This is a genomic window from Sodalis sp. RH24, from assembly GCF_047324145.1.
Lineage (GTDB): Bacteria > Pseudomonadota > Gammaproteobacteria > Enterobacterales > Enterobacteriaceae > Acerihabitans.
The window spans coordinates 400,841-458,511 of sequence record NZ_CP178729.1 but is presented as its reverse complement, the minus strand read 5'-3'; the positions used below and the strand labels follow the sequence as shown (position 1 = coordinate 458,511).

The 57,671-nt window shown below is 59.4% G+C and carries 48 protein-coding genes (2 of these 48 running past the window's edge); 32 read left to right on the top strand and 16 right to left on the bottom strand.

Annotation, left to right across the window (positions count from 1 at the left end):
- On the top strand, window positions 1-96 hold the 3' end of the coding sequence (locus ACL2XG_RS02045) for an IclR family transcriptional regulator (RefSeq protein WP_410014743.1). The gene continues 756 nt to the left of window position 1, outside the view; only the last 96 of its 852 coding nucleotides appear in the window; the start codon falls outside the window, past its left edge; it ends in the stop codon at window positions 94-96.
- A gap of 70 nt (window positions 97-166) precedes the next feature.
- On the opposite strand, the gene ACL2XG_RS02040 is transcribed toward ACL2XG_RS02045, so the two are convergent.
- Entirely contained in the window at window positions 167-1,237 is a 1,071-nt protein-coding gene (locus tag ACL2XG_RS02040; protein WP_413723006.1) for a hypothetical protein, read from the bottom strand.
- 193 nt (window positions 1,238-1,430) lie between these two features.
- On the opposite strand from ACL2XG_RS02040, the gene ACL2XG_RS02035 reads away from it, so the two are divergent.
- From ACL2XG_RS02035 to dppA, 4 genes are all read left to right on the top strand, one after another.
- The gene (locus tag ACL2XG_RS02035; protein ID WP_410016805.1) at window positions 1,431-2,309 is read left to right on the top strand and encodes a DMT family transporter; all 879 of its coding nucleotides are present in this window, start codon (window positions 1,431-1,433) and stop codon (window positions 2,307-2,309) included.
- A 235-nt stretch (window positions 2,310-2,544) separates the two neighbouring features.
- Window positions 2,545-3,954, top strand: a complete 1,410-nt coding sequence (locus ACL2XG_RS02030) for a YeiH family protein (RefSeq protein WP_413723007.1) — start codon at window positions 2,545-2,547, stop codon at window positions 3,952-3,954.
- Window positions 3,955-4,019: 65 nt separating this feature from the next.
- Complete coding sequence (locus ACL2XG_RS02025) at window positions 4,020-4,169, top strand: hypothetical protein (RefSeq protein ID WP_410014740.1); 150 nt, start codon at window positions 4,020-4,022, stop codon at window positions 4,167-4,169.
- Window positions 4,170-4,198: 29 nt separating this feature from the next.
- Window positions 4,199-5,773, top strand: coding sequence for a dipeptide ABC transporter periplasmic-binding protein DppA (dppA, locus tag ACL2XG_RS02020; RefSeq protein WP_410016804.1), 1,575 nt, complete (start codon window positions 4,199-4,201; stop codon window positions 5,771-5,773).
- A gap of 85 nt (window positions 5,774-5,858) precedes the next feature.
- Here the strand turns inward: dppA and ACL2XG_RS02015 are convergent, their stop codons facing one another.
- From ACL2XG_RS02015 to ACL2XG_RS02005, 3 genes are read right to left on the bottom strand one after another with little or no spacing between them, the layout of a single operon-like run.
- Window positions 5,859-6,833 carry a homocysteine S-methyltransferase family protein gene (locus ACL2XG_RS02015; RefSeq protein ID WP_413723008.1) on the bottom strand — a complete coding sequence of 325 codons (975 nt, stop codon included), beginning with the start codon at window positions 6,831-6,833 and terminating at the stop codon, window positions 5,859-5,861.
- Window positions 6,834-6,879: 46 nt separating this feature from the next.
- Window positions 6,880-7,731 carry an amino acid ABC transporter permease gene (locus tag ACL2XG_RS02010; RefSeq protein WP_413723009.1) on the bottom strand — a complete coding sequence of 284 codons (852 nt, stop codon included), beginning with the start codon at window positions 7,729-7,731 and terminating at the stop codon, window positions 6,880-6,882.
- Entirely contained in the window at window positions 7,731-8,555 is an 825-nt protein-coding gene (locus ACL2XG_RS02005) for a transporter substrate-binding domain-containing protein (RefSeq protein ID WP_413723010.1), read from the bottom strand. Before ACL2XG_RS02005 ends, ACL2XG_RS02010 begins: the two co-directional genes overlap by 1 nt.
- 576 nt (window positions 8,556-9,131) lie before the next feature.
- Here ACL2XG_RS02005 and rhaS point away from each other — a divergent pair.
- From rhaS to yghU, 5 genes are all read left to right on the top strand, one after another.
- A complete protein-coding gene (gene rhaS, locus ACL2XG_RS02000; protein WP_413723449.1) occupies window positions 9,132-10,091 on the top strand; it encodes a rhamnose ABC transporter substrate-binding protein in 960 nt (319 codons plus the stop codon).
- A gap of 73 nt (window positions 10,092-10,164) precedes the next feature.
- A complete protein-coding gene (locus ACL2XG_RS01995) occupies window positions 10,165-11,676 on the top strand; it encodes a sugar ABC transporter ATP-binding protein (RefSeq protein ID WP_413723011.1) in 1,512 nt (503 codons plus the stop codon).
- Between the two features lie 3 nt (window positions 11,677-11,679).
- Complete coding sequence (locus ACL2XG_RS01990) at window positions 11,680-12,690, top strand: ABC transporter permease (RefSeq protein WP_410014735.1); 1,011 nt, start codon at window positions 11,680-11,682, stop codon at window positions 12,688-12,690.
- A complete protein-coding gene (locus tag ACL2XG_RS01985) occupies window positions 12,687-13,694 on the top strand; it encodes an ABC transporter permease (RefSeq protein ID WP_410014734.1) in 1,008 nt (335 codons plus the stop codon). Before ACL2XG_RS01990 ends, ACL2XG_RS01985 begins: the two co-directional genes overlap by 4 nt.
- A gap of 134 nt (window positions 13,695-13,828) precedes the next feature.
- A complete protein-coding gene (gene yghU / locus ACL2XG_RS01980) occupies window positions 13,829-14,698 on the top strand; it encodes a glutathione-dependent disulfide-bond oxidoreductase (protein ID WP_410014733.1) in 870 nt (289 codons plus the stop codon).
- Window positions 14,699-16,014: 1,316 nt separating this feature from the next.
- Here yghU and ACL2XG_RS01975 read toward each other — a convergent pair.
- The 3 genes from ACL2XG_RS01975 to ACL2XG_RS01965 form a co-directional block, all read right to left on the bottom strand.
- Entirely contained in the window at window positions 16,015-17,373 is a 1,359-nt protein-coding gene (locus ACL2XG_RS01975; protein WP_410014732.1) for an MFS transporter, read from the bottom strand.
- A gap of 378 nt (window positions 17,374-17,751) precedes the next feature.
- Window positions 17,752-20,118, bottom strand: coding sequence for a TIM-barrel domain-containing protein (locus ACL2XG_RS01970; protein ID WP_413723012.1), 2,367 nt, complete (start codon window positions 20,116-20,118; stop codon window positions 17,752-17,754).
- Between the two features lie 20 nt (window positions 20,119-20,138).
- Window positions 20,139-21,443: an MFS transporter gene (locus tag ACL2XG_RS01965; RefSeq protein ID WP_413723013.1), complete on the bottom strand. Its 1,305-nt coding sequence runs from the start codon at window positions 21,441-21,443 to the stop codon at window positions 20,139-20,141.
- A gap of 282 nt (window positions 21,444-21,725) precedes the next feature.
- Between ACL2XG_RS01965 and ACL2XG_RS01960 the strand changes: the two genes are divergently transcribed.
- The 4 genes from ACL2XG_RS01960 to ddlA all read left to right on the top strand — a co-directional run bounded on the left by ACL2XG_RS01960 (window position 21,726) and on the right by ddlA (window position 26,803).
- Window positions 21,726-22,796, top strand: coding sequence for a LacI family DNA-binding transcriptional regulator (locus tag ACL2XG_RS01960; RefSeq protein WP_413723014.1), 1,071 nt, complete (start codon window positions 21,726-21,728; stop codon window positions 22,794-22,796).
- A gap of 146 nt (window positions 22,797-22,942) precedes the next feature.
- The gene (locus ACL2XG_RS01955; RefSeq protein WP_413723015.1) at window positions 22,943-23,974 is read left to right on the top strand and encodes an AI-2E family transporter; all 1,032 of its coding nucleotides are present in this window, start codon (window positions 22,943-22,945) and stop codon (window positions 23,972-23,974) included.
- A gap of 147 nt (window positions 23,975-24,121) precedes the next feature.
- Window positions 24,122-25,516, top strand: coding sequence for a D-serine/D-alanine/glycine transporter (cycA, locus tag ACL2XG_RS01950; RefSeq protein ID WP_413723016.1), 1,395 nt, complete (start codon window positions 24,122-24,124; stop codon window positions 25,514-25,516).
- Window positions 25,517-25,690: 174 nt separating this feature from the next.
- A complete protein-coding gene (gene ddlA, locus ACL2XG_RS01945; protein WP_413723017.1) occupies window positions 25,691-26,803 on the top strand; it encodes a D-alanine--D-alanine ligase in 1,113 nt (370 codons plus the stop codon).
- 33 nt (window positions 26,804-26,836) lie between these two features.
- Here ddlA and yghX read toward each other — a convergent pair whose 3' ends face one another.
- Window positions 26,837-27,724, bottom strand: coding sequence for a YghX family hydrolase (gene yghX, locus ACL2XG_RS01940; protein ID WP_413723018.1), 888 nt, complete (start codon window positions 27,722-27,724; stop codon window positions 26,837-26,839).
- 232 nt (window positions 27,725-27,956) lie between these two features.
- Between yghX and ACL2XG_RS01935 the strand changes: the two genes are divergently transcribed.
- The 4 genes from ACL2XG_RS01935 (at window position 27,957) to ACL2XG_RS01920 (ending at window position 31,749) form a co-directional block, all read left to right on the top strand.
- Entirely contained in the window at window positions 27,957-29,453 is a 1,497-nt protein-coding gene (locus tag ACL2XG_RS01935) for a UbiD family decarboxylase (protein WP_410014724.1), read from the top strand.
- A gap of 14 nt (window positions 29,454-29,467) precedes the next feature.
- Entirely contained in the window at window positions 29,468-30,043 is a 576-nt protein-coding gene (locus tag ACL2XG_RS01930; protein ID WP_410014723.1) for a UbiX family flavin prenyltransferase, read from the top strand.
- A gap of 33 nt (window positions 30,044-30,076) precedes the next feature.
- Window positions 30,077-30,793, top strand: a complete 717-nt coding sequence (locus tag ACL2XG_RS01925) for a DUF554 domain-containing protein (RefSeq protein ID WP_413723019.1) — start codon at window positions 30,077-30,079, stop codon at window positions 30,791-30,793.
- 101 nt (window positions 30,794-30,894) lie between these two features.
- On the top strand, window positions 30,895-31,749 hold the full coding sequence (locus ACL2XG_RS01920; RefSeq protein WP_413723020.1) for a LysR family transcriptional regulator: 855 nt from the start codon (window positions 30,895-30,897) through the stop codon (window positions 31,747-31,749).
- Window positions 31,750-31,854: 105 nt separating this feature from the next.
- On the opposite strand, the gene ACL2XG_RS01915 is transcribed toward ACL2XG_RS01920, so the two are convergent.
- The gene (locus ACL2XG_RS01915) at window positions 31,855-32,181 is read right to left on the bottom strand and encodes an NIPSNAP family protein (protein ID WP_410014720.1); all 327 of its coding nucleotides are present in this window, start codon (window positions 32,179-32,181) and stop codon (window positions 31,855-31,857) included.
- A 243-nt stretch (window positions 32,182-32,424) separates the two neighbouring features.
- Between ACL2XG_RS01915 and ACL2XG_RS01910 the strand changes: the two genes are divergently transcribed.
- Complete coding sequence (locus tag ACL2XG_RS01910) at window positions 32,425-33,225, top strand: inositol monophosphatase family protein (protein ID WP_413723021.1); 801 nt, start codon at window positions 32,425-32,427, stop codon at window positions 33,223-33,225.
- Window positions 33,226-33,350: 125 nt separating this feature from the next.
- Here the strand turns inward: ACL2XG_RS01910 and ACL2XG_RS01905 are convergent, their stop codons facing one another.
- Genes ACL2XG_RS01905 through dmsA form a run of 3 tightly spaced genes read right to left on the bottom strand, consistent with a single transcriptional unit; the run spans window position 33,351 to window position 37,297 of the window.
- The gene (locus ACL2XG_RS01905) at window positions 33,351-34,211 is read right to left on the bottom strand and encodes a DmsC/YnfH family molybdoenzyme membrane anchor subunit (protein ID WP_413723022.1); all 861 of its coding nucleotides are present in this window, start codon (window positions 34,209-34,211) and stop codon (window positions 33,351-33,353) included.
- 1 nt (window position 34,212) lies between these two features.
- Window positions 34,213-34,833: a DMSO/selenate family reductase complex B subunit gene (locus tag ACL2XG_RS01900; RefSeq protein ID WP_413723023.1), complete on the bottom strand. Its 621-nt coding sequence runs from the start codon at window positions 34,831-34,833 to the stop codon at window positions 34,213-34,215.
- 10 nt (window positions 34,834-34,843) lie between these two features.
- Window positions 34,844-37,297 carry a dimethylsulfoxide reductase subunit A gene (dmsA, locus tag ACL2XG_RS01895; RefSeq protein ID WP_413723024.1) on the bottom strand — a complete coding sequence of 818 codons (2,454 nt, stop codon included), beginning with the start codon at window positions 37,295-37,297 and terminating at the stop codon, window positions 34,844-34,846.
- 611 nt (window positions 37,298-37,908) lie between these two features.
- Between dmsA and ACL2XG_RS01890 the strand changes: the two genes are divergently transcribed.
- From ACL2XG_RS01890 to ACL2XG_RS01880, 3 genes are all read left to right on the top strand, one after another.
- The gene (locus ACL2XG_RS01890) at window positions 37,909-38,826 is read left to right on the top strand and encodes an alpha/beta fold hydrolase (RefSeq protein ID WP_413723025.1); all 918 of its coding nucleotides are present in this window, start codon (window positions 37,909-37,911) and stop codon (window positions 38,824-38,826) included.
- Between the two features lie 367 nt (window positions 38,827-39,193).
- The gene (locus ACL2XG_RS01885; RefSeq protein WP_413723026.1) at window positions 39,194-40,090 is read left to right on the top strand and encodes a Kdo hydroxylase family protein; all 897 of its coding nucleotides are present in this window, start codon (window positions 39,194-39,196) and stop codon (window positions 40,088-40,090) included.
- A gap of 110 nt (window positions 40,091-40,200) precedes the next feature.
- On the top strand, window positions 40,201-41,631 hold the full coding sequence (locus ACL2XG_RS01880) for an EmmdR/YeeO family multidrug/toxin efflux MATE transporter (protein ID WP_410014713.1): 1,431 nt from the start codon (window positions 40,201-40,203) through the stop codon (window positions 41,629-41,631).
- An 81-nt stretch (window positions 41,632-41,712) separates the two neighbouring features.
- Here the strand turns inward: ACL2XG_RS01880 and ACL2XG_RS01875 are convergent, their stop codons facing one another.
- Complete coding sequence (locus tag ACL2XG_RS01875) at window positions 41,713-43,167, bottom strand: DASS family sodium-coupled anion symporter (protein WP_410014712.1); 1,455 nt, start codon at window positions 43,165-43,167, stop codon at window positions 41,713-41,715.
- A 484-nt stretch (window positions 43,168-43,651) separates the two neighbouring features.
- Here ACL2XG_RS01875 and ACL2XG_RS01870 point away from each other — a divergent pair, with 484 nt between their 5' ends.
- The 10 genes from ACL2XG_RS01870 to ACL2XG_RS01825 all read left to right on the top strand — a co-directional run bounded on the left by ACL2XG_RS01870 (window position 43,652) and on the right by ACL2XG_RS01825 (window position 55,748).
- Complete coding sequence (locus ACL2XG_RS01870; RefSeq protein ID WP_410014711.1) at window positions 43,652-44,407, top strand: DUF2461 domain-containing protein; 756 nt, start codon at window positions 43,652-43,654, stop codon at window positions 44,405-44,407.
- Between the two features lie 68 nt (window positions 44,408-44,475).
- A complete protein-coding gene (locus tag ACL2XG_RS01865; RefSeq protein ID WP_410014710.1) occupies window positions 44,476-45,351 on the top strand; it encodes an EamA family transporter in 876 nt (291 codons plus the stop codon).
- A 69-nt stretch (window positions 45,352-45,420) separates the two neighbouring features.
- Window positions 45,421-45,999 (top strand): DUF1349 domain-containing protein, encoded by a 579-nt coding sequence (locus ACL2XG_RS01860; RefSeq protein WP_413723450.1) that lies wholly within the window; start codon window positions 45,421-45,423, stop codon window positions 45,997-45,999.
- A 601-nt stretch (window positions 46,000-46,600) separates the two neighbouring features.
- Window positions 46,601-47,902 carry an anaerobic C4-dicarboxylate transporter gene (locus tag ACL2XG_RS01855; RefSeq protein ID WP_413723027.1) on the top strand — a complete coding sequence of 434 codons (1,302 nt, stop codon included), beginning with the start codon at window positions 46,601-46,603 and terminating at the stop codon, window positions 47,900-47,902.
- A 191-nt stretch (window positions 47,903-48,093) separates the two neighbouring features.
- Window positions 48,094-49,428 carry an MFS transporter gene (locus ACL2XG_RS01850; protein WP_410014708.1) on the top strand — a complete coding sequence of 445 codons (1,335 nt, stop codon included), beginning with the start codon at window positions 48,094-48,096 and terminating at the stop codon, window positions 49,426-49,428.
- 186 nt (window positions 49,429-49,614) lie between these two features.
- A complete protein-coding gene (manD, locus tag ACL2XG_RS01845; RefSeq protein WP_331123072.1) occupies window positions 49,615-50,829 on the top strand; it encodes a D-mannonate dehydratase ManD in 1,215 nt (404 codons plus the stop codon).
- A 14-nt stretch (window positions 50,830-50,843) separates the two neighbouring features.
- Complete coding sequence (locus tag ACL2XG_RS01840; protein ID WP_410014707.1) at window positions 50,844-51,857, top strand: Zn-dependent oxidoreductase; 1,014 nt, start codon at window positions 50,844-50,846, stop codon at window positions 51,855-51,857.
- A gap of 77 nt (window positions 51,858-51,934) precedes the next feature.
- Window positions 51,935-53,407: a mannitol dehydrogenase family protein gene (locus tag ACL2XG_RS01835; protein WP_413723451.1), complete on the top strand. Its 1,473-nt coding sequence runs from the start codon at window positions 51,935-51,937 to the stop codon at window positions 53,405-53,407.
- A 294-nt stretch (window positions 53,408-53,701) separates the two neighbouring features.
- The gene (locus tag ACL2XG_RS01830) at window positions 53,702-55,054 is read left to right on the top strand and encodes an MFS transporter (protein ID WP_410014706.1); all 1,353 of its coding nucleotides are present in this window, start codon (window positions 53,702-53,704) and stop codon (window positions 55,052-55,054) included.
- A 1-nt stretch (window position 55,055) separates the two neighbouring features.
- Window positions 55,056-55,748, top strand: coding sequence for a cyclase family protein (locus ACL2XG_RS01825; RefSeq protein WP_413723028.1), 693 nt, complete (start codon window positions 55,056-55,058; stop codon window positions 55,746-55,748).
- A gap of 96 nt (window positions 55,749-55,844) precedes the next feature.
- On the opposite strand, the gene argE is transcribed toward ACL2XG_RS01825, so the two are convergent.
- The 3 genes from argE to ACL2XG_RS01810 all read right to left on the bottom strand — a co-directional run.
- A complete protein-coding gene (gene argE / locus ACL2XG_RS01820) occupies window positions 55,845-56,993 on the bottom strand; it encodes an acetylornithine deacetylase (RefSeq protein WP_410014704.1) in 1,149 nt (382 codons plus the stop codon).
- A 141-nt stretch (window positions 56,994-57,134) separates the two neighbouring features.
- The gene (locus ACL2XG_RS01815) at window positions 57,135-57,545 is read right to left on the bottom strand and encodes a RidA family protein (protein ID WP_410016801.1); all 411 of its coding nucleotides are present in this window, start codon (window positions 57,543-57,545) and stop codon (window positions 57,135-57,137) included.
- A 73-nt stretch (window positions 57,546-57,618) separates the two neighbouring features.
- Window positions 57,619-57,671: the end of an amino acid ABC transporter ATP-binding protein gene (locus ACL2XG_RS01810; RefSeq protein ID WP_413723029.1), read on the bottom strand. 700 nt of this gene lie beyond the right edge of the window; 53 of the gene's 753 nt are visible here — the last part of the coding sequence; its start codon lies off the right edge, out of view; the stop codon is at window positions 57,619-57,621.

The following is a 57,671-nucleotide window of genomic DNA, read 5'->3' as shown; positions in this document are numbered from 1 at the left end:
AAAATTTCGCTGGAGCTGGGCTGGTTGCCGGGCCGCACTGTCGCCGCGGCAACGGCATTCACGCGCCACGATAGCCGCCCGGACCATGCCGGCTGATAGCGGGACGCCCTAAAAAAAGAAGACCGCCAGGCGGCCTTCTCAGGATAACATCACGACCCGGTGCGCTTTATGAGGTTAGCGCCTCCGTGTCGGGCTGCGCAGGCACGGTCGCCTCGCTGCTGGCCAAACGGCTGCGGGGGACCTTGCTGAGATCGAGAATACCCTTGTCCGATATCGCACCGGCCATCGCCGCGTTTGCCGCGCCAAGCGGGGATTCCCCGGCTATTGCGCCAACCATCGCGCCGCCGGGCACGCCGCCGGTGGCGCCCTCGATAATCCCATTGCCGGGTAAGCCGCCGGCGGGGCCGTCAATGATTCCAACGCCGGGCAAATCTGGGACGGGGTCGCCAATTATGCCATCGCCGTGCAAGCCCCCGGTTAACCATCCAGGCAGTACTCCCCCCAGCAATGCGCCGGCGCTGAACAGCCCACCGGACAGCAGGATGCCGGGCAGCATCTTATCGATTAACGATGCCAGCGGGGTATTGGCGATATACAGCTTTAATGTCCCCGACAGATTGGCGGGTAAGCGTGCCAACTGGGTATCGGAGGCATGGATGATCGCCAAACCCTCGGGTAACGTGGGCAGCTCAGTGAGCATCGTGTTACTGACGTCGAGGCTGGTGAGCGTCGAAGGCAGTTCGGGCAAAGCGGTCAAGTTTGTGCGGTTGGCGGAAAGCGTCTGCAACCCCTGGGGCAGACCGGCTGAAATGCTTTCCAGCGGCGTGTTGCTGACGCTCAGTGTCTGTAATCCCTCCGGCAGAGTATCCGATAACTTCGCCAGGTGCGTATTATCAAGGTAAAGCGACGTCAGCGTCGGCGGCAAGCTTGCCGGCAAGCTTGAAATATTCAGGCAGTTCAGGTTCAGATAGGTCGCGCCGCGTTCCAGACAATCTTTTAGCATAAGCACGGCTTTGTTGCGATATTCAGCCTCGCCGTCCGGCGCCAGCTTAGCCCAGTTGTCCCACTCGGCCAATAGAGCGTTATTTTGTTGTGTATCAGCGTGGTCAAATCCATTTACAATTCCCGGAGAGAGACCGGCGGATGAGATTGCGGGGATATCCATATATTTCCTCATTGAAGTGCGTCGAAAATGTGGCACTGAAGAATTCTCAGGTCTGTTTATATCCAGCGGCATGCCCAGGTCTCACAGGCCGGCGGGTGTCCGCCCTGTGCTGGCCGCCGCCAAACACCATAAGCGTAGATATTGATTTATGGATGGGTTAAGTCATTATGGTAAAAGAGATAATGACCACGGCCGGCGATGGTTCTTTTCCGGCGGGTACAACGGCGAAATATTCATATAAGCACAGGCTGGTAAGCGGATAATGATAAGCCAACAACGGCGCGCGGATTTGTTATTAGTGGCAACAACGTTAATTGCGGGTTTTGGATGGATCTTCTCCAAGGAATCGTTACAGGGAATGCCGACGTTCGGTTTTATCGGCGCGCGGTTTTTACTTGCCGCCGCGTTCCTGCTGCCCTTTTGCTTCGGCCGGCGAAACCACATCATCCCGGCGGCGATCCCCGGCATTATCGGCGTGGGTTGCCTGCAGGCGGTATCGCTATTGCTGTGGATCTATGCGGTATCGCTCAGTCATGCCCTGGGAGAAGGCGCGTTTATCATGAGCCTGTCCATGCTGTTTGTGCCGTTGGCGGCGTGGATTCTATTCAGGATGCCGCCGTCGCGCCCGTTTTGGGAATCGTTGCCGCTGGCGCTGGCGGGTCTGGCCCTGCTTACCCTGACCCACGGCTGGCAACTTTCCGTCAGCCAGTTCTGGTTTCTCTGCGCCGCGCTGGCCCAGGCGGTATATTTTTGTGTGAACAGCCGTTTTGCCCGTTTAATGCCGGTATTGCCCTTAACCTGTATCCAGTTGTTTTGCACCGGCCTCTGCGGCGTGGCGCTTTCATGGTACTACGAGACATGGCCCGCCGCGATCGGCGCCGATATTTGGCTATGGTTCGCGGCCAGCGCGATTATTGCCACCTCGTTACGATTTTTATTGCAAATGGCGGGGCAGAAAAAAACCAGCGTGGCCAATGCCGCCATTATCATGGTATTGGAACCGGTATGGACCGTTCTGCTCGCGACCCTATGGTATGGAGAAAATATGCCGGCGCAAAAGGCCGTGGGCTGTTGCCTGATTTTGCTGGCGTTAATACTGTATCGCGGCCGTCAATACCTGCTGCTGAAAAAAATTAACGCCTAGCGGCGCGGCGCCTATATCTTGATTTCAGGTTTATAAAGTACATTACGGCAATAGCCGGCCCTGGGTTGTTTATTTTCGGCGCCATTTAGCCTCACGTCCTAATATATAATCATTAGTTATTAACCATAACTTAATAGTAATACCCAGTCCGTGGCATTTCCGCTATTTTTCGGGGAACAGCGGCTTTTTACCCGCTGATTATTCTAATAATCACTTCTCCATTAGGGCAGGAATAATGAGCATAAGCGAACATAACGGCGCGGCAATCGTCCCGCCTGAAGAGCCGCGGGCGTCCCGCTGGTGGCAACAGGAGGACTGGTGGTCGATCATCCTGGCGCTCGCGTTAATCGGGACCGCGTTTGTCCTGTTTTCACAGGGCGGCAGTATCAAATGGCTGGCTACCGCGCCGGCGAAATGGACCACCCTGGATGAGGCGGGCCGGGATCTGGTCAGCCGCCTGCCCGCGCTGGCGGGGCTGTACCTGGTCTGGGCGGTGCTGCTTACCGTCAGCGGCGCCATTATCGGCCACCGGCCCGGCACGTTCCTGGCCGGTTTTACCGTGCTGTTTATTGTGGCGGTATTTATTTTCCAGCTCGGCGCCTGGGCCAGCGCCTCGCGTTATAATCTGGAACCGCCGCTGCTGGCCCTGGTGCTGGGTCTGGCGGTGTCCAATCTCTGGCGGATACCGGACTGGCTGGCGCAAAGCCTGCGCGTGGAATACTTTATTAAAATCGGCATCGTGCTGCTGGGCGCCACGCTGCCGCTGACGCTTATCCTCTGGGCCGGTCCGGTGGCGATCGGACAGGCGGCTATCGTGTCGCTGGTCACCTTTTTTGTCATCTATTACGCCGCCCGCCTGCTGGGGCTTGAGCAGCGTTTCGCCGCGGTGCTGGGCGTCGGCGGCGCCGTTTGCGGCGTATCGGCGGCCATCGCCGTGGCGGGCGCGGTGCGCGCCAAACGCGAGCAGGCCTCGGTGGCCATTTCGCTGGTGATTATCTGGGCTATCGTGTCGTTGCTGGTGCTGCCGTTCGCGGCGCGCGCGCTGGGGCTTTCCACCGGCGTCGCCGGCGCCTGGATAGGCACGTCGGAATTTGCCGACGCGGCCGGCATCGCGGCGGCGCAAACCTACAGTGATTTTGCCGCCCATTCGGCCGGCGCCATCGCCGGCAAACCGGATGCCGCGGTGCAGGCGTTTACCCTGATGAAAGTGATTGGCCGCGATATCTGGATCGGCATCTGGGCATTTGCATTGGCTATCGTCGCCACCACCCGCTGGCGCAACGCGGATAATGACATCGACGCCAGGACCGGGGCGGCGGAAATCTGGCAGCGCTTCCCCAAATTCGTGTTGGGTTTTGTGCTGGCCTCGCTGTTCGTTACCTGGCTAAGCAGCCACTACACTCTGGCGGAATACCGCACCACCCTGACGCCGGCCTTTATCGCCCCGATCACGGCGCTGCGCACCTGGGCGTTTATTTTCTGCTTTTTAAGCATTGGCCTGAGCACCCGCTTCTCCCGCCTGACCAGCACCGGCCTGCGGCCGTTTTGGGCATTTACCCTCGGGGTCGTGGTCAATGTCATCCTCGGTTATTTCCTTTCCGCCCATGTCTTTGCGGACTTTTGGAACCAGCTGGGTAATCTGTAATGGCACGGCAAAACCACGCTGTCCGCTGTGCGCACTGTCGTTTTTGCCGGCGCGAACGGGCCGAGATGGAACGTAAGGTGCCCGGGCTGTCGGCGCTGGGGTCGGCCTTCGGCGCCAGCCTGGGGGACTCCCGCCTGTGCCTGCATCACGACAGGCTGGTTTCGCCGGACGACCGCTGCGCGGCATTTGCCGCCACACTGATAACGCTACTCTGAAGCCACCGAGGTATGACGTGAAAACACGCCTGTTAACGACCGGATTGCCCTTAGGCATCCTCCTTTTTTCATCAACGCTTGCCGCGCAAACGCTGGTGTATTGTTCGGAAGGCTCCCCCGAAGGATTCAACCCGCAGCTCTTTACCGCGGGCACCACATACGATGCCAGCTCGATACCGATATACAACCGCATCGTGCAGTTCAAAATAGGCACCACGGAAACACAGCCGGGATTAGCGGAGAGATGGGATATCAGCGACGATAAAAAAACCTACACCTTTCATTTGCGCCATGGCGTGAAATGGCAGAGTAATGCCGATTTTACCCCCACGCGCGATTTTAACGCCGACGACATCCTGTTTACCTTTAATCGCCAGAAAGACGCCGATAACCCCTATCACAATGTCTCCGGCGGCAACTATCAATACTTTTCCGGCATGGGTCTGGACAAGCTTATCGCCAGGATAGAGAAGGTCGATGATGATACCGTCCGTTTTGTCCTGAACCGGCCGGAATCGCCGTTCCTTGCCGACCTGGCAATGGATTTCGCCTCCATTACCTCCGCCGAATATGCCGCGAAGATGCTGAAGGCGGGCACCCCGGAAAAAATCGATCTGCAGCCCATCGGCACCGGACCTTTCCAATTAGTGCAATACCAGAAGGATTCCAAAATTGTTTACAACGCGTTTGCCGGCTATTGGGGCGAGAAACCCAAAATAGACCGTTTGATTTTTTCCATTACGCCCGATGCGTCCATACGCTACGCGAAACTGCAAAAAAATGAATGTCAGGTCATGTCATTCCCCAACCCCGCCGATATCGCCAAAATGAAAGACAATAAAGACATCGTGGTAAAGGAACAGGCGGGCCTGAACGTCGGCTATCTTTCCTTTAACGTGGAAAAAAAACCGCTGGACCAGCTTAAGGTCCGCCAGGCGCTAATCCAGGCGGTGGATAAGCAATCCATCCTTGACGCGGTCTATCTCGGCGGCGGACAGGCGGCGAAAAATCTCATCCCCCCGATCCTGTGGGGCTATAACGACGCCGTGCAGGACTATCCCTACGATCCGGCCAAGGCCCGGCAATTACTCAAGGAGGCGGGGCTGGCGGACGGGTTCGCCATCGACCTGTGGGCCATGCCGGTACAGCGTCCTTATAATCCGAATGCGCGCCGCATGGCTGAGATGATCCAGTCGGACTGGGCAAAAATCGGCGTCACCGCCAGGATTGTCACCTATGAATGGGGGGAGTACCTGAAACGGGCAAAAAACGGCGAGCATCAGACGATGATGGCGGGCTGGACCGGCGATAACGGCGATCCGGACAATTTTTTCGCCACGTTATTCGGCTGCGACGCCGCGCACAATGGTTCCAATTACTCCAAATGGTGCTACCCGCCTTTTGAGACAGTGATCCAGGCCGCCCGGATCGAGTCGGACCCGCAAAAACGCGCCGCCCTGTACCGGCAGGCCCAGGTGATCATGCACGACCAGGCGCCCGCGCTGCTGATTGCCCATTCCACGGTCTACGAGCCGATCCGCAAGGAGGTGAAGGGCTATATCGTCGATCGCAAACATCATTTTGAAATCGTCTCGGTCGAGTAAACGGCGCGGTCGGGCTGATGAAGCCCGGCCGTTTCTCCCCCCTTCCCTCCTTGGCAAACATCTGCTGGTCTGCATCCCATGTCCGCTAAGATTCATCAACCCCGCCGGGGAAAATATCTTTCCCGGCGTTGCGTATGGCGGCGATATGCGCGGGGCCGATGCCGCAGCAGCCGCCGACCATCGTGGCGCCCTGGCCGACCCAGCGGCGGATCCACTTCAGGTAGTTTTCCGGACTGAGATCGTCCCTGAGACGCGAAATGCCGGCATAGGGTTCATCGGAAGGAGGCTCCGGCATAAAGGCATTGGCGTAGACCCCAAGCGCCGCCGTGGGGGTTGCCGATGCGTCAATGACGCGCCGGGCCGCGACGATCGCCTCGCCCATCGCCTCGGGCTGGCTGCAGTTAAACATTATTCCGGCGGCGCCCGCCCGCAGCGTCGCGGCCGCGGCGTCCGCCACCGGTTCCCCCGAGCGCAGCTCCGGCGGACCGGTGCGCCCGGCCTCGTCCTTAAGAGTATACGCGACATACACCGGCAGAGGGCTGACACGCCTGACCGCGTTCAGCGCCGTCAGCGCCTCGCGCGTCGAACTCTGGGTCTCGATCAGCCAAAAGTCGATCCAGGGGGCCAATCCCGCGATCAGCGGCGTCAGTATTTCATCCGCGCGGGCGGGGATGAATTTATCCGGCCGATAGCTTTCAAACAGCGGCGGCAGCGAGCCGGCCACCAATATGGCGGACGGCGGACGGGCGGCGCCGGCCTGGTCGGCCACGCTGCGCGCCAGTTGTCCCGCCAGCCCGGCCAGCGACCTGGCCCGGCGGTGAAAACGCGCCTCCCCCAGCATATGCGGCACCAGCCCGAAGGTATTGGTGGTCAGCACCTGGGCGCCGCTGTCGGCGTAGATTTGATGGGCGCGCGTGACATACTCCGGCGCCTCGATCAGCGCCAGCGCCGACCATTCGGGCAGGCGGAACGGCGCGCCCAGCTGTTCCAGCAGGCGGCCCATGCCGCCATCCAGAACAGTGATGCCGCGGCGGGTGTTTTTTTGCTCGGCGTTGCTCATGATTTGCGACTCCTGAATAAAGTGAAGTGATGCCGCCCGCGCAGGCTCACCGGGGCGTGCCGCGCTGCGGGTAACCCCGGCCGAAACGGCGTTCCAGCCGCCCCTGGAACAACTCGAGCACCATGGACATCAGCCAGTAAATGGCCGCCGCGGTCGTCAGCATTTCCATATAATGATAGGTGCTGCGGCCATAGGATTGCGCCAGGAAATTCAGCTCCCATAGCCCCATCAACGACACCAGCGACGAGTCTTTCAGCATGGAAATAAACAGCGACCCCACCGGCGGCACGATAATCCGCAGCGCCTGCGGCGCGATAATATGGAAGATAATCACCCCGCGCGGCAATCCCAGCGCCATGGCGGCCTCGGTCTGGCCCCGGGGCACGGCAATGACGCCGCCGCGAATGGTTTCGGCCAGGTAGGCGCCATAGTTAAGCGAGAGGGCTATGATGCCGGAGCTGAAGGCGCCGAGCACAATGCCCGCCTGCGGCAGCGCCAGATAGATAATCAATACCTGCACCAGCAGCGGCGTGCCGCGAAACAGCGAGGTATAAAACGTCGCGCAGCCGAAGGCGACGGCGCTGGACGACAAGCGGCCGGCGGCGGTCGCTATGCCCAGCAGCGTGCAAAACAGCATCGACAGCGCGGTAATCACCAGGGTTAGGGCCGCGCCCTGGATAAAGCCGTCCGGGGACAGGCGCAGGCCAAGCATAAACGGCAGTTTTTGCCCTATCAGCGCAAAATCCAGATCCAGACGGGAAAACAGCCCCAGCAGCAGCGCCAGCAACAGCGCCCAGGTCAGGGTGGCGCGCAGCCGGAACCCGGCGCGGCCCTGCCGCGCGAACGCGGCGCCGTCGGGAGCCGGTTTTTCCGTGCCGGCGACGGACGACGGCGGCATTACTGCGGCGCCCGGGTAATATCTTCTCCCAGCCAGCGGCGCGAAATCTGCGCCAGCGTTCCGTCGGCGCGCAGGGCGTTTACCGTATCCGCCACGGTCTGATCCCATTGCGCGTCCCCTTTATCGGTGGCGACCCAGTTTGGCTCGGCATACAGCTCGCCGGCGATGCGGAAACGATCGCTTTTGGCGATACGCGCATTGGCGGTGGCCAGGTCGGACACTACCGCGTCCAGGCGGGCGCCGGCGCCCAGGGCCAGGTTCTGGAACGCGACGGTTTCATCCGTCGGCACCACCTGCACATGATCAAACGGGAAAACAATGGGACGGGCGCCGGGGATCACCAGGCTTTTATTGAGGTAACTTTCATAACTGGAGCCAATACCGACACCGACTTTTTTATTGGTGAGGTCGGCGGCGCCCTTAATATTTTTCTCATCTTTATTCACCACCAGCACCGCCGGCGAACTGTAATATGGCACCGGAAAATTAAGGACTTTCGCCCGTTCGGTATTGGGGGTCATGGAGCAGATGCATATATCCCAGCGCCCCCGCCATTTGCCGCCGACGATGGCCTCCCATCCCGGCGTGGCCAGCTCGAGCTTTACGCCCAGTTTTTGCGCCACGGCCCTGGCCACATCGACATCAAACCCGGCCAGCTGGTTATTGTCATCGATAAAACCAAACGGCGGATAATCGTTTACCAGTACGTCGCGCAGCACCTTGGTCTGGTTAACCCGGTCCAGGGTGGCGCCGGCATAGGCCGCGGAAGCGGCGGTCAGTGAAAAAAGCGTTAAAAACGTCAGGGCGGTTAACAAGCGCTGCATAATTTTTCCTGCCGGGGTAAGGGAGTGACTGTCATGACCTCACCATACAGAATGGACGGAATTTGCAAAATATCATCGCAGCATATCTTATATATTTATCAGCTAACAACTTGAAATGACGTTGAAAAGCGCGGCGCAGGCGGTTCGGCCGCACGGAAACGGGATGCGCCGGGGGATGGTATTAACCGCGCCAGGATAGCGTGCCGGCGCCGCCAGGCGCGTGACGGCGTCGCCATCCTGTCCCGGTTTTACGCCCGGAAATAAATGTTATTAATTTGTGATACCGCTCATCCGCATCTTTCTGTCATTGCCACTGTGCGGCGAGAGATGGCAATGGCGTAAAGGCGGCGCGCGGCGCCAGGTTCTAGAGTCATAACACTACCTTCCAGGAAGGTTCATGCTTATGATTGCCGGCCACGACCCTACAGCGGCTTTGCCGCAGCCTCAATCCGGAACCGCAATTGCGCCGGACGTCACGACCATGCCGCGTCCTTTTTATTACCCTGTATTTCCCACGCAGTATTATCAGCTGGAGTACATACGATGACATTAAAAAAAATACTCAGTTGTGCCCTGATGGCGTCTTGCCTGGCGTTGGCCGGCACGGCGTCCGCCGAAATCAAAATCGCGCTGGTGGCAAAATCCCTGGGCAACGGCTTCTTCGAGGCGGCGAACGTCGGCGCCCAGCAGGCCGCCAAGGAACTGGGCGACGTGAAGGTGATTTATACCGGGCCCACCACCACCACCGCGGAAGCGCAGATTGAAGTGCTTAACGGCCTGATTGCGCAAGGCGTGGACGCCATCGCCGTCTCGGCCAACGACCCGGACGCCCTGGTGCCGGTATTGAAAAAAGCCATGCAGCGCGGCATCAAAGTGGTGTCCTGGGATTCCGGCGTGGCCAAGGAGGGTCGCCAGATCCATCTCAATCCGTCCAGCAACGACCTGATTGGCCAGATGAACGTACAGTTGGCGGCCGACGCCATCACCGCCCTGGGCCTGCAAAAGGGGGATACGGCGATCTTAAGCGCCACACCCACCTCCACCAACCAGAACCTGTGGATTGCGGAAATGAAAAAAGTGCTGCCGCACTATCCGTCGGTCAACCTGGTGACCGTGGCTTATGGGGATGATCTGTCTGATAAAAGTTACCGTGAAACCGTCGGCCTGCTGAAGACCTACCCCAACCTGAAGGTGATCATTTCCCCATCGTCCGTGGGCATCGTCGCCGCGGCGCAGGCGGTAAAGGACCAGGGCAAGATCGGCCAGGTCTACGTGACCGGCCTGGGCCTGCCCTCGGAAATGGCCGGCGCGGTCAAATCCGGCGCCACCAAGAGTTTCGCCATCTGGAACCCGATCGATCTGGGTTATGCGGCCACGTATCTCGCCTATGATCTGGTGAAAGGCAAAACCACCGCCACCCAGGCCGGCATGGGCCGGTTGGGCAACGTGCAGCTGGATGCCGACGGCAACGGCGCCATGTCGAAGCCGTTTGTCTATGATGCCGGCAATATCGATAAATTTTCCAAAATATTCTGATGTGGGCCCCGGCTTATCCCCGGGCGGGATAAGCCGGCGTTTATGCTGGCGGCAGGGTAATGCGGAGGACGTCATGGCCGATGCCACACCATTGTTAGCGTTAAAGGGGATCACGAAAATCTTTCCGGGCGTGCGCGCGCTGGAAAATGTGCGGGTCGACCTCTATCCCGGCAAAGTGACGGCGCTGATTGGCGAAAACGGCGCGGGCAAATCGACGCTGGTGAAGGTGATGACCGGGATTTACCAGCCGGAGGAAGGCGAGATACTCTATAAAGGCATCCCGGTAAAACTGGTCACCCCGGACGCCGCCCATAAGCTGGGCATTACCGCCATCCATCAGGAAACCGTGCTGTTTGACGAGCTGTCGGTGACGGAGAATATTTTTGCCGGCCACTACCTGGTCAGCGGCGTCTTTAAACGTCTCGACTGGCCGCGGATGCACCGGCAAACCCGCGCGATCCTCAGCCGGCTGGACGTGCAGATCGATCCGCGCGCGGTGTTGAAAGAGCTGAGCATCGCGCAGCGCCATATGGTGGCCATCGCCCGCGCGCTCTCCTTCGACGCCCAGGTGGTGATCCTCGACGAACCGACCGCGGCGCTGTCGCAACATGAAATCAGCGAATTTTACCGCATCGTGGCGCGGTTAAAACAGGAGCGCAAAGCGATCCTGTTTATTTCGCATAAATTCGATGAGATTTTTGCCATCTCGGACTATTACACCGTCCTGCGCGACGGCAGTTATATCGGTTCGGGACATATCAGCGATATGACCGAGGCGAAAATGGTCACCATGATGGTCGGGCGCGAAATCAGCCAGGCCTATCCCGCGCCCGCGCACCAGCCCGGCGACACCGTGCTGGCGGTTCGCGATCTGAGCCATCCGACCGAGTTTTCCGCCATCTCCTTCAAGCTGCGCCAGGGCGAAATCCTGGGGTTTTACGGCCTGGTCGGCGCCGGGCGCACGGAGTTAATGAAAGCGCTGTTCGGCGTCACCCAGCCCAGCCGCGGGGACATCATTATCGGCGGCAAAGCGCGGCGCTTCGCCAACCCCGCCGAGGCTATCGACGCCGGGATCGTTTACGTGCCCGAGGAGCGCCAGCAGCAGGGGGCGGTAATCGCTTTGCCCATCTATCAAAACATCAGCCTGCCGCAGTTGAGCCGGTTGAATCCGCACGGCATCCTCAATGAAAGCAAAGAAATGGCCCTGGCCGACGACTACGCCCGGCGCCTGCAGGTCAAGGCGTTCAGCTGGCGGCAATCGGTGGAAACCCTCTCGGGCGGCAATCAGCAAAAAGTGGTTATCGGCAAATGGCTGGCGACGCGGCCGCGCATCGTGATCCTCGATGAACCCACCAAGGGGATCGATATCGGTTCGAAAGCGGCGGTGCATCAGTTTATGGCCGAACTGGTCGGCCAGGGGCTGGCGGTGATTATGGTCTCGTCCGAGCTGCCTGAAATCATGGGCATGGCGAACCGCATTATCGTGATGCACGAGGGATTGATGGTGGGCGAATTCAACGCCGCCGACGTCACGGCGGAAACGATAGTCAGTGTCGCCAGCGGCGCCGGCCTTGAGGTAGCATAAACGATGAAAACATTACTTAAACACCGCGAACTGTTCCTGGCCGTGGTGATCCTGCTGATGATCCTGGGGGTGGGCGGCCGCGCGCCGGAATTTCTGCAGCCCGGCAACCTGCTGGAAATGTTCAACGATACCGCGATCCTGATTATCCTGGCCCTGGGGCAGATGATGGTGCTGCTGACCAGGGGCATCGATTTATCGATGGCCGCCAACCTGGCGCTGACCGGCATGATCGTGGCGCTGCTGAACTTTCATTACCCGGCGCTGCCGATCGGGCTGCTGGTGGTTATCGCCACGGCCGGTGGTTTAGCGATGGGCGCCATTAACGGCCTGCTGGTGTGGAAACTCGGCATTCCCTCGATTGTCGTGACGCTCGGCACCATGAGTATTTACCGCGGCATTATCTTTTTACTGTCCGGCGGCGGCTGGATCAACGCCCACCAGATGAGCCCCGGTTTCCTGAGCCTGCCCCGCACCCTGTTCCTGCATTTGCCGATCCTTGGGTGGTGCGCGCTCGCCGTCCTGGCCGCGGTGGGCTATTTCATGCGCTACAGCCGCACGGGGCGCGCCATGTATACCGCCGGCGGCAACGCCACCGCGGCGTACTATGCCGGCATCAACGCCGGCAAAATGCAGTTTATCAGCTTCTGCATCTCCGGCGCGCTGGCCGGCTTCAGCGGCTATCTCTGGATCACCCGGTTCGCGGTGGCCTACGTGGATGTCGCCAACGGTTTTGAACTGCAGATCGTCGCCGCCTGCGTTATCGGCGGCATCAGCACCATGGGCGGCATCGGCACCGTGGCGGGTTGCCTGTTGGGCGCATTGTTCCTGGGGGTTATCAATAACGCCCTGCCGGTTATCGGCGTATCGCCATTCTGGCAGATGGCGATTTCCGGCGGCGTGATTGTTATCGCCGTGATGATGAATGAACGCGCCAACCGGCGTAAGGGACGCCTGATCCTGCATGACGCCGCGCTGGCGCCGCAGCCGGGGCTGAAAAAAGAGGGCAGTATATGAACAAGACCTTATCCTCCCATCCGCAGCCCGAGCCGGTCCCGCTGCGCCAGCATCCGTTGGTCCGCCGCCTGCTGAGCTGGGAGGGGTTTCTGCTGGTCGTGACGCTGCTGGTGTTCGCCGTCAACGCCGCCGCATCCCCTTATTTCCTCAATCTCTGGAACCTGTCGGACGCTACGTTTAATTTCACCGAAAAAGCCATTATCGTCCTGCCGATGGCCATGCTGATTATCGCCCGGGAAATCGATCTGTCGGTCGCATCCATTATGGCGCTCAGCTCCACCCTGATGGGATTTTGCGCGCAGGCCGGGCTGGCGACGCCGGGCCTGGTCTGCGTCGGCCTGGCGGTCGGGCTGCTGTGCGGCCTGATCAACGGCCTGCTGGTAACGCGCCTGAATCTGTCCTCCATCGTGATCACCATCGGCACCATGAGCCTCTTTCGCGGCATCACCTATGTGCTGTTGGGCGACCAGTCCATCAACCATTACCCCGCCGGCTTCGCTTTTTTCGGCCAGGGGTATGTGTTCGGCGCGCTGTCGTTCGAGTTCGCGTTATTTATCCTGCTGGCCCTACTGTTCTACTTCCTGCTGCACCGGACCAACTTCGGGCGCCGCACCTTCGCCATCGGCAATAATCCCGTCGCGGCCTATTATTCCGGCATTAACGTCAAACGCCATAACCTGACGCTTTTTGTCCTGGTGGGGCTGCTATCCGGCCTGGCGGCGGTGCTGCTCACCTCGCGCCTGGGCAGCACGCGCCCTACCCTGGCGCTGGGCTGGGAGCTGAGCGTCATCACCATGGTGGTGCTGGGCGGCGTCAACGTACTGGGCGGATCGGGCAGCATGACCGGGGTCATCATCGCCGCCTTTCTGATGGGGCTGGTGACCTTTGGCCTGAGCCTGCTGAACGTGCCCGGCATCGTGATGTCCATTATCGTCGGCCTGATGCTGATAGCGGTGATCTCGCTGCCAATCCTCACCCGCCGCGTTATGGCGCGCAACGGTTAACGCCTCGCGGCATGGCAGAAGAATGGCCTGCGCCCGGATGCTTTGTTGCCAGGCGATCCCACAGAGGGTTAAACCTGCTTTCGCCGGGCTGCTACACTTAACTCACGTTTTTTACCTGAAGGCTAACCCGCACTATGTCGGAAAATAACTATCAACCGCCCAAAGTCTGGACCTGGCAGCCGAAACAAGGCGGCGCGTTCGCCAATATCAACCGCCCCATCGCCGGCCCGACCCACGAGGCGACGCTGCCGGTCGGTAAACATCCGCTGCAGCTTTACTCCATGGGCACGCCTAACGGGCAGAAAATCACCATCCTGCTGGAGGAGCTGCTGGCGCTGGGCGAAAGCGGCGCGGAGTATGATGCGTTCCTTATCCGCATCAGCGAAGGCGATCAGTTTTCCAGCGGTTTCGTGGCCGTCAATCCCAATTCCAAAATTCCCGCGCTGCTCGATCGTTCGGCGTCGCCGGCTATCCGCGTATTTGAATCCGGTTCCATCCTGCTTTATCTGGCGGAAAAATTCGGCCGTTTCCTGCCTCAGGAGCGCGCCGCGCGCACCGAAGTGCTGAACTGGCTTTTCTGGTTGCAGGGCTCCGCGCCTTATCTGGGCGGCGGCTTCGGCCACTTCTATAATTATGCGCCGGTAAAAATTGAATACGCCATCGATCGTTTCACCATGGAAGCCAAACGCCAGCTCGACGTGCTGGACCGGCAACTGGCCGAACACCGTTTTATCGCCGGCGAGGATTATTCGATTGCGGATATCGCCATCTGGCCATGGTACGGCAGCCTGGTGCAGGGTGGGCTGTATGACGCCGGCGAGTTCCTGGATATTACCTCCTACCGGCATTTCACGCGCTGGGCCGAGGACATCAGCCGGCGCCCCGCCGTGCAGCGCGGACGCAAGGTCAACCGTACCTGGGGCGATCCCGCCGAGCAGTTGCATGAACGCCACGACGCGGCTGATTTCGAGCACAATACCGCAGACAAACGCGGCGCGTCTTAAAGCCCGGCGCCAGGGAGCGTTAAAGCCGGTGTAGCGCCCCATGGCACGGTATGTGATTTGATTTAGCGCCATTGGACACCCGGCGGGGGTTTCGCTAGCGGGGAGGCTTATGTTGCCGCGGCGGGGAGGCTTATGTGGCCGCGGCGGTGAGGTTTATGTGGCCGCAGCGGTGAGGTTTATGTGGCCGCGGCGGTGAGGTTTATGTGGCCGCGGCGGTGAGGTTTATGTGGCCGCGGCGGTGAGGTTTATGTGGCCGCGGTGAGGGTTTCGCTTGCCGTGCGTGAGGTGTTCATATGTATTGCCGGGCGCCGGCAAGCGACAAAGAGGCCGTACCGCGACGGCCTCCTTGACCTCCGCGCGCCCGGCAGGTCGCGCGTCGCTGCGCGATGCCTTCCGTCGCCCATGCCCCCGTGATGCACCGGCCCGGTATGCGCTCCCGGCGCAACCGGGCCTTTCGCCGCTCCCGGCGGCTCATGCCGGGGGCACAGGCGCCGTCAGCGCGCTTTATGCCGGTCCCCATGTCGCTGTTGGCGCTGCATATTATGAAACAACAGCGGCGCTGTAGTTTTGGATAGGGTCTGGCGTCGGAATGCGATTGACGGTTCTGGAATACAACGGGTACGGAATGCAGCTGGCACAGCGAAAAGTTGGACATGCAGTCATGCAGTCATGCAGTCATGCAGTCATGCAGTCATGCAGTCATGCAGCCATGCAGTCATGCAGCCATGCAGCCATGCAGCCATGCAGCCATGCAGCCATGCAGCCATGCAATAAGGCGTTCATCATTCATGCAACTTAAACCTTACGCTTTCAGCCATCAGCCCAAAATAAATACTGATATTTTTCCCGGTAATCACATACCGCGATAAACCCCAAAACGCTGTTTTACTCACAGGCGATGGTGTTGACGTGGTGCCGGCATAGAGTGCGCCGGCAGCGCGCATCTTGGCTGGATGAGCCGCCGGGAGCGGCGAAAGCCCGGTTTGCGCCGGGAGCGCATACCGGGCGGTCCACAAGCCGGGATGGGTGATGCCGGGGACCGCGCAGCGGCGCACGATCTGCCGGACGCGCGGAGGTCAAGGAGGCCGTCGCGGTACGGCCTCTTTGTCGCTTGCCGGCACCCGACACTACATAAACCCCCAAACGCACGGCAAGCGAAATCCTCACCGCAGCAACATAAGCCTTACCGCCGCGGCAGCATGAACCTTACCGCCGCGGCACCATAAGCCTCACCGCGCACTACAAACGAAACCCTTACCGCAAACATAAATCTCCCCGCCAGCCGCTACGGCAACATAAGCCCCGCCGCAGGCGAATTACGCCGCATCCTCCAGGGTGCTCAGCTCGCGATCCCTCACTTCCGGCATACAGGCGGCGGAGAATAGCCCAATACAGGAATATACGACGATCATCGCGGTAATCGGCCACCAGGAACCGGTCATACTGCAAAAAATACCGGCCAGGACGGGACCGAACCCAACGGCGACCAATCCCCCCAGCTCCTTGGAAATCGCCATCCGGGTGAAACGATTACGCGAGCCGAACATTTCCGCCATGGTAATATTTTCCAGCGCGAACAGCCCCAGCACGGCGAAATTATGGATAATGATAATGCAGGCCATAATGGTGTTAACGTCGTTGCTCTTGTCGACAATCATCGACAGCATAGGATACGCCAGGATAATCGCCGAAATATTCAGCAGGATATAAGGCAACCGCCGGCCGATTTTATCGGACAGCCAGCCAATCAGGGGAATGCTGAGAAAGCCTATCACCGAACTTATCATCAGCGCGTCGGTGGGGATCTTTTTTTCAAACAACAGCGTCTGCACCAGATAGCCGGCCAGGAAGGTCTGGATCAATCCTGAATTGCCGGCCTGGCCAAAACGCAGCCCGGTCGCCAGCCAGAAGGCCTTGCTGCTGAACATCGCCGCCAGGGAATGGGTATCAAGCACCGCGTCGGTAACCGCGACCTTGCCTTCGCCGCTGTCCTTCACCTCTTCAAAAACCGGGCTTTCTTTCAGGTTCAGGCGCAGCCAGATGGCAAAAATCATCACCACGATGCTGGATAAGAAAGGAATACGCCAGCCCCAGGCCACCAACTGCTCTTTATCCAGCACAAAAAACATCACGGCCCAAATCGCGGTGGCCGACAGGGTGCCGCAGTTGGTCCCCATGGCGACCAGGGAGGAGATAAGCCCCCGTTTACCCTTGGGCGCATATTCGGCCAGCATGGTGCCGGCGCCGGAGATTTCGGCGCCCGCGCCCAGCCCCTGGATAATACGCAGGATTATCAGCAGTAACGGCGCGTAGATGCCGATCTGGGCGTAGGTAGGCAACACGCCGATTAACGTGGTACAGATACCCATCATGGCGATGGTGATGAACAGCACCCGTTTGCGCCCGATGGTATCGCCCATCCGGCCGAAGATAAACGCGCCGACGATACGGGCGATATACCCCGCGCCGTAGGTGCCCATGGCCAGGATCAATGCCATGGCGGCGGATTGTTCCGGAAAAAACACCTCATGAAAAACCAATGCCGCGCCCAGCGAATACAGCTGGAAATCCATAAACTCCAGGGCGGTGCCCAGCCAGCCGGATACGGAAACCTTGACCAGATCAGCGGTGCTTCGTACCGGCTGATGGCGTGTTGACTCTGTTTTTATACTCATAGGGTTATTCTCTGCAAATTGTCTCAGGCACAGTTTCAGGTACAGAGAGGGGATATCTCCGTTATACATGCCATCAGCGGCGCGCAATGGCGCCCGCCGAATGAATGTGGTGAAAAGATATGCAGATGCTTACTACCATACAAGTATTTTTTGTTCGTTTACCGATCTCCATCACATTTAATTTACATACCAGTGACACCCGCGCGAACGGCGAAAAGCGGCATAAGAGCAGGCGGCCAGGCCGCATGGCGCTGATGCGCGCCAGGCCCGCGGCGCCGTCGCCATGAGGCCTGGCCCGTTCAGCGGATAAAAAGCCGGGACCTGCCGGGCGGCTGACACGGGGCGAACGCGCCGTCCCAACCTGCAGGCGTCGCCGGCCTAGGCCAGCAGGTATCGGGTGGTGCGCGCGCCGTCGATATACAGCGCGCGCGTATCGCCTGCGGGCAGTTGCAGGACCAGCTCGCGCCAGGCCGGCCGGTAATCGCCGCGCCGCCGGAACCGGATATCCACCCGGCCGGGACCGGCCTGCATATCCCATTCCAGCCAGAGCGCATGCCCGTCCCGCCAGGCGAAACTTTCGCCGTCATCCTCGTACAGCATTCCCGAACTTTCCTCTGTCCCCGGCAGGGGAAACAGCGCCAGGCGGCGTTCATCATCCAGGGTGGGATCCTGGCACTGATAACAGCCGGAAAGCGCAATGGCGGCCCCGGCCCGCACCAGCATCGGCAGGCGCTCCAGCGGCGCGTCCAGGACGATATCCTGGCCGCCGGCAAACCATTGTCCGCTGTGCCAGTCATACCAGCCGGCGGTGTTGTCCGGCAGGTAGACCCGCCTTTTACGCGCGCCCGGCTCCACGACGCTCGCGACCAGGAGATCGCGCCCCAGCATAAAATCATCGGTTTCGGCAAAGGTGCGCTCATCGTGCTCATGATCGAGAAACGTCGGGCGCAGCATAGGTTCGTCCTCGCTGCACGCCTGCCAGAACAGGGTATACAGATAGGGCATCAGGCGATAGCGCAGGCGGATGGCCGAGCGCACCATGGCCGTCGACGACGGGTACATCCAGGGTTCGTTGACCGTGCCGTCATCATTCCAGGAGTGGATGGTAAAACGCGGATGCATCACGCCGTTTTGCACCCAGCGCACAAACAGCTCCGCATCCGGCTTGTCGCCGGCGAAACCGCCGACATCATGGCCGATGTTATAAAGCCCGGACAGGCTCATGCCCAGCCCCATACGGGTATTAAACCGCAGCGTTTGCCAGCTGGTGCGGTTATCGCCGCTCCAGGTCTGGACATAACGCTGCATGCCGGCGCAGCCCGAGCGGGAAATCAGATACGGCCGCTTTTGCGGCGCGAACCGCTGCTGGGCGGCCAGAGAGGCGCGCATCATCAGCAGCGGCATGACCGGGCGGATATGTTTAATGGCGATTTCACGGCCAAACCCCTGGCAGCGCGCCTCGCCGTCCCACAGTTCATATTCGTTATTGTCGTTCCAGGTGGCGTCGATGCCGACCTCCAGCAGTTGCCGGGTGACATTTTCCTGCCACCAGGCCAGGGTACGCGGGTTGGTAAAATCGAGATTGGCGCCCTCGTCGTCCCAAAATAGCGAGTTCGCCGGGCCGTCATGCTGAGAATCGCGGATAAACAGACCCTGCTCCGCCGCCGCGGCATACTGGGGATGATCCCGCAGCAGGCAGGGTTTGATATTGGCGGCCAGCTTGATCCCCGCCTGGTGAAACGCCTGCGTCATCTCCCGCGGGCGCGGAAACTTTTCCCGGTTCCAGTTGAAAACATAGCGTTTGTCGTGAATGGAGGTATAGCCGGACGACAGCTGGAACGAATCGCAGGGAATGGCATGTTCGCGGCATAAGGCGATAAAAGCCAGCAGTTGCTGCTGGGCGTCCGGGGCGTCGGTGTAATGCATGGTCGACCCGCTGTAGCCAAGGCTCCATTTGGGGCCGAACGCCGTTTTGCCCGTCAGCCGCACCAAAGCCTTGGTGACGTCCAGCACGCGCGGGCCCAGAAACAGATAATAGTCCAGATCCCCCGCCTCGGCGCGATAGCGCCGATAGGCCGGATGGTAATTATCCAGCTCGTTGCCTAAATCAAACCAGCTGTTGCTGAGATTATCGTAGAACAGGCCGAAGCTGGCGTCGCCACGCTGCGTGATGGTGAACGGGATATGCTTATACAGCGGGTCGGTGGACGCCGCGTTATACCCCATGGCGTCGAGATTGCGCATTTCATAGCGCTTGCCGAGGCGATTAAGATCGCCCGCCTTTTCGCCCAGGCCGTAATAACGGTCCTGCCCATACCGGCGCTGATAATGCTCCGCGCCGTCGCCATGGGCGTTAAGCAAATACGCGCCGGTGGGACGATCGCAGGCCAGCGGCAGCCAGCCGCCCGGCGCTATCCGGTATTCCCATTCCAGCCACAGCGGCTGGTGCACCGTTACCCTCACCCGGTCGGTGCTCAGGCGCAGGGACTTGTCGCAATGCTCAAGCTCGAAGGCGGGCAAGGCAAAATCATCGATATATTCGCGATCCCGCCCTTCCCAGGGGACATCCCGCTGCGGCGCGATGCTCCAGGTGCGATCGAGCGCCAGCTCCCCGCCCTTTTTGATCAGCACGCGGAACAGGCCGTTTTCCAGCACATACAGGCGGAAAAGATGCGCGCCGTCCACGCTAAGCTCAATAAAGTGGTCGGTTTGCCGGTTCAGTTGCCACTGTTTCAACGTCTTCATAATTTGTTGCTTCCTCTACGTCATACCGGCGCGCCAACGCGCCGTTCGGCAATAAACATCACCAGGAAAATAGCGCCGATCAGGTCAAAAAAACCCATGGCGACAAAGAGCGGGTTAAAGCCGATGGTATCGGCGGTGACGCCGATAATTAATGAAAAAAGAAAACTGGCGATCCACGCGCAGGAACCGCGCATGCCGTTCACCGTCGCCATCTGGCCCTTATCGAAAGATTCCACCACCAGGGCGCTGAGCATGCAGGAGATCACCTGATGGCCGAAACCGCCAATGGAAATCAGCAGGATGGCCAGCCAGGGGGTTTGCACCAGCGTCATCAACGCCAGCGACAGCATCAGAAAAGCGCCGGTGATGGAACTGGCGACGATCGAATTGATGCGCGTGCAGCCAAACCAGCGAATATACAGGCGGGTAAGATAACCGCTGGCGATACTGCCTAAATCGGCGGCGAGAAACGGCAGCCAGGCGAACAGCACAATCTGTTTCAGTTCCATGCCGCGTTCGTTGGCCAGGTAGAGCGGCACCCAAAAACTCAGCACGCCCCAGGCCGGTTCGGCCAGGAAGGCCGGAATGGCGATACCGTAGAAACGCTTGAGCCGGGCAATGGTTTTCAGCGCTTGCCAGAACGGCTGCCGGACCGGGTCGGGATCATGGTCCTGGCCGATAAACCCGCGCTCATCCTCGCCCAGATTGGGATGGGTCGCGGGCGAGTGGTAAAGCCACCACCATATGCCCGCCCATAGCAGGCCAAGGCCGCCGGAGAGAAAAAAGGCGCCGTGCCAGCCGAAGCTGGCGTGCGCCAGATAAATGATCGGCGGCGCCAGCATGGCGCCGATGGAAAACCCGACGCCGGCCCAACCCGCCGCCACGGGACGTTCTTTTTTAGGAAACCAGTCGCCAATCGCCTTGGCGTTGGCGGGTGTGGCCGCCGCTTCCGACGCGCCCATAAAAAAGCGCAGGATGGCCAATTGCACCCAACTCCCCGCCCCGGCGTGCAGCAGGCACATGACCGACCAGATCAGGGCGCAAACGAAAAACCCCATTTTTAAACCAATCACATCAATCAGCCAGCCGCAAAACGGTTGGAACACCGTATAGGCCAGTTGGAAGGCGGCGATGATCCACGAATACTGTTCGGTGGTCATATGCAGACTGGCTTTTAGCTCGGGCGCCAGGATCCCCAGCGCGTTGCGCGTGATGTAGTTAACGGTGACCCCAAGCAGGAACAGGGCCAGCATCCACCAGCGTAAATTTCGCACTACCCGTTTACCCGCCAGGGAAAGCGCTTTGGTATGGCCTTCAAGATTCATGATTTACCCCAGGTTGCGAACGGCGGGCGCGAGGCGGGAGACGCTGCGCGTTCCGCCGGCTTGCCGTCCATCGGATTACCCTCATTCACACCGCCCGCGTCCAGACGTAAAACGTGACCATCGCCCGACAGTAAAAGAGCCCAAAACGCGGGTCGAGGCCATTTTTTGCAAAGATTTTCATGAGATAGTGAATCCGGCGCCTCTCTGCGCCGGGAGGCCCGGGGACGCTGCCGAAGGCGTTATGAAAATTTTTTCATTTGCTAATTTGAAGGCGATCACAAAATGAAAGGAAAGTTGAAAATCACCGATATCGCCCGGGAAACGGGACTGTCCATCAGTACCGTTTCCCGGGTGCTGGCGGGCAAAGCCAATACCAGTCCCGCGGCCCGGTCCCGCGTACTACAGGCCGCCCGGCTGGAGGGGGTCATGAATAATTTGTCCACCGGCCGGTTGCTGTTGAACAGTTTGCTGGTGTTTGCCCCGCCGCGGGCGTTCGACGTGCGTACCGATATTTTTTATTACAAGGTGATCCAGGGAATAAGCCGGGCGCTGGAGCAGCATGAGGTGCGGCTGCGCTACTGCGCGTTGGACGAGAACGACAGCGACGCCGCCCTGTTCCTCGCCAGGATGAACCAGCCGCAGACGGAAGCGGCGCTGCTGGTCGGCATTGATGATGACCGCATCCATACCCTGGCGGCCGAACTGCATAAACCCTGCGTACTGATTAACTGTTACGATCGCCGCATGCGCCTGCCCTCGGTATCGCCGCATCACCAGCTGATTGGCGAATTTTCCGCCCAATACCTCTTTGAGCAGGGACACCGTAATATCCTGACCCTGCAATGCCTGCGGCGTTACACCATGGAACTGCGTATGAACGGGATACGCGAAGCCTGGCATGCCCATAACCTGCCCTTTGACGAAGAGCGCCATCAGCTGGTGGTGCAAGGGTTCGGTACCGCGGAGTCGGAACGGGCGCTGGGGGATTTTATCCGCCGCTGCCCGCCGGCGCAGCGCCCGAGCGCCATTCTGGCCGGCGGGGATTTTATGGCGGTGGGCGCCGTCAACGCCCTGCGCCAGGCCGGCCTGCGCGTGCCGCAGGATGTGTCGGTGATGAGCATGGACGGTTTTAACCTGGCGGCGATCCATGATATCCCGCTGACGTCGGTGCACGTGCCGCGCGACGAACTGGGCGTGGAGGCCGTCAGGACGCTGCAGCAGCGGCTGTTGTGTCCCGACGCGCCGGTGGGCAATCTGCTGCTGAACGGCACATTGATGATCAGGGATTCCGTGCGCCGCATCCGCGACAATAAAAACCATTCCGCCGTGCAACGCGACGGTTTGTATGATTAACCTTCAGCCGCATTCCCTTTCAATATGAAGTGAAAACCGGTGGACGGCCGTCACGGCAAATGCCGGTTTCCCGCGCTATATTGGCCGGATTCCATGCCGGCGACATGGCGCGGCGGCAACGATGGCGCACTCCGGGAGCACACCGCATGACCCTTCATGATAAACAGCAAATAGCCCTGACTGACGTGTTGCGCCTGCTGGCCTGCGTGGTGATTGTGCTGGCGGGCGTGCATCTGGCCGCCCCGGTTATCGTACCGCTGCTGCTGGCGCTGTTTCTGGCGATTGTCCTGGAGCCGCTGATCGGCCTGATGACACGCCTGGGCCTGCCGCGGCTGGCGGGGGTGGCGCTGCTGAGCGGCGGCCTGCTCATCGCGCTGCTGTTCACGTTGCTCAACATCATGGACGCCCTGCCGGAACTCAACCAGATGAGCAGCCAGGCGGGCGGCCTGCTGTCCGGTCCCCTGTCCGCCGGACTGGCCCCGCTGGCGCGCGCCGGGGTCACGCTGACGCCGGACGACGTCATGACCTATCTCGACCCGGGCCAGCTGCTGCGGATGGCCACCCGTACCCTCGGCCGGATTTCGGACATTCTGTCGACGGTACTGGTGGTGTTCCTGATGGTGCTGTTTATGCTTATCGAAGTGCCCGCCCTGGTGGCGAAAAGCCAGCGCCTGCTGCACGCCTCATCGCCGGGCATGGCGGCCATGCGCCAGGGCATCGGCTTCGTCAGTCATTACCTGGCGATAAAAACGCTCTCCAGCCTGGTCAGCGGCCTGATTATCTGGGGCGCCCTCCTGCTGCTGCAGGTCAAGTTCGCCTTTATCTGGAGCGCGCTGGCCTGCCTGCTGAATTTTATCCCGGTCATCGGCTCGGTGCTGGCCGCGATACCGCCGGTCATCCAGGCGTTTATCTTTAACGGCGCCGGCGCGGGCGCGGCGGTGCTGATGGTGTTCCTGGCGCTGAACCTGCTGTTGGGATGCATGCTGGAGCCCTACATCATCGGACGTAAGCTGGATATGACCACCAGCACCGTGATCATCTCCCTGGTGGTATGGGACGGACTGCTGGGCATGACCGGCGTGCTGCTGGCGGTGCCGCTGACCCTGTCGGTTAAACTGGCGCTGGAACAGACCCGCGGCGGCCGTAAACTGGCCTTTATGATGGGTGCGAAGCGCTGAGCCGGTCAAAAGCCCCCGGCGCCGCAATAAAAAACCATTACCCCCCCGCCTCATTATTACTTTATCTTATGCCCCGCGAAACGGTTCCCCTTTCACAGCTATCGGCCGGCAGAGCCGACACAACATCACTGACAGGAATAGGTCTATATGGTTGAACATTCTACACAGAGCCCGGCAACGCAAGCGCCTGCGGATACGCTGCAACGCAGCCTGAATAACCGCCATATCCAGCTGATCGCCATCGGCGGCGCCATTGGCACCGGCCTGTTTATGGGTTCCGGCAAAACCATCAGCCTGGCCGGGCCCTCGATCATTTTCGTTTATCTGATTATCGGTTTTATGCTGTTTTTCGTGATGCGCGCGATGGGCGAGCTGCTGCTCTCCAACCTGGCCTATAAATCTTTCAGCGATTTCGCCGCCGACCTGCTCGGCCCCTGGGCGGGTTACTTTACCGGCTGGACCTACTGGTTCTGCTGGGTGGTGACCGGCATTGCCGACGTGGTGGCCATCAGCGCCTATTTTCAGCTGTGGTTTCCCGGCTTCTCCATCTGGATGAGCGCCCTGCTGTGCGTCGCGGTGTTCTTTTCGCTGAATATCGCCACCGTGCGGCTGTTCGGCGAGCTGGAATTCTGGTTCGCCCTGGTCAAGATCATCGCCATCGTCGCCCTGATCGCGGCCGGCGCGCTGCTGGCGGCGATGCACTACCACTCGCCCGCCGGCGGCACGGCATCCATTGCGAATCTCTGGCAGCACGGCGGCCTGTTTCCCAAAGGTCTCGACGGTTTTTTCGCCGGGTTCCAAATTGCGGTATTCGCCTTTGTCGGGATTGAACTGGTCGGCACCACCGCGGCGGAAACCCGCGACCCCCACACCGTATTGCCGCGCGCCATCAACGCCATCCCCCTGCGGGTGATTATGTTTTACGTGCTGGCGCTGATGGCCATTATGGCGGTAACGCCCTGGGACAGCGTGGCGCCGGACCACAGCCCGTTTGTGTCGATGTTTATGCTGACCGGCCTGCCCGCCGCCGCCAGCGTGGTGAATTTTGTGGTGCTCACCTCCGCGGCCTCCTCGGCCAACAGCGGCATGTTTTCCACCAGCCGCATGCTGTACGGCCTGGCGGAACAGGGCGTGGCCCACCGGCGTTTCGCGCTGCTATCGCGTCGCGCCGTGCCGACCAACGGCCTGGTGTTCTCCTGCCTGTGCCTGCTTATCGGCGTGGCGCTGATCTACCTGATCCCGAACGTGATGACGGTATTTACCCTGGTGACCACGGTATCCGCCATTCTGTTTATGTTTGTCTGGACCATTATTCTCTGCTCTTACCTGGCCTATCGGAAACGGTATCCCGAGCGCCATCGGCAGTCGCGCTTTAAAATGCCGCTGGGCAAGGTGATGTGCTGGGTTTGCATGGCCTTCTTCCTGTTTGTGCTGGTGTTGCTGACGCTGCAGGAGGATACCCGCGCGGCGCTGATGGTCACGCCGCTGTGGTTTATTCTTCTCGCCGCCGGCTGGCGGCTGCGCGGCAAAAATGCGGCCTGAGGCCAGGGCGCCGTCAGCGGTTGCCCGGCGGCCCCGGCGCCGGCATCTGGCGCAAGGTGCGGCATCGGTGATAATGTGGTCGGACGGGACGGCAACACCCATGGGTTTGCCGGCGCACGCCAGCCAGACGACAGTGGCCTGCCAATAAAAGCAGGCAACCATAAGGATCAACAGATGAAAAAGATTCGGGTAGGCGTCATTTTTGGCGGGAAATCGGCCGAGCATGAGGTCTCTTTGCAATCGGCGAAAAACATTGTTGACAATATCGACCGTGAAAAATTTGATGTGACCCTGTTGGGCATCGATAAACAGGGCATCTGGCACGTTAACGATGCCTCGGATTACCTGCTCCATCAGGACAATCCGGCCCGTATCGCCCTGAACCCGTCCCATACCGGCGTGGCGCTGGTGCCCGGACAGGCGAGCCATCAGCTTATCGAAAGCCGTAACGCCAGCGCGCTGGCGCAGATGGACGTGATTTTTCCCATTGTCCACGGCACGCTCGGCGAGGACGGCTCGTTACAGGGCCTGCTGCGCATGGCCAATATTCCGTTTGTCGGCAGCGGCGTGCTGGGATCGGCGCTCTGCATGGATAAAGACATCGCCAAACGTCTGCTGCGCGATGCCGGCCTGCCGGTGGCGCCATTTGTGACCCTGACCCGGGCCAATAGCGCCAGCCATGATTTCGCCTCGGTCAGCGCCCGGCTCGGGCTGCCGCTGTTTATCAAGCCGGCCAACCAGGGATCCTCCATCGGCGTCAGCAAAGTGGCCGACGAAGCCGGATTCAACCACGCGGTGCAACTGGCATTCCGCTATGACCATAAGGTGGTGGTGGAGGCGGCCATTACCGGGCGCGAGATCGAATGCGCGGTATTGGGCAATGACCAGCCGCAGGCCAGCGGCTGCGGAGAAATTATTCTCAGCGACGCGTTTTACAGTTACGAAACCAAATATATCAACGAACAGGGCGCGACGGTGGCGATCCCCGCCGATATCCCCGCCCTGGTCAACGAGCGCATCCGCGCCATGGCCGTCAAGGCCTACCAGGCGCTGGAGTGCCAGGGCATGGCCCGGGTGGACCTGTTCCTCACCGCCGCCGGCGACGCCATTGTCAACGAAGTCAATACCCTGCCCGGCTTTACCAATATCAGCATGTACCCGAAATTATGGCAGGCGAGCGGCATCGGCTATGCCGAGCTTATCACCCGGTTGATCACGCTGGCGCTCGAACGCCATCAGCAGGATAACCAGCTGAAAAGCACCCACCTCGACGCCCCCGGAGCTTAAGAGGCCGCTGGCGCGGCATCAGGCCCGCCGCGGTTACGCCAGATAACGCCGGAACCAGGCGATGGTGCGTTGCCAGGCGAGATCGGCGGCCGCCTGGTCATAGCGCGGCGTGGAATCGTTATGGAATCCGTGGTTCACGCCGGGGTAAATATAGGCCTCATAGGTCTTGCCGGCGTCTTTCAGCGCCGTCTCATAAGCGGGCCAGCCCGAGGTAATGGGGGTATCGAGCCCGGCATAATGCAAGAGCAGCGGCGCCTTGATGCGCGGCACGTCCTCCGGTTTCGGCTGCCGGCCGTAAAAAGGCACGGCGGCGCCAAGCTCGGGATAGGCCACGGCCGCCGCGTTGGCCACCCCGCCGCCGTAGCAAAAACCGGTGATGCCCACCTTGCCGTTGGTTTGCCCGCGCCCCATCAGATACTCAATGGCGGCGAAAAAATCATTCATCAGTTTGGTGGGATCCACCTGCTGCTGCAGTTCGCGGCCTTTGTCGTCATTGCCGGGATAACCGCCGACGGAGCTGAGTCCATCGGGGGCGAGGGCCACGAATCCCGCCTTGGCGACGCGCCTGGCCACATCCTCGATATACGGATTGAGCCCGCGGTTCTCATGTACTACCACCACCCCCGCCACCGGCTCCCTGGCCGCCGCGGGACGCACCCGGTAAGCGCGCACCTGGCCGTGGCCGTTGGGCGACGGGTAGGTAATATATTCCGCGGCGATATCCGGGTCGGTAAATTCAACCTGCTGGGCAAGCGCATAATTGGGGCTGAGCAAGGACAGTATGCCGGCGGCGGTCAAACCGCCGACGGCGAAGTGCGCCGCCTTGACCAGGAATTGACGCTTGGTGATCTTGCCATGGACGTAATAGTCATACAGCTCAAGCAGCTGCGGATCAAAATCGTTAGCGGTAAGACGGGTCATGATATCGCTCCTTTCATCCTGGACACGAATTAATCTAGCAGATCCGCAACCGCAAACGAAACGGGTTTCCGCGGTCATGGCGGGAGAGCGGGAAATACGCTGCGGCGTGTTTTTTCATGAGCTTATCTAAACCAAAAAGGTTTACCGGCTGAATATAAACGGTACTTTATCCATTACGTGGCCGGGGATATAGTCTTCGCAGGATGTATATCACTGTCTTTTCGGAGGAAAAATGTCAGAACAGAACCCTAACACCGATCGGCAACCCGTACAGGATCTCCGGTCGGCCATCGCCCTGCTGGAAACGATTGCCGGTGAATTCGTCAGCACCGATGTCGAGGTCGATCCCGAGGCTGAATTATCCGGCGTCTATCGCTACGTCGGCGCGGGCGGCACCTGCCAGCGCCCGACACGCAAAGGGCCGGCGATGATGTTCAATACCATTAAGGGATTCCCCGGCGTGCGCGTGGTGACCGGCCTGATGTCTACCCGCGAACGCGTGGGCCATCTGCTTAACTGCGCACCGGAAAGATTGGGTTTCCTGTTAAAGGAATCGGTAGCCAACGCCATAGCGCCGGTCGTGGTCGGCAAGGAAAAGGCGGTATGCCAGGAAGTGGTCCATCTCGCCTCGGATCCGGCGTTTGACCTGCGGACATTATTACCGGCGCCGACCAATACCGAAGAGGATGCCGGCCCGTATTTCACCATGGGGTTATGCTACGCCTCCGACCCGGAAACCAAACAATCCGATATCACCATTCATCGTCTTTGCATTCAAAGCCGCGACGAACTGTCCATGTGGCTGACGCCGGGCCGGCATATCGACGCCTTCCGTGAAAAAGCCGAACGGCTGGGACAGGCGCTGCCGATTTCCATCAGCATCGGCGTCGATCCCGCCATCGAAATCGCCGCCTGCTTCGAGCCGCCCACCACCCCGCTTGGCTTTAACGAACTCAGTATCGCCGGCGCGCTGCGCGGCAAAGCCGTCGAGCTGGTCAATTGCCTGACCATCGACGAGCGCGCCATCGCGCACGCCGAAATTGTTATCGAAGGCGAACTGTTGCCCAACGTACGCGTGCGGGAAGACCAGAACACCCATACCGGTAAAGCCATGCCCGAATTCCCCGGTTATACCGGCGAAGCCAAGGCGGCGCTGCCGGTTATCAAGGTCAAGGCGGTCACCTACCGAAAACACCCGATCCTGCAAACCACCCTCGGTCCCAGCGGCGAGCATGTCAGCATGGCGGGCATTCCCACCGAGGCCAGTATCCTGGATATGATTGAACGGGCCATGCCGGGGCGGGTGCTGAACGTGCATGCCCACACCTCCGGCGGCGGCAAGCTGCTGGCGGTGCTGCAATGCAAAAAAGCCTCGCCGGTTGACGAAGGCCGGCAACGGCAGGCGGCGCTGCTGGCCTTCGCCGCGTTTTCGGAACTCAAGCACGTCATCCTGGTCGATGAGGATGTCGATATCTTTGATACCGACGATATCCTGTGGGCGATGCAGACCCGCTATCAGGGCGACGTCGATACCATCTTTATCCCCGGCGTGCGTTGCCACCCCCTGGACCCGTCGCAGGTGCCGGAATACAGCCCGAGCATTTCGCAGCAGGGCGTATCCTGTAAAACCATTTTTGACTGCACGGTACCCTTTCATCTGAAATCGCACTTTGTCCGTTCCAAATTCAAAAAAGTCGACGTGCGGAAATTTCTGCCTGATTTTAAATAAACCGAGTTGTTAAGATGAGTAAGCGGCGCATTATCGTAGGCATCAGCGGGGCTTCCGGGTTCCAGTACGGCATGAAAGTGCTGGAGCTGCTACATGAACAGGATATTGAAGTGCATCTGGTCATCAGCAAAGGAGCGGAAGCCACCAGGGCGCTCGAAACGACCTATGAGCGCCAGGAGGTGGTGAAACTGGCGGATGAAGTGCACAGCGTAACCAATCTGGGCGCCGCGATAGCCAGCGGCTCGTTTACAACGCTCGGCATGATAATCGCGCCCTGTTCAATGAACAGTCTCGCCGCGATTGCCCATGGACTGGCCGGCAATCTTCTGACCCGGGCCGCCGATGTGATTTTAAAAGAGCGGCGCAGGCTGGTGCTGATGGTCAGGGAAACCCCCCTGCATCTTACCCATCTGAAAAACATGCAATCGGTAACGGAAATGGGCGGGATAATATTCCCTCCCGTTCCCGCCTTTTACCAGGCCCCGCAAAGCGTGGACGATATCGTCCGTCACAGCGCCGCCCGCGCGCTGGATTTATTCGGTCTGGACGTCGGCAATCTTAAACGCTGGGGCGAAATCCCGCGCGGCTGATGCGGAAATAGTCTTCATTCTAAGGAATAATTGATGTTAATTGGTCCATTCGTCAACGGCTGCGCCGTTTTGGCGGGCGGTATTGTCGGCGCATTTTTTGGCGACAAAATCCCCGAGCGGCTGCGCATTGCCTTACCGCTGACCTTCGGTCTCTCCTCCATGGGGCTGGGTATCGCGCTTATTGTCAAAATCCACAGCCTGCCGGTGGTGATATTATCGCTTATCGTGGGCGCGGCCATCGGCGAGCTGGTTTATCTGGAAAGACGTATCGGCATGATGGGTAATATCGCCAAAGGCATTGCCAATCGTTTTTCAGCGGATGACGGCAAGCTGGATCCGGCGGTATTCACCGAAAAATTCGTGGCGATCCTGGTGCTGTTTTGCGCCAGCGGCACCGGTATTATCGGCGCCATGACCGAAGGCATGACCCACGACGCCAATATCCTGTTCGTTAAATCCATCATGGATATATTCACCGCGGCGATTTTCGCCACCGTGCTGGGTTACGCCGTCGCTCTGATTGCCGTGCCGCAGTTAGTTATCCAGCTGTGCATCGCCTCGGCCGCCGTGCTGATTATGCCGCACACCACCCCTGAAATGATGGGCGACTTTACCGCCGCCGGCGGATTTATCATGCTGGCCACCGGGTTTCGTATTGCCGGCATTAAATCGTTCCCGGTGGGAAATCTCTTACCGGCGCTGGTGCTGGTGCTGCCCATTTCCCATTTCTGGACCCTGTTTATTCACTGATCGCCAGGCCATCCCCCTGACGCAAATACCGCGGCGCATCTTAGCGGTACCGGGATTTACTGTTATGCTGTGCTCACGTCAGGGGGCACCGGGAGAGTAGAATGGACCTGAAAAGGCTGCGGTATTTTTGCGCTATCGCCGAGCAGGGATCGATCAGCAAGGCGGCCATGCTGCTGAATATCGCCCAACCGCCGCTGGGCAAAAGGCTGCACGAGCTGGAGGCGGAAATCGGTTCGCCGCTGTTTATCCGCACCCCGAAAAAAATGCTGCTCACCGAGGCGGGCGCCTTTCTTTACCGCCATTCCTGCGAGGTGTTAAGCCAGGTTAACGCGCTGAAAAAACAGACCATCGCTATCGCCACCCGGCAAAAAAGAGTGGTCAAAATCGGCGTATCCTATTTGTATTTGCGTTATTTTAACCAAACCCTGCTGGATTTTTACCAGCGGCAGCCTGACTGGGATATTAACGTACTGGTCTCAGATTCCAGCCATCTTGAAGCGTTATTGGCGCAAAAGGCGCTGGATATCGCGCTGATCCAAAGCCCCAGGGAATGCAGCTCTTTTTATGTGCGCGAACTGGCGCCGGTAAAACTTATCGCCGTATTATCAGCCTCATTTTCCCGCCCGTTCGCCGGCAAGCGCGTTAATTTATCCGACATCGGCAAGCTGCCGCTGATATTGCATCACCGTATCGACGGCGAGGGAACCTATGAATTCTTGCTGAATAAACTCTACGCGGAGATTGAGGAAGTGAATATCCTGATGAAGGTGTCCGAGCCGCGGCTGATTCTGGATCTGCTCAATGCGGGTCTGGAGGGCGCGGCGTTTATACCTGATTCAGAGTTTGTCCCCAGCCGGGACGGACAGTATTTCTCCTTCGACATCATCCAGGATATCCAAATCTATCAACCCGCTATCGTCACACTGAATACCGCCAAAAATTCTCTTATTCCCTGATTCTTTATAGCGCTCACCGCCGCCGGCACTCCTTTCCGCGGCCAGCCCGGCACGGACCGCATAAACTGCGCATGTTAATCCGCACCGGGCCGGAGTGTCGTCTTGTCAGCGAAGAGCGGAAAAGTCCGTTGGCGTTAAAAAGGAATTTTCAATACGTTCGACAATAGGTTTATCCGCCTCGCTGGCCGTACGCTTGGCTATCCACGCCGTATCCGCCTGGAAGGCGCTCCAGCGGACCTCGCGATCGGCCAGGCTGTCCCACTTCAGCAAATAGGTCAGGCTATGGTTGCTGGGGCCGATGAGGGTGGTCCAGAAACCTATCGGCTCGATACCGTACTGGGCAAATAAAGCCAGCGTGGTATTCCTAAAGCGGTCCTGAAGTGCCGGCAGGCGGCCGGGAAGGCAATGATAAACACGCATCTCAACAATCATGTATTTTCTCCGTTAGAGGGGTTTCCCCGGCGGCGGTAGCGGGTAGCGCCGGCGAATCGCAACCGGGGATGACATCATCGGGCAAATGCGCCGGCCGGTAAAGGGTCAGGACATCCCGCGGGTCATATTGCCGTCATCTGGATGTGATGTGATGCGCCTGCGTATATCATCATTGCTGCCAGCCCCGCCGCCCGGCAAGGGCCGGTAGACGACGAGAGACGAGATAATAATATTGAGGCGGAAATGGACATAGTCACTCAGCAGGATATTGACGAACGCTACCGTTTTGCCTGTGAACTGGCGAAAACCGGCGCCCGCCGCGCGTTTGCCTTTTATCAGCAGCGCCACCGGCTGGACGTGGAGCATAAGGGCGGGGATTTGCAGGATGTGGTCAGCATTGCCGACCGCGCCGTGGAGGCCCTTATCCACCAGGCCATCACCGCCAGGTTCCCGCAGGATGGCTTTCTCGGCGAGGAAACCGGCGGCGGCCAAACCGCGTCTTGTACCTGGGTGGTCGATCCGATAGACGGCACCAGCGCTTTTCTCAACGGACTGCATACCTGGTGCGTTGCCATCGGGGTGGTTATCCAGGGCGAACCCATCATCGGCGTGGTCTGCGATCCCAACCACGATGAAATCTTCCACGCCTGCGCCGGCAAAGGCGCCTTTGTCAACGATACGCCGCTGCGGGTACACGGCGGCCAAGCGGTGCGCGACGGCCTGGTGGGCGTGGGGACCTCGGGCCGGGTCGCCCCCGGGGTGTTTACGCCTTTTATCGGCAACCTGCTGCGCGCCGGCGGCATGTTTATCCGCAACGGGTCCGGCGCGTTGATGACGTCCTATGTGGCGGCCGGCCGGCTGATCGGCTATTACGAACCCCATATGAACGCCTGGGACAGCCTGCCGGGCATCGTTATGGTGCGCGAGGCCGGCGGCGTGACGAATGATTTTATGCATAACCAGGGGTTGATGAACGGTAATGCGGTGCTGATGGCCAATCCGGCCGTTTATCGGCAATTGCTGGCGCTTATTGATCAGTCCTGAGGCGATGGGCGCCAGCGCGGCACGCCCAGCTCATGAAACGGGTATCGGCGATGACGGCCTAAGGGTAGCGTGCGCATTCGCCTGGCGGGAATGCAGCACCCCGGCCGAATAAGCCGTTTTGCACGCTAACCGGCAACAGCCATGCCGACGGTCATATGCAATCCATAAAATACCCCGCGGGCCACCAGTTCTCCCGCCACCACCAAGGCAAAACCCAGCGCCAGACCGGCGACGCCGCTGTTGACGCGCCGCAGCATCGGCCAGACCCAGCAGCCCAGGCCAAGGACGACCAGCGCCAGCCGCAGCGCCATCAGTTCGCCGTACCAGGGCACCAGCGCGGCGGACTGCTGCACTGAACTCTGTATTGCCGCCAGTCCGGCCGCCTGCATGACGGCAGCCCCCATACTGACAAGCAACGCCGCGATGCTAAGCGTAACCAGCATCCGGCGGCGGCGGATCTCGATCCCGGCGGCCCGCAGCAATAGCGCGCCCAGCAGCGGCCCGCCGATGAGCACCGTCAGAAAGAAATTCAGCGCGGTATAGCCGTTATTCCAGGTGGGTACGGTATCAATCCGGTAAACCCGGGTCATGGCATAGACAAATACCAGGCCCAGCGCCATGGCAAGACCCAGCCACGCCTTGCCCAGCGCGCGCGGCATCCTGCCGGTCACCGTCAGCAGCCAGTAGAGGCCGCCCGCGGCGAAAAACAGCGACCCGGCGGCGATTTCATTACTGAGTCCCGACGAACCCAGCCGATTGAGCGAATTAAGCGCCCGCAGCGGCGTGCCCAGGTGCAGCACCGACGCCAGAAACGCCAGGCCCATCAGCAGCCAGAGAACGCTCATCCAGCGATGCAGCCGCAGATGCTGCCCGGCATCGTAATGGCCGGCCATCCGCGCCAGCCCCATGACGATAAACCCGCCCACCACACACTGCCCCAGCACCGTAAACCAAATCAGGGGCCATTCCTGCCATCCCGTACCCATATTACACCTCCCTCGGATTAGCCAGATAGCCGGTGGTATCGTCGCAAGGACGGCTATTGGCGTTAGGCTTAAGCACAATGTTAGGCTTGGTGTAGCGAGCCTGCGGCAACGGCGCCAGCTGGGCCAGCGTACCGTGTTGCCGGCGCAGATCCTCAATGGGACCGAAGTCGAGCGCCCGCAAGGGACAGGATTCGACACAGACCGGTTTCAGACCGACGGCCAAACGCTCCTGGCAGCCATCGCACTTGGTCATATGCCCTTTCGCCTCATTATACTGCGGCGCGCCGTAGGGACAGGCCATGGCGCAGTAGCGGCAGCCGATGCAGACATCCTCGTTAACCACCACCAGGCCGTCATCGCGCTTATGCATGGCCCCGCTCGGGCAGACCTTGACGCAGGCCGGATCCTCGCAATGATTACAGGCAATGGAGAGATAATAGCTAAAGACGTTCTGCTGCCAGCTGCCGTCCGCTTCCTGCCGCCATGTGCCGCCGGCATATTCATAAATGCGGCGAAAACTGACGTCCGGCGCCAGATTTTTATAGTCTTTGCAGGCCATTTCGCAGGTCTTGCAGCCAGTGCAACGACTTGAATCAATATAAAATCCATATTGTGTCGACATGGACTACTCCTTAAAGTCGGACAACTTCCACCAAATTGGTATGCGAAGGATTACCCTTGGCCAGCGGAGAAGGGCGCTGCGTGGTCAGCACGTTAATGCTGCCGGCATGGTCGATACGATTCCCGTCCGGCGCATACCAGGCGCCCTCGCCCAAACCCACTACCCCGGGCATCATTCGCGGCGTGACTCTGGCATTGATCCTCACCTCCCCCCGGTCGTTGAATATGCGGATAATGTCGCCGTCTTTGATCCCGCGCGCTTGCGCATCAAGGGGATTTATCCAGATTTCCTGCGGGTTCGCGGCCTTTAAAATAGCGATATTGCCGTAGGTTGAATGGGTGCGCGCCTTGTAGTGAAACCCGGTCAGCTGCAAGGGGTATTTTTTATTCAGCGCATCATCGTAGTTTTCAAAACCCGGGCTATAGACGGGCAGCGGGTTGATTTCATCGCCGGGTGACAGCTGCCAGGTAGCCGCCAGCGTTGCCAGCGCGGCGGAATAGATTTCAATTTTACCAGAGGGCGTGGTGAGCGGATTGGCCGCCGGATCGGCGCGAAAGGCTTTATAAGCCACGAAATGGCCGTCCGGATCGCGCTGCTTGAATATGCCCTGGGCCTGGAGCTGTTCAAATTCCGGCAGCGCCGGAACGGCCAGCCGCGACTGCTGATAAAGATAACGCAGCCACTCTTCCTGCGTGCGCCCTTCGGTAAACTGCTGCTCGACCCCCATGCGGCGGGCGATTTCGCTGGTCATATCGTAGATATTCTTGCATTCGAACCGCGGCTTGATAGCCTGGCTGGCAAAAATCACGTACCCCATATCACCGCTTGACGCGTCCAGACAAAAATCCATTTGCTCCGACGCCGTACAATCCGGCAGCACCAGATCGGCATATTGGGCCGACGAGGTCATATGGTTATCGATCACCACAATCATCTCGCATTTCTTGTCATCCTGCAGGATGTCATGGGTACGGTTGATGTCGGAGTGTTGATTGATCAGGCAGTTGCCGGCGTAATTCCAGATAAATTTAATCGGGACGTCAAGCTTGTCCTTGCCGCGTACCCCGTCGCGGGTCGCGGTCATCTCGGTGGCGCGCACGATGGCATCGGTCCATAAGAACATGGAAATACTGGTTTTTACCGGGTTTTCCAGCGTCGGCATACGGACAAAGGGGATTTCATAGGACCCTTCGCGGGCGCCGCTGTTGCCGCCGCTGATGCCGACGTTGCCGGTCAGGATGGCCAGCATTGCGATGGCGCGGGTGGTCGTCTCGCCGTTGGCGTGGCGCTGCGGCCCCCACCCCTGGCAGATATAGGCCGGCTTGGCGCTGCCGATTTCCCGTGCCAGCTGGATGATGCGCGCGGCGGGGATGCCGGTGATGGCGGCGCCCCAGGCCGGGGTCTTCGCCGTCCCGTCCTGGCCTTGGCCCAGGATATAAGCTTTATAATGGCCGTTGGCCGGCGCGCCGGCAGGCAGTGTTTTTTCGTCATAACCGACGCAGTATGTATCCAGGAAGGGCTGGTCCACCAGATTTTCGCTAATAAGCACATAAGCCAGCGCAGAAGCCAGCGCGGCGTCCGTGCCCGGCCGGATGGGCAGCCACTCGTCTTCGCGGCCGGCGGCGGTATCGGTATACCGGGGATCGATAACCACCATGCGGGTATTGGACTGTTCGCGCGCCTGCTCCAGCAAATAGGTCACCCCGCCGCCGCTCATACGGGTTTCACCGGGATTATTGCCGAACATCACCACCAGCTTGCTATTAACGATATCGGTCGGGCTGTTGCCTTCCGCCCAGCCGCCGTAGGTATAGTTCAATCCCGCCGCGATTTGCGCCGAACTGTAGTCGCCATAATGGTTCAGATAGCCGCCGCAGCAGTTCATCAGGCGGGCAATCAGCGTTTTCCCCGGCGGCCAGGAGCGGGTCATGGTGCCGCCGAGCGTGCCGGTGCCGTAATTCAGGTAAATGGCCTCGTTGCCATAATCCTTAATAATGCGCTTAAGGTTAGCGCTGATTAAACCGAACGCCTCGTCCCAGCTGATGCGTTTGAATTTGCCTTCGCCACGTTGCCCTATCCGCAGCATCGGGTATTTCAGCCGATCGGGATTATAGACCCGGCGTCGCATCGACCGCCCGCGCAGGCAGGCGCGTACCTGGTGCAGATCCCCATACACGTCATTGCCGGTATTATCGGTTTCCACATATGTGATTTCGCCATCGGCCACATGCATGCGCAGCGGACAACGGCTGCCGCAGTTTACCGTACAGGCGCTCCAGACGATTTTTTCAGCGGCGGGGGACGGGGGTAGGGTTGCCGGATCTCCGTCGGCCCGGGCCTGGCGGCTGAACGGCAGCGCCACGCCGCCGGCAGCCAGCGCCAGTCCGCACACTGCGCTATCTTTCACCAGATTTCGCCGGGTTAGGGGGATATTTAGTAAAGTATTATTATTTTCGCTTTTCATGATAATTCACCCTGAAGATCTCAAATCCCTGTTTAACGATGACATCAATCCGGAACAGTCTCGCCACGCATAAAATGCCACCGAACACAGAAAGCGCGGCGGAAATTCATTGCGGCATAATCATCCTCGCAATGAGATTACCCTTAGGATAGACAGGGGTATTGTCCGGCATCAATAAAACCGATATATATAATTTTATATAACACTTCTTGAATTAATTAATACTTAAAATTCAATTAGTTATTTATTAAATCCCTCTTTGGATTTAAATAATATTTATTCATTAAAGAATTAAAATATGAGTTTGCGCACAGATTTTCGCCCTATTGACCGTACAACGGGGAGAATAAAGACGTTCTTTCTCCCCATGGCGAAAAATATCGCCGGCGCACCCGGCCCGCCATAAGCGAAATAAAGAATAAAACAACCCGCCAGATTTTTAAAAAAACAAGTCCGTTATGGGTATAACGCCCTTCCCCTGGCGATAAAATATAAATACTAATCACTCGCATGTTATTTCGCATTACGAAGCACGACGGATGATCATCGCCGGTTGCCAACCGTTCTATACTGACTTATCACCTTGCGGCATACACCACAGGAGCGCCCTGATGAAACTTCCCGCGACAAGGCACGTGCGCACCCCCATGCTCGACCTGGCTTATGAGGAATATGGTCCGCGGGACGGCGCGGCGGTGATTTTACTGCATGGCTTTCCCTACGATCCGCGCGCCTATGATGACGTGGCGCCTGGGCTGGTCGCGCGGGGCTACCGGGTGATGGTGCCTTATCTGCGCGGCTACGGCCCCACCCGGTTTATCAACGACGGCGTCATGCGCTCGGGGCAGCAGGCCGCCCTGGCCCGTGATCTGCTGGATATGATGGACGCGCTGTCGCTGGAGAAGGCCGTCCTGGCGGGCTATGACTGGGGCGGGCGCGCGGCCTGTATCCTCGCCGCTCTTTGGCCCGCCAGGGTGACGGCCCTGGTCAGCGCGGGCGGTTACAATATCCAGGATATCGCCGCTTCAGCCGCGCCGCAGGATCCCGAGGCGGAGCACCGGTACTGGTACCAATATTATTTCCATACCCCGCGCGGCCGCGCCGGACTGACGGCCAACCGGGCGGCATTTTGCCGCCTGCTGTGGCGGTTATGGTCGCCTTCCTGGCATTTTACCGACGCCGCCTACGCGCGCACCGCCGCCTCATTCGACAACCCGGATTTTGTCGAGGTGGTGATCCATTCCTACCGCCACCGGTACGGCTATATGGCGGGAGATCCCCTACTGCAGCCGATCGAGGATCGGTTACAACGCCTGCCGGTTATCGCGGTGCCCACCATTTCGCTATGCGGTCTTGACGACGGCGTGGGCGCGGGTCTCGACACCGGCGCGCCGGGCGCCGCCGATCCCGATCGCGATAAATTTTCCGCCTATTATCAACGGCGCCTGTTAGCGGGCATCGGGCATAATATTCCCCAGGAAGCGCCGCAGGCCGTAGTGGACGCCATCGTGGATTTACTGAACCTGTAACGGCGCGGTTTATTGCATGACGGATACGGCATTAATTAAAATGATATATCGCCGGGAAGTTATACATTAATAAGGGTGACCGTAACCATCATAGCGATTTTTCACTGGTCTGGTTACCCTGTCATTCCACGCCGCGTGGCGTGATGGCGACCGCGGTAAAACATAAATTTATCTGGTGCTTATTTGGCGACTGTTTATTTCCTTGTCTCATTTACGATTATAATTATTCAATTAATAACTTGGCAAATTATTGCTCCGGCTCCCGAAATATATTTCTAAATAATAGTAATGTTGGATAAAAGTATTATCCAGTCGCAATGACCGCCGAAAAAAATAACCGGATCGTCCGTTTATACCAGGAATTATTATGCCGAACCCAATAGCCTATGAGCTTGCCGTGATGACGCTGCCTTACCAGCAATGGCACCTTGACCGGCCAGACGCGTCCGCCGTCGTCGCGGCGCTGGAAGAGGGCAAAATTCTGTATTTACCCCGCTTGTCTTTTATATTAACCCCGCAAGAAGAGGCCTTGCTCGATCCCGTCCTGCTGGAGCCGGAACGCAAAAATATCAGCTATCGGCCCGATCGCGACCGGCTGGACGGCGTGGCGGCGCCGGAGCAGCGTCCGACGGCGCGGCAACTGCTGCAGCGTTATTATCAGGACTGCCGCGCCCTGATGGCGTCATTGCTGCCGGCCTACCTTGACGCCTGCCACAGCCCGGCCGGTACCCTGCGGCTGCATCAGGTCACCGACTGGCGCGCCAGGGCCTCCTGGCGCAAGGATGATAGTCGCCTGCACGTGGACGCCTTTCCTTCACGACCCAACCGCGGCGAGCGCATACTGCGCGTTTTCACCAATATCAATCCTTATGGCATAAGCCGTACCTGGCGCATCGGCGAGCCCTTCCCCCCGCTGGCGCAGCGTTTTCTGCCGCGGCTCAGGCGCTATTCCCCTTTGGCAAGCTGGTGGCTAAACGCCGTTGGCATCACCCAAACACGCCGCAGCCGTTACGATCATCTGATGCTGCAATTGCATGACGCCATGAAAGCCGATGCGAACTATCAGCGCGACGGCCCGCAGTTGGTGATGGCATTCCCGCCGGGCAGCACCTGGATCTGTTTTTCCGATCAAACGCCCCACGCGGCGATGGACGGACAATTCCTGCTTGAACAGACTTTTATGCTGCCGTTGTCCGCCATGCGCGATCCCAGGCGGGCACCGTTAAGCGTGTTGCAATCCCTCGTGCACGAATCCCTCATCTAGCCCGGGCGTCAGCGCCCGTCACATCTGCTGATTAAAAAGACTTTGCAAATTCACAGGTCTTTTACCATCATCAAGTAAAGCGCCCGTCTTTTTCTACAGCTGGAACTATCTTGCAAAACATCACAGTAGCGTTGCGGCACGCCATCGAGCGTACGGCGTGGTATCCCAAACGGCATTCCTATCGGGTGCTGTTCTGGCGAGAAATCACCCCGCTCGCGGTGCCGATCCTGTTCGAAAATATGTGCGTCTTGCTGATGGGGGTGTTGAGCACGTTCCTGGTCAGTTGGCTGGGCAAGGAAGCCATGGCCGGCGTGGGCCTGGCCGACAGTTTTAACATGGTGATCATCGCGTTTTTCGCCGCCGTGGATCTGGGCACCACGGTGGTGGTGGCGTTCAGCCTGGGGAAACTCAATCCCCAGCGGGCACGCGCCGCCACCAGGCAATCGCTGGCGCTGATGACGGTGATCGCCGTGCTGCTGGCGCTGGGTATCGAATTCTACGGCCAGGCGATTATCGATGTGATCGCCGGCAGCGCCGCGCCGCAGGTGAAAGCCCTGGCGTTAAGCTACCTGAAAATCACCGCCTGGAGCTATCCGGCCGCCGCCATCGCGCTTATCGGCAGCGGCGCGCTGCGCGGCGCGGGCAATACCAAGATCCCGATGCTTATCAACGGCGGGATGAATATCCTCAATATTATTATCAGCACTATCCTGATTTACGGCGTGTTTTCATGGCCGGGACTGGGGTTTATCGGCGCCGGCCTGGGACTGACCATCACCCGCTATATCGGCGCGGCGGCGGTAATTTACGTACTGATGATCGGGTTTAACCCGGCGCTGAAAATTTCGCTGAAGAGCTATTTTTACCGGCTGGACACCAGCATCCTGAAGGAAGTGCTGGGCATCGGTATTCCCGCCAGTATTGAATCAGTGCTGTTTAACGGCGGCAAGCTGCTGACCCAGGTGTTCGTGGCGGGTATGGGCACCGATGTGATTGCCGGCAATTTCATCGCTTTTTCCATCGCTTCCCTGATCAATTTGCCCGGCAATGCGTTGGGGTCCGCCGCGACCATTATTGTCGGCACGCGTTTGGGAAAACGCCAGCGCGGCCAGGCGGAACGCCAGTTGAAGCATATCTTCTGGCTGTCCACCCTGGGATTATCGCTGATCGCCTTCCTCTCGGTGCCGTTCGCCGGTCTGCTGGCCGCGTTTTATACCCGCGAGGAGGATGTTATCCACGTGGTGAAAATACTGGTCTGGCTTAACGCCGCGTTTATGCCGTTCTGGGCCGCGTCATGGGTCTTGCCTGCGGGGCTGAAGGGCGCGCGCGACGCGCGTTTCACCATGTGGATATCCATGCTTGGCATGTGGGGATGCCGCATCGTGGCGGGATATACGCTTGGGATCGTGCTGGGTTTCGGCGTGGTGGGCATTTGGCTGGGAATGTTCCTGGACTGGATTGTGCGCGGCCTGTTTTTCTACTGGCGCCTGGCCAGCGGCCGCTGGCTGAAAAAATACCCTAAACTCCGCTCGACCTCCTGACGCGCGCCCGGTGGGGTTTGCGCCGGGAAAATACTATCCCGGCGCCCCCAGGGCAATGCCGGGATAAGCCCTGGATGCGGATTAATACAGCCCCAGCACCCGCCACCAGGTCAGGCCCACGCCCATAAAAATAATCTGGTTGATCACGCTGACCACAAAACCGGTGCGCCACCAGACACGGGTCGGCACATAGCCGGCGCCAAACAGGATGGGACCGCGCGCATGGGTATACTGGGTTAGGGAACAATACAGGCTGCTGGTAAACGCCAGCATAAAGGCCATGGGCAGCACCGGAATGCCGAGCGTCATGCCGACGGCCAGGAATACCGCATACAGCGCCGCAATCTGCGCGTTGCCGCTGGCGAAAAAATAATGCGTATAAAGATAGGCGGCGTTCAGCAGCAGCAGTACCCAGACCCAGCTGGTCCCGGCCATAAGGTGGCCGATATTGGTGCCGATCAGATCGCCGAACCAAGTGGTGAACCCCAGATTTTTCAGCTGGTTGGCCATCATCAGCAGCGCGGCGAACCACACCAGCGTATCCCAGGCGCCCTTCTCGCTTTTAATCTCTTCCCAGGTCAGGACACCGGTCAGCAGCAAAAAGGACAGGCCGACAAAGGACGCGGTGGTGGGGTCGATGCCAAGCCAGGTGCCAAAAATCCACAGCACCAGCAGCAGCAGCACCGTTGCCAGCATTAACCATTCGCCCTTGCCCAGCGGCCCCATTTTTTCCAGCTCGGCGGCGGCGAATACCGGCGCGTCCGGGGTTTTTTTGATCTCCGGGCGAACCAGATAATAAATGCAGGGCGGGACGATAAGCAGCGACACCACGCAGGGCAGCAGCGCGGCCATAAACCAGCCGAACCAAGTGATATGGATGCCGGCATTGGCCGCCAGTTTGACCGCCAGCAGATTGCCGGTATAGGCGGTCATAAACAGCGCCGAGGTAATATCGTTGACATTGCCGATGCACACGATGAGAAAGGTGCCGATCTTGCTGCGCGAGGCATCGTCCGGATGCGAATTAAAACTGCGCGCCAGGGAATCGGCGATGGGATAGATCACCCCGCCGCAGCGCGCGGTGTTGCTGGGCATGGCCGGCGCCAGCAGCAGGTCGGCAAACGCCAGCCCGTAGGCCAGGCCGAGGGTGCGCTTGCCCAACAGGCGAATCAGCATCAACGCCACGCGCCGCCCAAGCCCGGTCTTGATAAACCCGCGCGCAATCATGAACGCGACCACGATAAGCCAGATAAGCGAACTGTTCAGCTCGCTGAGGGCCGTCACGATGGCGCCGCTGGCGGTTTTATCACCCGCCGCGTACGTCAGGGCAAAAATAGTGATGCTGATAATGCCAATGGCGCCGATGGGCAGGACGTTGGCGACGATGGCGACGATGGTGGCGACAAAAATCACCGCGGAATGCCAGGCGGCCGCGCTGAGGCCGGTTGGCGGCGTAAGCGGCCACAGCGCCAGCGCGATGGCGACAATCACCACCAGGGGCAGCCAGCTCAGGCCATAAGACGTTTTTATCTTCACCGGAACTCTTCCTATATTTGCGTTAGGTTGACGAGAGTGAAATCAATTTTAAAAAAATGATTTCATTGTGAATAATTCTTATTTGAACGGAACACGGCCCACCCTTAAATCGTTTATTGAACAGGGTAGAAAATATTATTGATAAAATGCGTCAATCCGGTTTATTAAATTGTTTCCTGAATACTGCCGCGGCCGGATCATGCTGAGGCCTGTCAGGACGTTGCCAAACATAGTAATGCAATCTTATTTTAATTAAAAAGAGAAAAAAACGGCGCGCAGGTTAGGTTGATCTATATCAACCCTTTTTGGGTGATGCGCCTGATTTTGCCTATCGTCAGGGAAATTTCATTTTTTATTGTAACAATATTTAACGCATTATTTCCCGTCCATGGCATTTATCCGCCGGCCATGGCGCCAATCGCGTTATCCCCGCGGGCGCCGTCCGGCGAAAATCCGGTTGAAAGGTCAGGACCGACTCGCCACAATGGCTATAGCAACCGCGGGAAACCGTCCCAATCACATTAAGGTCGTCACAGTGCCGTCGTCTTCTTTCCAGGGTTTTACGCCCACCGGGCTGGAATTTCTGCAACAGGTGGTCAAGGAAAACAGCAAGGAGTGGTTCGAGTCTCATCGCGGGGAGTATCAGCGCCATCTGCTGGCCCCGTTTCGCGCCCTGGTGGAGGATCTTGCCCCGGCGATGCTGGCCATCGACGACCAGGTCGAAACGCGCCCGGCGGTGGGCAAAACGCTGTCGCGCATGTATCGCGATACCCGGTTTTCCCGCGATAAATCGCTATTTCGCAATCGCATGTGGCTGACCTTTAAACGCCATTCAAAGGAATGGACCGACGCGCCGGTGTTTTTTTTCGAAATCACCCCCGATTTTTTTCATTATGGCCTGGGCTATTACTCCGCCAGCAAAGCCACCATGGACCGTTTTCGCCACCTGATGCTGCGCCAGCCGGAAGAGTTCGCCCGCGCCGCCGCCTGCGCGCGCGCGCCGTTTGCGCTGGCCGGCGAAAGCTATAAACGCCCGCTTATCAAAGACCAGGATCCGGCGCTGGCGAGCTGGTACAATCGCAAATCCTTTGCCGTGATGACGACGGATAATAATATCGCCTCCCTGTTTTCACCGGCGCTGGCTGCGCGGCTGATGCGGGATTTTACCCGCCTGCAGCCGCTGTACGCGCTGCTAATGCGCGTGGAAACCCTCAAACAGGTGCCGCTGGAAGATCTCTGAACCGCCGCGTACGGAAGATAACCGGCGCCTGTCACCGGGTTAAATCATAACATTGAAGGGAACGTCTCATGTCATCCTCCGCCGCCGCCAGACTGATTCCCTTTCTGTTGGTATTGGGTTCCATATTGTCGCTCAGCATCGGTTCCTCGCTTGCCAAGGCGTTGCTGTTTCCCCTGATCGGCGCCACCGGCACCACCGCGCTCAGGACGGGGTTTTCCGCCATCGTCCTGATGTTGCTGTGGCGTCCCTGGCGGGCGTCAATCACCTTGCGCGAGTATCAATCCATCGCCCTTTACGGCCTGACGCTTGGGATGATGAACCTGTGCTTTTATCTCGCCCTCGAAAGCATCCCGTTCGGCCTGGCGGTGGCGATTGAATTTGTCGGCCCCCTGGCCGTTACCGTACTGTATTCCCGCAAACTCAGCGATTTTATCTGGATAGCCCTGGCCGTTACCGGCGTTCTGCTGCTGTTGCCGCTGCGCGGCAACGACAGCGGGCTGCCGCTGTCCGGCGTGCTGTTTGCGCTGGCCGCCGCGTTATGCTGGGCGCTGTATATTGTGTTCGGCAAGACCGTCAGCCACCTGCACTCGGGCCAAACCGTGGCCGTCGGCCTGGTGTTCGCCTCGATGGTCACCTTGCCGGTGGGCATGATGGATGCCGGCGCCATCCTTACCCGTCCCGACCTGCTGGCCATGGGGCTGCTTATCGCCCTGCTCTCCAGTTCCCTGCCGATGACGCTGGAAATGGCCGCTTTAAAGCGGCTGCCGCATAAGGCCTTCGGTATCCTGGTCAGCATGGAGCCGGCCGTCGCGGCGCTGGTGGCCTTTGTCATGCTGTCGGAAACCTTGACGCCGACCCAGATTATCGCCGTCGTATTTTCCATTACGGCGGGCATGGGCAGCGCCATCACCGCGCGCGGCAGCGTCGAAACCGTGGTGACCTAGGCTTAATTTGCGCGTATCAAGGACGTCGGCTACTCTTTTCTGCGGATAATAACCCAGGGAGAGGCGGTGATGGATTTTTCAGGCTGGCGCTGGTTTAACGAGCCGGATCAATGGGCCCTGAACGGGTCGGTGCTGCGGGTGGCGACCAACGGCAAGACGGATTTCTGGCAACGGACCTGGTACGGATTCCAGCGTCATTCCGGCCATGTGTTCGGCTGCGATATGCGCGCGGATTTCACATTGCAGGCGCGCGTGCGCGGCGATTATCGCCGGTTATACGATCAGGCCGGCCTGATGGTGCTTAAGGACCAGAGGCATTGGCTGAAAGCGGGGATCGAATATACCGACGACCAGCCGATGATGGGCAGCGTGCTGACCGCGCCGGACTCCGACTGGTCAAGCATGCCGTTCGCGGGCGACGCCGGCTGTTTTTGGCTGCGTCTGACGCTCGCCGACGGCTGCGTGCGGCTGCAATATTCCGCCGACGGGAAATACTGGCCGCTGCTGCGCCTTTGCCCGTTTCCGTCCGCGCCGCCCTGGTTCGCCGGCGTGATGTGCTGCACGCCGGAACGCGCGGGGCTGACGGTCGCCTTCGACGATATCCGCCTCGGCAAGCCGCAGGCGAAAGACCTGCACGATTTGACATAACCCGCACCGCCCTTCCTGCCGGCCCAAGCCCGCGCGGAAAACCCTTTCAGCGAAATGCGGACCCTACTCTCCAGGTAGCTGGCCGTATCCGGCTTAGCGCCATACTGTTGCACGGTCACCTACAGCGTCCCCCCGTCCGGTAACGCCGGCGCACCGTTGGGATTTTTTCCGCCCTATACCGCACACCGCCATCACACCCGCCAGCCGCTATCCGTTGCCGGCAATGCCTGAACTTACCCTAGGCTGGCGCGATAATTCTGAAGAATTTGTGAGAATAATCGCAGATATCGCATTCTGTCGTTTTCGCGACCGTGGATAGTGATCTGGCGACATGTATTGCCGGGAAAACAGCATATGATTGGGCCAGAAATAATAATCTTGGTTGATCCGTTTGGAAATACAGCCAATAGCCCTATTTTTACCGATCTGCTCGTCAATACGATGCTTAAAAGGAGATTTGCATGTTAAACGCTCGTCCCAGCGGCCCTATTTGCTTCACACTTCAGGTCTTTCCGGTATTTTTCCATGATAGTCTCTCTTCTCCTGGCGGGATAAGACCGGCGGCGATAGGGATCAGGCCCCTGCCACGGGGAGGCCGGTTATGCTAGCGGTCGAACTTATCATTGTCTTACTGGCTATTTTCCTCGGCGCCCGCCTGGGCGGTATCGGCATCGGCTTTGCCGGCGGCCTCGGCGTGCTGGTCCTGGCGATGATCGGGGTTAAACCCGGCAGCATCCCGTTCGACGTCATCTCCATCATCATGGCGGTTATCGCCGCCATCGCCGCCATGCAGGTCGCCGGCGGCATGGATTACCTGGTACAGCAAACGGAAAAAATACTGCGTAAAAACCCCCGGCACATTACGCTGCTGGCGCCGGTGGTGACCTATTTCCTGACCCTGTTTGCCGGCACCGGCAATATTTCGCTTTCCGCCCTGCCGGTGATTGCGGAAGTGGCCAAGGAACAGGGCATTAAACCCTGCCGTCCCCTCTCCACCGCGGTGGTCTCCGCGCAAATCGCCATTACCGCCTCGCCGATATCCGCGGCGGTGGTGTATATGTCGTCCGTGATGGAAAGCCATGGCGTGAGCTATATCCATCTGTTGTCGGTGGTCATTCCCTCCACCTTTTGCGGCGTGGTGCTGATGTCGCTGCTGGTCGGGAGACTGTTTAACGCCAGGCTGTCCGATGACCCGGTTTATCTGAAACGGCTTGAGGACGGCCTGGTCGCCCTGCGCGGCAACCAGGTGACGCAGATCAAGCCGCGGGCGAAAATATCGGTGCTGCTGTTCCTTGCCGGCGTGCTGGGCGTCGTCGCCTACGCCATTATCAACAGTCCCGGCCTCGGCCTGGTGGCAACCCCGGTCATGACCACCACCAGCGCCATCCTTATCATTATGCTCAGCGTCGCCACCCTGATTACCCTCACCTGCGCCGTCGCCACCGAAGCGGTGATCAATTCCAGCACCTTTAAGGCGGGAATGAGCGCCTGTATCTGTATCCTGGGCGTGGCCTGGCTGGGCGATACGTTTGTCCAGGCCAATTTGGATTGGATCAAAACGACGGCGGGCGGCGTTATCCAGGGCCATCCCTGGCTGCTGGCGGTGATTTTCTTTTTCTGCTCCGCACTGCTGTATTCGCAGGCCGCCACCGCCAAGGCGCTGATGCCGATGGCGCTGGCGCTGAACGTCTCGCCCCTGACCGTGGTGGCGTCGTTTGCCGCTGTCTCGGGGCTGTTTATCCTGCCGACCTATCCTACCCTGGTGGCGGCGGTACAGATGGACGATACCGGCACCACCCGTATTGGCCGGTTTGTCTTTAACCATCCGTTCTTTATTCCCGGCACGCTGGGCGTCACCTTCTCGGTGGTGTTCGGTTTCCTGCTCGGCAGCCTTATTCTTTAACCCCCCCCGGCCCCGGCATGGGGCCGCTTTCCCTTTCCTGCTGATGAGTGCACGCCATGGCGGCGGTTTTGGCTAAAAATGTGATCGCCGCTGAAAAATGACCATTTATTACTTGTATGGTAGTTGGTTCAGAACTATTTTTCCTGTTGCATTCCCTCCGGCATGACCTCCCCCTACTGAAAGGTGAAAACATGGCGACTCAGACAGAAACGCTCAGCGAAAAAGACTCACGGTCGTTGATACGCCGCGTTGCCAGCGCGTCGGCCATCGGCACGGCGGCGGAATATTATGATTTTTTTGCCTACGGCACCGCCGCGGTGCTGTTTTTCGGTCATCTGTTTTTTCCCAGCAGCGACCCGCTGGTCAGCACCCTGGCGGCCTTCGCCACCTATGCGGTGGGCTTTTTGGCGCGCCCCGTCGGCGGCATCGTCTTCGGCCATATCGGCGATAAAGTCGGGCGCAAGAAAGCGCTGGTGATCACCATTTTGATCGTCGGTCTCGGTACCTTTTGCATCGGCCTGCTGCCCACCTATGAGAAAATCGGCGTTTGGGCGCCGGTGCTGCTGATCCTAATCCGTATATTGCAGGGGTTCGGCGTCGGCGGCGAACAGGCGGGAGCGGTGCTGATGACCGCCGAGTATTCACAGCCCGCCCGGCGCGGCTTTTTTGCCAGCTGGGTGCAAATCGGCGCGCCGCTGGGCTTTTTATTGCCGCTGGCGTTGTTTGCCGCGCTGAACGCCGCCCTGTCCCCCGAGCAGATGATGAGCTTCGGCTGGCGCATTCCGTTCCTGCTCAGCCTGCTGCTGGTGGTGGTGGGGCTGTTTATCCGCCTGCGTATCGACGAGTCGCCGGTGTTCGCTAAAATCCGCGCCACCAAAGCCGTGGAGTCGCGTCCGGTCATGGAAGTGATCCGCGACTTTCCCGGCATCGTCGTCAAGGGGGTGTGCGCGAAGCTGATTGAAGCCTGCGTCTTCGCCATGTTTACCGTGATTGTGCTGGCCTACGTCAAGGCCAATAATCTCAGTACCAACCTGCTGATGGAAACCATGATTATCGCCGTGGCGCTGGAGATCCCCGCCATCCCGCTAATGGGGCATCTGTCGGATCGCCTGGGGCGCAAACCCGTTTATATGGCGGGCGCGCTGCTGCAGGTGATTATGATCGTGCCGTTTTTCCTGGCCATTAACCAGGACAGTTTCTGGCTGACGCAGTTGGTGATGATACTGGTGCTGACCCTTGGGCATAGCATGTGCTACGCGCCGCAGGCGTCTTTTTTCCCCGAACTGTTCCCAACCCATATCCGCTGCAGCGGCATCGCCCTTATTTGGCAAATCGGCTCGTTGATCGGCAGCGGCGTGCTCGGCCTGGTGGCGGTAAAAATATTGCAGGTCACCGGCGGGCATTATTACGGTCTGGCGATGTATGTCACGGTGCTGGGGGTGGCGTCGGTAATAGGCCTGGCGCTGATGCCGGAGACGGCGCCGCTGCGGCGCAAGCAAGAATACCAGGACTGGACCAGGCATTAAGCGGGGGCCCGCGTTAGCACGTGCGTGTTGTAGCACGGCGTTGGCGGGCATAGCGCCCCGGCGATGGAGGGATAGGGCGAGATAAACGTAAAAATGTGATCAATGTAGCAAAAATACCTTAACGTAACTTGTATGGTAGTATACATTGATTAGTGGTCAACCTGTTTGTTGCTAAGGGTCATATTGATGAAAATTGTAAAAGCGGAAGTCTTTGTCACCTGCCCCGGCAGAAATTTTGTGACGTTGAAAATCACCACCGACGACGGCCTCACGGGGCTGGGCGACGCCACGCTTAATGGCCGCGAACTGCCGGTAGCCTCCTATCTTAAGGACCATGTCTGTCCGCAGTTGATCGGCCGCGACGCCCATCAAATCGAGGATATCTGGCAATTCTTTTATAAAGGCGCCTACTGGCGGCGCGGGCCGGTCACCATGTCCGCCATTTCCGCCGTGGATATGGCGCTGTGGGACATTAAGGCCAAGGCCGCGAATATGCCGCTATACCAGCTGTTGGGCGGCGCGTCGCGTACCGGCGTCATGGTTTACTGCCATACCACCGGCCATACTATAGACGAAGTGCTGGACGATTACGCCAAACATCAGGAAATGGGCTTCAAGGCCATTCGCGTGCAGTGCGGCGTGCCCGGCATGAAAACCACCTACGGCATGGCCAAGGGCAAAGGCCTGGCCTACGAACCGGCCACCAAGGGCAGCTGGCCGGAAGAGCAGCTGTGGTCGACGGAAAAATACCTCGATTTTACCCCGCAGCTGTTCGCGGCGGTGCGTGAGAAATTCGGCTTTAATGAACACCTGCTGCACGATATGCACCATCGCCTGACGCCCATCGAAGCCGCCCGCTTCGGTAAAAGCGTCGAGCCCTACCGCCTGTTCTGGATGGAAGATCCTACGCCGGCGGAGAACCAGTCCAGTTTCCGCCTGATCCGCCAGCACACCGTGACGCCGATTGCGGTGGGCGAAGTCTTCAACAGTATCTGGGATTGTAAACAGCTTATCGAAGAGCAGCTGATCGACTATATCCGCACCACCATTACCCATGCGGGCGGCATTACCGGCATGCGCCGGATTGCGGATTTCGCCTCGCTTTACCAGGTGCGCACCGGCTCGCACGGCCCATCCGACCTTTCGCCGGTCTGCATGGCGGCGGCGCTGCATTTTGACCTGTGGGTGCCTAACTTCGGCGTACAGGAATATATGGGGTATAGCGAACAGATGCTGGAAGTGTTCCCGCATAACTGGACGTTTGACGACGGTTATATGCATCCGGGCGACAAGCCGGGGCTGGGCATCGAATTCGATGAAAAACTGGCGGCGAAATACCCCTATGAACCGGCCCATTTACCGGTGGCGCGTCTGGAAGACGGCACCTTGTGGAACTGGTAACAGGAGAAGCGGCGATGAACAGCGTAGTTATCGAACAACCCGGCAAACTGGCGATCCAGCAGCGCGCGATCCCGCAACCCGCCGCCGGTGAAGTGCGCGTGCGGGTAAAATATGCCGGCATCTGCGGCTCCGATGTGCACATTTACCATGGACACAACCCTTTCGCCAAATATCCCCGGGTTATCGGCCATGAGTTTTTCGGCGAAATCGACGCGGTGGGCGCGGGCGTGGACGCGGGCCGTATCGGCGAACGGGTGGCGGTCGATCCGGTCGTCAGCTGCGGCCATTGCTATCCCTGCTCGGTGGGACGGCCGAATGTGTGTACCGAACTGTCGGTTATCGGCGTGCACCGCGACGGCGGCTTTAGCGAATACGCCTGCGCGCCGGCTGAAAATGCCTACGTCATCCCGGCGGAAATACCGGACCAGGTGGCCAGCATGGTGGAGCCGTTTACCATCGCCGCCAATATTACCGCCTTTTTGCAGCCCACGCCGCGCGACGTGGCGCTGGTGTATGGCGCCGGACCGATGGGCCTGACCGCTGTACAGGTGCTGAAAGGGGTGTATGGTGTCAGCCGGGTAATCGTCGCCGACCGCATCGCGGAACGTCTTGAGATGGCGCTGGACAGCGGCGCCGACCAGGTGATCAACAATACCGGCCTGTCCTTGCAGGACGCGCTGGCGCAACAGGGCATCCGGCCGACGCTGGTGATTGATGCCGCCTGTCACCCCGCCATCCTGCAGGAGGCGGTCAATCTCGCCTCGCCGGCGGCGCGCATCGGCCTGCTGGGATTTTCCGGCGAGGCGAGCAGCGTGACGCAGCAGAGCATCACCAGTAAGGAAATCTCTATTTTCACCTCGCGCCTGAACAGCCACCGTTTTCCCCAGGTTATCGAGTGGATGGTGCAGGGCAAGATCGATGTGGCCAAATTGATTACCCATTATATGGACGCAGCGGAAGTGGAAGCCGCATTGACGATATTCGAGAAAGATCAGCGCCATTGCTGCAAGGTCATCTTGAAATTCTGATGTGGTGATCCAGGCGATGGCCCCCGGCCATCGCCGCGCTGTCCCTTTTTCATTTCAACACCGAGCCTATGATTATGATGACATTATCAGCAACAAGTCCCGTGGCCGAGGGCGTCAGCACGCCGAAATACGATCGCGACCGCATCAAGACACGTATCGTCCATCTCGGATTCGGCGCGTTCCATCGCGCGCACCAAGGGGTATACGCCGACCGGCTGGCGGCGGAGCATGGCAGCGACTGGGGCTATTGCGAGGTGAACCTGATTGGCGGCGAGAAGCAGATCGCCGATATCCAGCGCCAGGATCTGCTGTATTCGGTTTCGGAAATGGCCGACACGGGCTGGAGCTGCCGCGTGGTGGGCACGGTAAAACGCGCCATGCACCAAAGCGTCGACGGCATCCAGGCCATACTTGACGCCATGGCGCACCCGGACATCGCCATCGTCTCCATTACCGTCACCGAGAAAGGTTACTGCCACCACCCCGCCAGCGGCAAGCTCAACCAGCAGCATCCGCTTATCCAGCATGACCTTGCCCACCCGGATGAGCCGCAGTCGGTGGCCGGCGTGATCGTCGCCGCGCTCAAGCTGCGCCGGCAGCGCGGCTTACCGGCGTTTAGCGTCATGTCGTGCGACAACATGCCGGAGAACGGCCATGTCACGCGCAATGTGGTGCTTGAACTGGCCGCGCTGGAGGATGACGGCCTTGCCCGCTGGATTGAGGGCAACGCCACCTTTCCGTCCACCATGGTAGATCGCATCGTGCCGGCGGTAACGGATGAAACCCTGGCGAAAATACAACAGCTGCTGGGCGTCAACGACCCGGCCGGCGTGGCCTGCGAGCCTTTTTGCCAGTGGGTTATCGAGGATAATTTTGTCCAGGGCCGCCCCGCCTGGGAAAAGGTCGGCGCGGAGCTGGTCAAGGATGTCCTGCCCTACGAGGAAATGAAGCTGCGCATGCTTAACGGCAGCCACTCCTTCCTGGCTTACCTGGGCTACCTGGCCGGTTACCAGCACATCAGCGACTGCATGCAGGATCCGCACTACGTCGCGGCGGCCAGGAAGCTGATGATAAACGAGCAGGCGCCGACGCTGCGCACCGTGGATGTGGATCTCGCGGCCTACGCCGATTCCCTGATCGCGCGCTACCGTAATACCGCCCTGAAACACCGCACCTGGCAGATCGCCATGGACGGCACGCAAAAACTGCCGCAGCGCTGGCTGGATGCGATTCGCTGGCATTTGCGCCAGGGCGACAGCTTTGACTACCTGGCGCTGGGCGTTGCCGGCTGGATGCGGTTTGTCGGCGGCGTCGACGAGCAGGGCCAGCCCATCGAGGTCAGCGATCCGCTGCTTGACCAGCTACAAGGCCTGGTAGCGCAAAGCGAACAAGGCGCGGAACGGGTGCATGCCCTGCTCTCCCTGCAGGCGGTATTCGGCGATGATTTACCCGCCAACCCGCGGTTTATCGAACGGGTGCAGCAGGCCTATCAAACGCTGCTGACCCACGGCGCCCGCGAAACCGTGGCGCAGTGGCCCACGGCGGGCTGACCGGCCCAAGTTTTCTGCCGGCAACGCCGGCCGGGGCGTTGCGCCCCGGCCGTTATCGCACCTGAACGCGCGCGGCTATCCCGCGGCGGATAACATCGCACCGGCACGCCAACCCGCGCGGGCGGGTTCGCGGCTTATTACGTATCGTCGTTGACACAATATTTATTTCTGTTCTGCCTATAGTGAGAGTCCCCGTTTTTTGCATAACCCAAAACGTCCCAGGCAGTCACCGCAGTCCCCGAAGTGAAGTTTGACCCTGCAATATAATAAAAATCATCGTGAGGAAAATTCAGAATGCACCATCAAGACAGCGATACCACCGCCCCCGGCGGTCATCAGTCCCCCTCAGGGCAGCAACCCGATAACGGCGGCGGTTTTCGCCGGTTCCTGCCGAAGGCGCATCCGATATCCTGGTGGATGCTGGTCATTACCACCCTGGCCATCCTGATGAACTCCATCGACCGGATCATCTTGCCCACGCTGCTGCCGGCTATCATGAAGGATTTCAATCTTAGCGAAATGCAGGCCGGCTGGCTCAATTCCCTGAGTTTTATCGGCACGCTGCTGGGCGCGGTGATTTTCGGGATATTTTCCGATTATATCGGCACCGGCTACAAACGCTGCTATAGCTGGACCGTGGCGGTATTGTTCGAAGTGGTCGCCGGCGTCGCCACCGCCTTTTGCAAAACCCTCGGCGCCTTCCAGTTCCTGCGGGTGATGATGGGCATGGGCACCGGCGGCTCCGAGCCCATCAACGTCGCCCTGCTCGGTGAGTGGTGGCACAAGGAAAACCGCGGGTTCGCCATCGGCGTGCATCATACCGGCTTCCCGCTCGGGCAGTTTATCGGGCCGGCGCTGATTGCGCTGATCCTGGCCTTCGGCACCTGGCGGCAGGCCTTCCTGTTTATCCCGCTGATTGGCCTGAGCATCGTCGTGCTGCAGTTTTTTGTCGGCACGCGGAAAAACCAGGATAAGGTCTATACCTGGATCAAAGACAATAACCTGACGGTGCCGATTGAGGACCACCGGCAAAGCCGGCCCAGCAACCTCAGACATACCCTGAAGGAATCCTTTTCCTGCCTGAAGAACCGCAACTGCCTGCTGGCCATCGCCCTGATTTTCGGTTTTACCTGGGCGGAGATGGGCATCGCCAATTTCCTTACACTGCAGCTGACGCGTGAGGTGGGGCTGGACCTCTCCACCGCGGCGATTATTTCCGGCGCCTCCGGCATTACCGGCTGGATTGGGCAAATTTTGTGGGGCGGTTATTCCGATATCAAAGGCCGCAGGATTTCACTGTGCGTCATTATCCTGGGATGGATCCTGGCGGCGGCGCTGTGCATGTTTATTACCTCCGCCACCGTCGGCTGGATCATCCTGATTTTCTGGGGGCTGTTTCGCAATTCCCCCTATCCGGTGGCCTACGCGCTGCTGATCGATTCGGCGCCCCAGGCGGCGGCCTCGAGCATGGGTTTGATGATCGGCCTGGCGGTGGGCATCGCGGGCATCCTGGTGGCGCCGACGGCCGGATGGATTATCCATCACTTTGGCTTCGACGTGCATTATATGGTGATCGTCGGCGTGCTGGCCCTCTCCTGTATCCCGCTGTTCCTGATCAAAGAAACGGTCAACGTGAGGAAAATGTGATATGAATACTGAACTGGCCGAGCTGTTGCTGAAGAAAGATATTATCGAGCTGAACCATCTCTATGAAGAATTGATGCCGGTCTGGCCGACCCATCCCAAATTCCATACAAGCAGCGAGGAGACCATCGCCGGCGGCGATGGCAATTATAATACCCTGCTGCATATGGGCGATCATTGCGGCACCCATGTGGATGCGCCCGCCCATTTTATCGCCGGCGGCGCCACCATCGAGACCGTGGCGGCACGGCGGTTAATCGGCCGGGGCATCAAGATTGATGTTTCTTTTCTGCAGGCGAGCCAGGAAATCGCCCTGTCCGCGATCACGGCCTGGGAGGCGCAGAACGGCGCTATCAACGCCGGGGATATCGTGATATTTCGCACCGGCTATGATAAAAAATGGCGCAACAGACCGCACCACCAGGCGTTTATCGCCGATTGGCCCGGACTGTCCGCCGACGGCGCCCGCTATCTGATCGATAAAGGCGTCAACGCCATTGGCACGGACGCCATGTCGTTGGATGCCTATACCAACGCCGATTATCCCTCCCATCACATCGTGCTGGGCGCCGGCGCCTTGATTATCGAAAACCTGGCCAATCTTGACGCCCTGCCGCAGACCTTTTTATTCCTCGCCCTGCCGCTGCGCATCAAGGGGGGTTCGGCCTCGCCCATCCGGGCCGTGGCCCTGGTGTGACGGCGCCGGCGCGGCAATGCCTGTTTATTGCCGCGCCGCGCACAGCCTAATTAATGTCTCAGATCAAGGCGCAATAGCCGCTCTCCCGCTGCCTGCTTAGCAGCCCAACACCTTTCCCAGGAACGCCTGGCAAAGTTCCAGCTGTTCGAGGGTGACATATTCATCGGCTTTATGCGCCTGGGCGATGGACCCCGGTCCGCACACCACCGTCGGAATACCCGCCTGCTGGAACAGTCCCGCCTCGGTGCCGAATGACAGCGAGTCAAAAGACGCCTGTTCCAGCGCGCCGGCACAGCGTTGTTTGAGCTCATCGGTGGAGCCGTCGTCGCGCAGCCCGGGATATTCCGACTGTAGCTCCAGCCGGATATCCGCGCCTTCAGCCACCTCGCGCATCGCGGGCAGCAGCTCCCGGGCCACGTTATCCAGCGCGTTTGCCAGCAGGTGGTGGCGGGTGTGCGGCAGCGGGCGGATTTCAAAATCGAACTCGCACCGATCGGGCACCACGTTGACCGCGCTGCCGCCGTGGATGGTGCCCACCTGTACCGTTGACCAGGGCGGTTCGTAGCGGGCGTCGGTATCGCCGTCGCGCCACAGCCGTCCCTGGTTGCGCAGGAACAGAACCAGTTCGGCGGCGTAGTCAATGGCATTCACGCCCAGATGATTTTGCGAGGAGTGCGCCGCCTGCCCCTGCACCGTGCAGCGCCAGGCGCTTTTCCCCTTATGGGCGGTGGCGACGCGCATCAGGGTCGGCTCGCCGATAATACACCCGGTGGGCCGTGCCCGATCGCGCGCCAGCTCGGCAAGCAACCCGCGCACCCCGACGCAGCCGATCTCCTCGTCATAGCTGATGGCGATATGCACCGGCCTGGCATCGGCGGCCCGGGCGGCCTGGATAAAGCGGGGCACCATCGCCAGTACGCAGGCCAGGTAGCCCTTCATATCGGCGCTGCCCCGGCCATACAGACGCTGGCCGCGCCGGGTAAGGACAAAGGGATCGCTGCTCCATGGCTGACCCTGCGCCGGCACCACGTCCGAATGGCCGGACAGGCAGATACCGCCCCGATCAACGGGGCCGATGGTGGCGTACAGATTGGCGCGCTCGCCGTCGGCGCTGTAAACCCGGCGGCTGGCAATACCGTAACCGGCCAGATAGGATTCGACAAAATCAATCAGCGCCAGGTTGGAGCGGCGGCTTAGCGTCGGATAACCCACCAGCGTCGACAGTAGTTCTATGACATCGCTCAATTACGGCTCCTTTGGTTTCACGGCCTCGGGCCGGCGTTAACGCCGCTGCTATCAAGGCGTTCTACCCCGCGCGCGGCGTGCTTATGATGACGGGGCGCCCCGCCTTTTGCTGCGCGGCAACCGGCCAGGCCGCGGGGCAGGTTATGATTTTACGGCGATAACATCGATCTCCACCCACCACTCCGGGCGCGCCAGCGAGGTGATCATCAGCCCGGTGGATACCGGGAACACGCCTTTCAGCCAGCGGCCCATAATGTTGTAGACCGTCTCGCGGTAGCGCACATCGGTCAGATAGACCGTAATCTTACAGATATCCTCAAGCTTGCTGCCCGCTTCTTCCAGCAGCATGTTGATATTGTACATGGCCTGCTCGGTTTGCGCGGCCACATCACCCTTGCCCACCGATTCGCGGGTATCCAGGTCCTGGCCTATCTGGCCGCGCAGGAATACCATATTGCCGGCCACCACGGCCTGGCACAAATCGTTATCCAGATTCTGCTCGGGATAGGTTTTCTTGGTATTGAAGGGGCGGATACGGGTGTGACTCATGATGCGTTCTCCATAGTTGCGATTTTAGGTTTGTGGCCGGAAAGCCCCCGGCCGGGTACGGCATTCGCCCGGCGTTTCACGCCAGGAACTGTTTTAACTCCGCGGTGCGCGGATGATCGAAAATGTCCT

Bases quoted from the DNA above. Each gene is read 5' to 3' on its own strand.
- ACL2XG_RS01900 (WP_413723023.1), bottom strand. From the start codon at position 34,833: ATGTCGACACAATATGGATTTTATATTGATTCAAGTCGTTGCACTGGC.
- manD (WP_331123072.1), top strand. From the start codon at position 49,615: ATGAAAATTGTAAAAGCGGAAGTCTTTGTCACCTGCCCCGGCAGAAAT.
- ACL2XG_RS01830 (WP_410014706.1), top strand. From the start codon at position 53,702: ATGCACCATCAAGACAGCGATACCACCGCCCCCGGCGGTCATCAGTCC.
- ACL2XG_RS01885 (WP_413723026.1), top strand. From the start codon at position 39,194: ATGCCGAACCCAATAGCCTATGAGCTTGCCGTGATGACGCTGCCTTAC.
- ACL2XG_RS01865 (WP_410014710.1), top strand. From the start codon at position 44,476: ATGTCATCCTCCGCCGCCGCCAGACTGATTCCCTTTCTGTTGGTATTG.
- ACL2XG_RS01855 (WP_413723027.1), top strand. From the start codon at position 46,601: ATGCTAGCGGTCGAACTTATCATTGTCTTACTGGCTATTTTCCTCGGC.
- ACL2XG_RS01850 (WP_410014708.1), top strand. From the start codon at position 48,094: ATGGCGACTCAGACAGAAACGCTCAGCGAAAAAGACTCACGGTCGTTG.
- ACL2XG_RS01920 (WP_413723020.1), top strand. From the start codon at position 30,895: ATGGACCTGAAAAGGCTGCGGTATTTTTGCGCTATCGCCGAGCAGGGA.
- rhaS (WP_413723449.1), top strand. From the start codon at position 9,132: ATGGCGTCTTGCCTGGCGTTGGCCGGCACGGCGTCCGCCGAAATCAAA.
- ACL2XG_RS01935 (WP_410014724.1), top strand. From the start codon at position 27,957: ATGTCAGAACAGAACCCTAACACCGATCGGCAACCCGTACAGGATCTC.
- ACL2XG_RS01985 (WP_410014734.1), top strand. From the start codon at position 12,687: ATGAACAAGACCTTATCCTCCCATCCGCAGCCCGAGCCGGTCCCGCTG.
- ACL2XG_RS01990 (WP_410014735.1), top strand. From the start codon at position 11,680: ATGAAAACATTACTTAAACACCGCGAACTGTTCCTGGCCGTGGTGATC.
- ACL2XG_RS01970 (WP_413723012.1), bottom strand. From the start codon at position 20,118: ATGAAGACGTTGAAACAGTGGCAACTGAACCGGCAAACCGACCACTTT.
- ACL2XG_RS01995 (WP_413723011.1), top strand. From the start codon at position 10,165: ATGGCCGATGCCACACCATTGTTAGCGTTAAAGGGGATCACGAAAATC.
- yghX (WP_413723018.1), bottom strand. From the start codon at position 27,724: ATGACCCGTCTTACCGCTAACGATTTTGATCCGCAGCTGCTTGAGCTG.
- yghU (WP_410014733.1), top strand. From the start codon at position 13,829: ATGTCGGAAAATAACTATCAACCGCCCAAAGTCTGGACCTGGCAGCCG.
- ACL2XG_RS01965 (WP_413723013.1), bottom strand. From the start codon at position 21,443: ATGAATCTTGAAGGCCATACCAAAGCGCTTTCCCTGGCGGGTAAACGG.
- ACL2XG_RS01975 (WP_410014732.1), bottom strand. From the start codon at position 17,373: ATGAGTATAAAAACAGAGTCAACACGCCATCAGCCGGTACGAAGCACC.
- ACL2XG_RS01840 (WP_410014707.1), top strand. From the start codon at position 50,844: ATGAACAGCGTAGTTATCGAACAACCCGGCAAACTGGCGATCCAGCAG.
- ACL2XG_RS02005 (WP_413723010.1), bottom strand. From the start codon at position 8,555: ATGCAGCGCTTGTTAACCGCCCTGACGTTTTTAACGCTTTTTTCACTG.
- ACL2XG_RS01915 (WP_410014720.1), bottom strand. From the start codon at position 32,181: ATGATTGTTGAGATGCGTGTTTATCATTGCCTTCCCGGCCGCCTGCCG.
- ACL2XG_RS02030 (WP_413723007.1), top strand. From the start codon at position 2,545: ATGAGCATAAGCGAACATAACGGCGCGGCAATCGTCCCGCCTGAAGAG.
- ACL2XG_RS02015 (WP_413723008.1), bottom strand. From the start codon at position 6,833: ATGAGCAACGCCGAGCAAAAAAACACCCGCCGCGGCATCACTGTTCTG.
- dmsA (WP_413723024.1), bottom strand. From the start codon at position 37,297: ATGAAAAGCGAAAATAATAATACTTTACTAAATATCCCCCTAACCCGG.
- ACL2XG_RS01930 (WP_410014723.1), top strand. From the start codon at position 29,468: ATGAGTAAGCGGCGCATTATCGTAGGCATCAGCGGGGCTTCCGGGTTC.
- ACL2XG_RS01890 (WP_413723025.1), top strand. From the start codon at position 37,909: ATGAAACTTCCCGCGACAAGGCACGTGCGCACCCCCATGCTCGACCTG.
- ACL2XG_RS02040 (WP_413723006.1), bottom strand. From the start codon at position 1,237: ATGCCGCTGGATATAAACAGACCTGAGAATTCTTCAGTGCCACATTTT.
- ACL2XG_RS01925 (WP_413723019.1), top strand. From the start codon at position 30,077: ATGTTAATTGGTCCATTCGTCAACGGCTGCGCCGTTTTGGCGGGCGGT.
- ACL2XG_RS01860 (WP_413723450.1), top strand. From the start codon at position 45,421: ATGGATTTTTCAGGCTGGCGCTGGTTTAACGAGCCGGATCAATGGGCC.
- ACL2XG_RS01960 (WP_413723014.1), top strand. From the start codon at position 21,726: ATGAAAGGAAAGTTGAAAATCACCGATATCGCCCGGGAAACGGGACTG.
- cycA (WP_413723016.1), top strand. From the start codon at position 24,122: ATGGTTGAACATTCTACACAGAGCCCGGCAACGCAAGCGCCTGCGGAT.
- ACL2XG_RS01870 (WP_410014711.1), top strand. From the start codon at position 43,652: ATGGCTATAGCAACCGCGGGAAACCGTCCCAATCACATTAAGGTCGTC.
- ACL2XG_RS01825 (WP_413723028.1), top strand. From the start codon at position 55,056: ATGAATACTGAACTGGCCGAGCTGTTGCTGAAGAAAGATATTATCGAG.
- ACL2XG_RS01905 (WP_413723022.1), bottom strand. From the start codon at position 34,211: ATGGGTACGGGATGGCAGGAATGGCCCCTGATTTGGTTTACGGTGCTG.
- ACL2XG_RS01835 (WP_413723451.1), top strand. From the start codon at position 51,935: ATGACATTATCAGCAACAAGTCCCGTGGCCGAGGGCGTCAGCACGCCG.
- ACL2XG_RS01910 (WP_413723021.1), top strand. From the start codon at position 32,425: ATGGACATAGTCACTCAGCAGGATATTGACGAACGCTACCGTTTTGCC.
- ACL2XG_RS01955 (WP_413723015.1), top strand. From the start codon at position 22,943: ATGACCCTTCATGATAAACAGCAAATAGCCCTGACTGACGTGTTGCGC.
- ddlA (WP_413723017.1), top strand. From the start codon at position 25,691: ATGAAAAAGATTCGGGTAGGCGTCATTTTTGGCGGGAAATCGGCCGAG.
- ACL2XG_RS02010 (WP_413723009.1), bottom strand. From the start codon at position 7,731: ATGCCGCCGTCGTCCGTCGCCGGCACGGAAAAACCGGCTCCCGACGGC.
- ACL2XG_RS02025 (WP_410014740.1), top strand. From the start codon at position 4,020: ATGGAACGTAAGGTGCCCGGGCTGTCGGCGCTGGGGTCGGCCTTCGGC.